A 57,671-nucleotide genomic window follows, 5' to 3' on the forward strand; every position below is an offset into this window, starting at 1 on the left:
TTTGTGGAAAAAGAGACATTCCTTCTTTAAGAAAAGAAGAACTAGAAAAGAAGTTTGGTATATATCAAGCTGATGTATTGGTACTCTTTGGTGGAAGCATCCTCTGTGGAGGTGACCTTTTAGCAGAAGGAATTAAAAATAATATTGCTAAAAAGTATGTAATTGTTGGAGGTGCTGGTCATACAACAGAAGTATTGCGTAAGAAAATGCATTCTCAACTTCTAAATGTAGACACATCAAAATTAACAGAGGCTGAAATTTTTGATGAATACTTAAAATACAAATATAATTTGAAAGCAGATTTATTAGAATGCAACTCCACAAATTGTGGTAATAATATTACATATCTTTTAGAACTATTAAAGGAAAATAACATGGAGTTTAATAGCATAATAATAATGCAAGATGCAACTATGCAACACCGTATGGAAGCTGGACTTCGTAAATATGTTTCTAGTGATGTTAAGATTATAAACTTTGCTACCTACAATGCAAAAGTAATCCTTAAAGATGATGAACTTGCTTATGAAAATGATATTTTAGGAATGTGGGACATTAATCATTATATAACTCTTCTAATGGGTGAAATTCCAAGATTATCTGATAATTCAGATGGATATGGCCCTAAAGGAAAAGCTTTTATTGCACATGTTCATATACCTGATGAGGTTAATCTAGCATTTTCAGAGCTTAATAAAGAATTTAAGGGAATGGTTCGTACTGCAAACCCATTATACGCTTCAAAAGATTCAGCAGACTCTAACAAGTATGTTACTAGTTTATAGTTTCCTTGAATAATTAAAAGATTTTAGGATTAGGGAGGCAATTTACATAATATATGTTAAATACTTGAAATTGAACCCTTATATATTATATACTCAAATAAATGAATAACTGTAAAATATTGTGCAAATAATAGATAACTATGAAATATATTTTTGGGTATAAAAGGGAGGTAGCAATAATGAAAATAGTTTTTATGGGGACTCCTGATTTTGCAGTTCCCTCATTGAAGAAAATGATAGAGAAATTTAATGTAAGTGCCATTGTAACACAACCTGATAAGCCAAGTGGAAGGGGTAAAAAGGTATCAATTTCACCAATCAAAGAGGTCGGACTATCTAATCAAATTCCAATTTTTCAGCCTGAAAAAATAAGAACAGACTCTGTAATCATTAATAAATTAAAAGAATTAAAACCTGATTTTATTATTGTTGTAGCATATGGTCAAATATTAACTAAGGAGATACTTGACATACCAAGACTAGGATGTATTTGTCTACATGCCTCTCTCCTTCCAATGTATAGGGGATCAGCACCAATAAATTGGTGTTTAATAAATGGAGGAACAAAAATTGGAAATACAACCATACTAATGGATACTGGTATAGATACAGGTGATATGCTTATGAGAAGTGAGGTTGACATATCTGAATCTATGACAGCAGGAGAATTATACAATTTATTAAAAATAAACGGTGCTGAACTATTAGAATAAACAATAAATGGAATTATCACAGGTAAAATTTGTGGAATAAAACAACAGAGTGATGGAAGTTCTTATGTAAAGATGTTAAACAAACAAATGGCAAAGATTAATTGGAATGATAGTAGTATTAAAATACATAATTTAATAAGAGGATTGAGTTCTTGGCCATATAAAAATATAAACTCATGGCCAACTGCTTACACTTACTATAAAGATATTCCAGTTAAAATATTCAAATCCAAGTCATTAGAGGCAAATATTATTGACCCGCCTGGTTATATCATAGATGCAAATGATGAAGGAATTAAAGTGGCTACTAAGAACGGTATTCTGATTATAGAAATATTACAATTTCCAGGTGGAAAACCTCTTGAGGTAAAAGAATTTTTAAAAGGAAATAAAATAGAAAAAGGCATTATATTATCCTAAGCATAATTAATAGGCTATATAAGAGTAAAATATTATTATTACTTCGTAATATTCTTAATAAGACTACAATATTATGATTGTTGATTAGTAATATTCTTAAGTGGTAGAAGGGTGAGAAAATGTACATTAAGGGAACTTGTTAAAAGTTCCCCTAAAAAATTACATACTATCAACACTATTCTTAAACATAGCCAGAAATAAAACTCTAAAGATTTATAAGTTTTATATAAAAGTTTTGATACATCACCTTTTATTAAATCTTAATTCTAAAATGTTATTTTAAAAGAGCATTTCTTAAGCCAAGTAGGACTAACCCCTATTTTCTTTGCTATTTTTTCACTAATTCCAAAGGAATTATCTATTTCCAAGATATAAGAAGCTTCTCCTTTGCTTAAAGAATTTTCTTCTAAACTTCCCTTCTCTTCCCATTTATTAGAAGCCTTAAGTTCCTGCACCTTATTAACTAAGCCGTCAAAATCATCTATCCACAGAAATTCATTTTGTGAATTTACATTTTCACTCCACTTAATCTCTAAAGTCTTATCTCCCTTTAGTTCTACTTTTCCCTCATCATTAAGATTCATTTCCTCAATAGCTATATTAGTATAGAATGAAAAGTCATTTCCATCTTCAACCTCTATCTTTAAAGAATTTATATTAAGCTCATGATGCAGGTAATTTGCTATCTCTTCGAGTTGCTCCCTAACTATATACTCATGAAACTTACTAGCCTCCAAAAGATAATTTTCTCTAGCTTTCTTAGGATGACTTATGTAATATTTCTTCTTTGCAACCCATCTATCCCCCAAAGGATTATAAAACTTCTCAAGTTCCTCTTCCTTATCTATAAAATAAAGATTTCCCTCCAAATAAAAGTCCTCTATTCCTCTCATTAAGTTACCAATTGAATAAAAAGAATTAGTTTTTCCTCCTATAGGAAAATTGCTCCTCTTATCACTACTAAAATTTCTTCCTGTTATTCCTGTATTAATTTTGTATATTCTAACATCCATTCTCTAATCCTCACCTTAATGTTTTATCTTACTAGTTAAATATCAATCTTTATTTTATCTTTATTAATATATCTATATATAATATCTAAAAAATCCTTTTTCTCTTCTTCACTTTTAAAAGCATCATTTGGAAGCACAATTGCTCTTAATTCATCTATAAAAATAAATATATACTTATCAATAATACTAACCTTCTGTACTCCATTCCATTTCAACTTTAAAAGTATATTCTCATCTTCATGCACTATTCCCTTTTCGTCTAAAGTTAATATATTATCTTTCACTCCTCCATGAGAAACAATACTACTAAGGTTTCTAAGAAATTGTCTCTTATGCACAAACTTCAAAATAAAAGGTACTAATATCACCAAAAATACTGACAAAGTTAAGAAAAATATAAACAATGTCATGTCTGCTTTGTAAATACCAGCAAAACTTAAATATGAAAACATAATATAAATAGGAAATAAAACTTGCAAAATTTTTATTTTCATTTGAATAGTCCTATCATTTTCAAAAATATAAGTACTAAGTGCAATTAAATCATCAAAAGTATTTTTATAGTTTATAGTCATAAATTCCCCCTAAAAATAATACTATCCCTTTTATTTTCATATAATTAAAACGCTTTCTTTAAATATACCATGTGAATTAATTACTTTCCACCTTCATAAATTGATTTATAATAATTATCTAAAAAAATTCTTAACTCTATTAAACTCTATAAAATCACACCATCTACTTATCAATATTGTAAAACTTGGAATAAATTTATAAATCGTGCTATTATAAAACATATAAATTAATCAAAAACTGTCCTATGACAATTTATAAGAATTAATATTTAAATAACTATTTTATAAAAATTAATATTGTCAACATAGTCATTATTGAAGAAATGGAGTGTAAAATGAAAATACATTTTAAGAAATTTGAAAGGAATTACTATAATGATATCTGCAACTTTTTAGTTGAAATATCTAAAAATAATCATAGGCATATCAATTGGAATTGGGCTAGATGGGAATGGATGTTTTTCCATCCAGAGTTTAATCGAGACTTAATAGATAAAATTGGATTATGGTTTTTAGATGAAAAGTTAATTGCTTTAGCAACATATGATCATTATTTAGGAGAAGGATTTTTTGCAACCAAAGAAGGATTTAATGAATTACAAAAAGAAGTATTAGAATATGCAGTTAATAATTTTAGTGATGAAAATGGTTTAGGAATTGCTGTAAATGATATAGATAGTAAAACTTTAAAGCTATTAAAAGATAACAATTTTTTAAGAAATGAGCAGACTGAAAATATACTTGAACTTAAACTAGATGAAGTGAATTTTAATTTAGAACCTATTACTGGTATAACTTTTAAAAGCATTGATATAGAAAAAGACTTTTATAAACACCATGAGTTGTTATGGAAAGGATTTAATCATGAAGGACAAGCACCTTTAGATGAAGATACTATTAATAAGCAAAAGTTAATGTTATCAGCCCCACATTTAAATCCTCTACTACATGTGGTAGCTAAAAATAAATGTAATGAATATGTTGCATACTGTGGTCTATGGTTTAATGATAAAACTGATTATGTCTATGTTGAACCAGTATGTACTATTCCAGAATATCGTAATAAAGGAATTGCTAGAATGGTTCTTATGGAATCCCTTAAAAGAGCTTATAGTTTAGGAGCTAAAAAAGCATATGTTATTTCAGATAGTGATTTTTATAAATCCCTAGGCTTTAAACAACATTCACATTATACTTTCTATTGGTATAATAGATAACTTTTAGTCTAATATGTTAAAGCTTTTATTATAATTTTCTACTCTAATTTAAAGTAAAATTATTAACCTTAAAAAGAAACTATAAAAAATAGATAGGCTAATTAGCCTATCTACTATTTTAAATGTGCTTTTTAATTTATACTTTAACCTACAATCTCTTAAGAGTTTGTTCTATTTTGAGCAATACTTACTTTTAATTTATTAAAAGTTATAACTTAATTAATTTTCATAGGAAATTAAAATTTTTCTATTAGTCATATAAATGACACGCAACGAAGTGCTCCTTCTCTACTTCCTTTAACTTAGGTTGCTCTTTAAAACAGATATCATTTGCATATTTGCATCTACTTGCAAATCTACATCCTAGTTTTGGATTTATAGGACTACTTACCTCACCTTCTAGAACTATCCTATCAGTTCTCTTTTCATTGCGATATTCAGGTAATGGTATAGATGACATAAGTGCTTTAGTGTATGGATGCAATGGATGTTCATACACATTAATACTTCCGGAAATCTCTACAATATTTCCAAGGTACATAACCCCAACCTTGTCTGATATATGTCTTACCATTGATAAGTCGTGAGCAATAAAAAGATATGTTAATCCCATTCTTCTTTGTAAATTAATTAATAAGTTTACAACCTGTGCTTGAATCGAAACATCAAGAGCTGAAATTGGTTCATCACATACAATAAATTTAGGTTCAACTGCAAGTGCTCTTGCTATTCCTATACGTTGTCTTTGTCCACCTGAAAACTCATGGGCAAATCTTGATGCATGCTCCTTATTAAGTCCAACAAGTTCTAATAACTCATATATCTTTTTTGTTCTCTCTTCCCCAGTATATAACTTATGTATATCTATGCCTTCTGCTATAATATCGCCAACTGTCATACGAGGATTTAATGAAGCATATGGATCCTGGAAAATCATTTGACATATTCTAGAGTTTGCTCTTTTTTCTTTATTACTTAAATTAGTAATATTCTTTCCATCTAATATAATTTCTCCACCTGTCACATCATAAAGTCCCATTATAGTTCTTCCACAAGTTGTTTTTCCACATCCTGACTCCCCAACTAATCCTAATGTTTCTCCTTTATTTATGGTAAAACTAACTCCATCCACAGCCTTTAGTGTCTTATCTTTTCCTATTTTAAAATATTTCTTTAAATCCTTAACCTCTAAAAGTACTTCTTTTCCCATTAGCTTAAACTCCTTTCTTTAAAGGTGATTCGACCTTTGGTGCATTCTTGTGCATAAGCCAACAGTTTACCCTATGAGAATTTGTAATAGTTGTTTCTTCCGGCATATTTTCCTTGCATATTTCCATTGCATATTCACATCTTGCTGCAAATGGACATCCAACTGGTGGATTTAATAAATCTGGTGGTGTTCCACTTATTGAATATAATTCTCCTTTATGTTTAGTATCCAAAGTTGGCATAGACTGTAGTAACGCCCAAGTGTATGGGTGCTTTGCATCAGTAAATATATCTTCAACTGATCCTCTTTCAACTATTATTCCTGCATACATTACTTGTATCTTATCTGAAAACTCTGCAACAATACCTAAATCATGAGTTATAAGAATTACAGATGTCTCAAGCTTTTCTTTTAAATCATCTATAAGATTCATAATTTGTGCCTGAATAGTTACATCTAAAGCAGTTGTAGGTTCATCTGCTATTAATATCTTAGGATTACAAGCAAGCGCCATAGCAATCATCATTCTTTGTCTCATTCCACCTGAAAATTCAAATGGATACTGATTAATCCTACTTTCAGCATTAGTAATATTAACTAATTTCAATAATCTAATAGCCTCTTCTATAGCCTCTTTTTTATCCATATTCCTGTGTATTTTAAGAACTTCAATTATCTGCTTTCCTAATTTCATTGTTGGATTTAGAGAGGTCATAGGATCTTGGAAAATCATACTTATCTCCCCTCCTCTTAGTTTTTGAAGTTCCTTTTTATTTAAAGCTAATACATCTTGTCCATTAAATATAATCTTTGAATTTTTATCTATTTCAGCTGATGGAGTTGGTAGCAATCTCATTAATGATTTAGCTGTTATACTTTTACCACATCCTGATTCTCCAACTATAGCTAAAGTTTCTCCAGCCTCTAAATTAAAGCTAATTCCTCTGACTGCTTTAATCTCTCCAGCATAAGTGTGAAACATTACTTTTAAGTCTTTTACTTCAAGTATCTTTGACATTTCTTTTCCTCCTATACCTAAACAATTTATTGTCTTAATTTAGGATCTAGTGCATCTCTTAATCCATCACCTAATAAGTTAAATGCTAACATTGTTATAGCAATAGCTAGTGATGGGAATATAAGCTGATTTGGATAAAATAACATAACCTGTTGCCCTGCTGATGCCATAGCACCCCAACTAGTTTCTGGAGGTTGAATTCCAAGTCCTATAAAACTTAAAAATGCCTCAGCAAATATATAGCTTGGTATATCAAAAGTTATATAAACTATTATTATTCCAAGTGAATTTGGTATCATATGTTTAAATATAATCCAAAGTGGGCTTGCGCCTAAAGTTTTTGCTGCCATTACATATTCTGATTTCTTAAGCTGCATAACTTGTCCACGAACCATTCTTGCAATCCCAGTCCATCCAGTAATACATAATGCAATCAAAAGTGGAAGTATCCCATTTCCAAGCCTTACTGCAATTAATATAACTATGATTAAATATGGAATACTATTTAATATTTCAACAATTCTCATCATTACACTATCTACAGGTCCATCAAAATATCCACTTATACTACCATAGATTATTCCAATTAAACATTCAATCACTGTACCAACAAAAGCAATAATTAAAGATACTCTACCACCAACCCATAATCTATCAAATAAATCTCTTCCAAGATTATCTGTTCCAAAAAGATGTTTTATTGAAGACCCTTCATTCATCTCACCAATATTTTGAACAGTATAATTTTGACCTGCTATCATTGGTTGAATTACACACATCAATACAAGTACTATTAAAACTATTAACGATAATAGTGCTACTTTATTTCTCTTAAGTCTTCTCCAGGCATCTTGCCAATATGTTAAATTAGGTCTTACAATACGTTCCGACTTTGTTTTATCTATACCTACAAATCTAAATTTATCTCTACTTATTTCTACCATACAAATCCCCTACTTTCCATCAATCTTAATACGCGGATCTATAACACTATATAAAATATCAACAATTAATATTGAAAGAATATAAAGGGCTGAAAAGAAAACAGTTAAGCCCATTATGATGTTATAGTCCTTAGCATATATTGCATCAATTAAAGCATTTCCTATACCTGGTATAGCAAATATTTTTTCAATTACAACTGTTCCTGTAATTATTGTTGCTATTTGAGGACCCAATATAGTTATTATTGGCAATATAGCATTCCTTAAAATATGTTTTATAGAAATAGCAAATGAAGACAATCCCTTTGCCTTAGCTGTTAAGATGTAATCTTGACTTATAACCTCTAATACTGATGCTCTCATATATCTTGCATATGTTGCTATTCCTGCAAAACTTAATGCTATTGTAGGTAAAATTGTAAATTTAAATTGTTCTATAAATTGCATTGAACTATCATACCATCCTGCAATAGGTATTCCATCTGTTCCTCCTATAGTTAATTGTATTAATGTTGCTAAAACAAAACTTGGTATTGATACACCAAGTATTGCTATAAACATAACCACATAATCTACAGGAGTTTCTTTTTTAAACCCTGCTAAAATTCCAAGTAATACACCAATAACTAATCCAAAAGCTACTGATTGTAATCCTATTCTAGCTGATGCTGGAAAATTATCCTTTAATTTATCCTCTACACCAGTTCCTGGTGTTACAAATGAATCTCCTAAATCTCCTTTTAAAAGATTTTTCATGTATATTACATATCTTTCATTGACAGGTTTATCTAATCCATATTTAATTTCCATATTTTTAGCAACTTCTTTAGGTAATTTTTTTGCCTGAGATGTTATTGGATTTCCTGGCATACTGTTCATTAAGAAAAATGTTGCAGTAATTATTACAAATAGAGTAACTATCATTAAAGCCAGTCTTTTTAAAAGATACTTAACCATTTGATTCTCCTCCTTAAGCTTTTATGTTACTTTTCAATTGATGTCCATCTTAATTGCTCTACTCCTCCAAACTTAAGAAGTTGTAACCCTTTTACATTCTTCTTTTGGAACGAATGAACATCTCCATAGCTTATAGGAACTCCAACTGGATCCTTTACTACTTCTATTTGCTCGATTTCTTTATACATCTCAATTCTCTTCTTATTATCTGTTTCTGTTTTTAATTTTTCTAATAATTCATTTACTCTCGCATCATCATATTTTCCTGAATTATTTGGATTTGATTTATAAAATATATTAAGAAATGTTATTGGATCATTAAAATCTGCGTTCCATCCTTCAGCCGTAATTTCAAAATCTCCACTTTGTTTTTTAGTTAAAAAGTCTGAGAAATCTGCTGAAGTTACTAATTCTATATTAACTCCAAGCTTTTGTTTCCATGTATTTTGCATAAATTCACCTTGACTCTTTGAGGCTGAATCACTAGATGATAACAATAGCTTAAAAGTATGTTTTGATGGATCTGGATCTACTCCAGCTTCTTTTAATCCTTCAATTAATAATTGTTTTGGATTTTCGTTTATAACTTCTTTTAAAGGTTGTTCTACCTTATCCCTATAATCAATTCCTTCAGAAGTTATTCCTTGTGGAATAAGTCCATATGCTGGAACTCCTCTCTTTAATATATCTTTAGTATATCCTTCTCTATTAAACGCAATTGATAAAGCAAGTCTTACCTTAGGATTTTTTAAAGCTTTATTTTCACCATTTAAATTATATAAAGAATATGATACATTTGGTGAACTTCCAGTAACCTCATTCCACTTTCCATCCTTTGTACCTTGTTGAAGTTTAGCTAAATATTCTCCACTTCCGCCAATTGCATCTAATTGATTATTCTCAAACATTTGATATATAGTACTTGGTTCTTTAACTTCCATAAAATCTACTTCATTTAACTTTATATCTTTAGCATCCCAGTAATTAGGATTTTTCTTTAATTCAATTTTAGAACCCTTTTGCCAAGTTGCTACTGTAAATGGTCCACTATAAACCAGTTTTGATGGATCACTACCATATTTATCTCCTTGTGCCTCTACCACATCTTCTCTTTGAGGTGCTAAAACTGAGTTTGCAACCAACTGATCAAAGTATGGTACCGGATTTTCAAGGGTAACAACTAGTGTATTATCATCTATTGCCTTTATTCCAACATCTTCACTCTTAACCTTACCATTAAAATATTCCTTAGCATTCTTTACATCAAATAAAAAAAAGGAATACTCTGCTCCAACCTTAGGATTCAACAGTCTTTTCCATGCATACTCAAAATCCTTTGCAGTAAGATTCTTGCCATCACTCCATTTTAATCCTTTTCTTAAATGAAATGTGTATGTCTTCTCATCATCACTTTTATCATAAGATTCTGCTGCCCCAGGTACCGGTTTATTATTGTTATATATTAGTAATGTTTCTTGAGTACTTTGGACTATGTTAGATGAATATAAATCAGCTGTCTTAACAGAATCCATTGTTTTTATCGATTGGCTAACTAACCTCAATGTCCCATTATCTACTGATTCTTGATTGGATTTATTTCCTCCACAGCCTACAAATAATGATGCAGTAACCCCAAGCATCAACATTGTAATAATTAATTTTTTCTTTTGCATTTTAATGCCCCCATTTCTTATTGCTGATATTTTGTTTAAAATAATACGACTCAATTATGTATTTTTTGTGAATTTTTATAAGATTAAATATTTAAAATATTTAAAAAATTTTAATATTTATCTATTTTAAAATAATATAAATATTTTTAATTACGTATTTCAGATACGCTTAACTAGCATTAAATTATAAAAGCTTGCTCTTTTAATATTTTGTTTTTAATAATAGTCAAAGTTGTAAATCTCCCTTAATTAAATTATACTTTCTTAATATACAATTTTTAATAATGCTTGTATTCTTAATTAATGGGATACTAAGCCAGCTTACTAAAGTTTTTGAAAATGATTTAAATTTATTAATATGATAAAATAATAATAATATACAAAAAACTTTGAAAGGAGAACAAAAATGACACCAGAAGAATTACTAAAAGAAGCTAATTTACTTCAAGAAACTATTGTTTCAAACAGAAGATATTTACACTCACATGCTGAAACAGGATTTGATTTAAAAAACACTCTTGCCTTTGTAAAAAAAGAGTTAATTGATATGGGATATGAGCCAATAGAATGTGGAAAAGCAGGACTTATTGCTTTAGCAGGTGGAAAAAAGGAAGGAAAGGTATTCTTAATCAGAGGTGACATGGATGCCTTACCAATTAAAGAAGAATCAGATGTTGAGTTTTCTTGCCAAAGTGGAAAAATGCATGCCTGTGGCCATGATATGCACACATCTATGATGCTTGGTGCTGCAAGATTATTAAAAAAACATGAGGATGAAATTGAAGGAACTGTTAAACTTATGTTCCAACCTGCTGAGGAAATTTTTGAAGGTTCTAAGGATATGATTAAAGCAGGAGTATTAGAAAATCCAAAGGTTGATCAGGCACTAATGATTCATGTAATGGCAGGAATGCCTTTTAATGCAGGTACTGTTATTGTTCCTGTACCTGGAATTGGAGCTCCAGCTGCTGATTATTTTGAAATAAAGGTTCAAGGAAAAGGATGTCATGGTTCTATGCCTAACACTGGAGTTGACCCACTTAATGTAGCTGCTCACATTTTAATCGCATTACAAGAAATTCATGCTAGAGAACTTGCCATAAGCGATCAAGCAATTTTAACAATTGGAACAATGAATGCTGGTATTGCTGCCAATGTAATCCCTGACACAGCTACTATGGGAGGAACTATTCGTACTTTTGATGAAGAAACACGCTCATTTATAAAAGAAAGAATTGAAGAAATTACAGAATATACTGCAAAATCCTTTAGAGCTTCAGCTGAGGTAATTTGGGGAAGCGGATGCCCAACCTTAGTTAACGATAAAGACTTAACTATATGCTCTGAAAAATACATAAAAGAACTTTTAGGGGAAGATAAAACATTCTCTGTTGCCAAACTAAATGCTATGGCTGGAAATCAAAAATCTGCTAAAACCTCTGGCTCAGAAGACTTTGCTTACATAAGCCAAAAAATCCCTGCTATCATGTTAGTTTTAGCTGCTGGAAACCCAGACAAAGGATATCCATACCCACAACACCACCCAATGGTTAAATTCGACGAAGAAGTTTTATCTAGTGGTAGTGCAGTTTACGCCTACACAGCAATGCGTTGGCTTCAAGACCATAAATAAATTTTAATATAAGAATTTTACAAGAGATTGTAGAGAACTTTGTTTTCACACAAAATTCCCTACAATCTCTTTTACTACAAAGATTCATAATTTCATGTTATTAAACTTTATCTTATTATAAAGACATCATCCTAGATAAATTTTTGTATTTAATGAATTCATCTTCAATATATTTCTCATATAACTTATCTTTACTATAAAAAAGATCTAATAAACTATCCCTATTTAAAGATTCAGCCTCATATATTCTTTCTATATTAAAATCCTCTTTATTTTTTAATAAAATTGCCTCATATAAAGTTTGTTCTTTGCATTCTTTACTCCTAATAAGAGAATAAAAACTTCTGCTATACTCAAACAAAACTTTTAATTCACCTTTATCACCTTCATAAATTTCTTTAATCTCAATATCATAATTTATATTCTTTTTTTCAGAGTTTTCTCTAAGGTTTACCCAAAACCTTTTTTCATATATATACAATAATCTCTCATCAGTCATAGTAAAGAACATTCCAACATTAGATGTGTCAATAGAATCACCTATTTCCCTATCAAAGTTTTCAAACCTAAAAAAGTTTTTAAAAAAAATCTCAATCTTTGCTTTTAAGCTTTCATCATTTATAATCAAGTATTTCCCACTTTTATTTGATAAAGTTATAGATACTACTAATATACTGACTATGATTAAAACAAATATCACACGCGAAAAATTAACTCTCCTATTCACCTATTACCCCCTAGATAAATTACTAAACCCAATAATATATTAAAATCTTACTTCCTCAAGTATATTAATAATAAAATCTAATACTATTTTCATAGAACTCTCTTCAACTATTTCAATACAATCTTTATCTCCATTATGAACTGTACTCATAAACTTTGGAGGATTAGGTATAAGCTCCTTTGTTGGAATCCTATTTTCAATTTCTAACTTAATAAGCTTTTGTATTATCTCCACATCCTCTTTAGGAACTACCCCAATAGATATGTTATGTATATTTTCAGCTTCAAAACTTATATCATCAGAACCTGGAGTTCTTTTTATAATCTCAATATATTCTTTATCTAATAATCCTTCACTTATTATTTTTTTCTCTTTCATTGCTCCTAAATTCTTTTCAGGCCCTATAAGCATCATATCTCCAAACCCACAAGTATCAATATTAATCATTGCATATATGTTTTCTCTCCCAGCACTAAGAATATACTGTTCACTTCCCCTATCCTCATATTCCTCTCTATCAAAAAATACAAGATCAATAGGCATGTTAGCTCTATTTAATTTAAGATACTTAGCTACCTCTATTAAAATACTAACTCCCGAAGCATTATCATTTGCCCCACAACTTCCTTCAATATTATCATAATGTGCACCAATAACCAGTTTAGGCAATTTTATTTCACTATTGAAAGTAACAATTATGTTGTCAACAAAATGATTCCCAAACTTCTCATGCTGTATTTTATATTTCAAATTATTTTTCTTAAGTATTTTAATTAAAGCTTCTCTACGTTCAACTTTATTAACTTTTGAAATTAATCTTACATTTTCCAACATAATATTCTCCCTTACACTTAACATGCTAAATATCAAAATCTCACTTAATTATTTTTATTTCTCTCTTTTATTAAATTAAAATTATTCAATATTGTTATAAAACAAGTTATGATTTTTATTAACTACTTCTAATTCAATTCCAATTACACCATACTTATCTATATCTTCTTTTGAGTAATATTGTTCCATATCAGTATAATGTGCAATCTCATCTTCCCTATAGCCAAGTTTTACTTTATTGAATTCTTTATATAATTCTTCAAAATTATTGTACCTATAAATATCTATTACCTTAACCTCTAACTGTTTATTATCATTCATTGTACTTATAAACTTTATGTAATCACCTTTTGAAATTTTCTTTCTCTTTTCATCATATAATCGCATTTCTATTGTTTTTATTCCAACTTCTATCATTTCAAATGAATCTGGACTTAAATTCATAACATGTGTCTTCACTTTACCATCCCCTTAAGTTCAAATTATATTTAATCTTAATAATTTTATATATCCTCTTTTTCCATTTCATCCTTAACTTTTTTAATATAATCTAATATGTTCTATATTAAATATAATCCATCCAAAATTCTCTTACAATATTTAACTTAAGATCAATGAAGTTACAAAACTAAAATACACTTAAAATAATTTAAAGCCACATTCTATATTTTAATAATATTTGAATATTATGTTAAATAATGTTAAAATATTTCATATAAAACAATTCAAAGGAGGGCTATTTGTGACTTTATCTGAAAATAAAACACTAGAACTTACGAAAAGTATTTTCTCATTAATATTTATTTATATAGGAATAGAATTTTTAGCAATTTTTATCCTTGTACCAATTTCTCTAGTATTAAATCTAGTATTTAAAACAGATATTTCGATAAATTTTCATAATGACACTACAATGCTCACAGTAAACTGTATTACTCAAATTTTAGGAATATATTTCTTTACTAAAACCTATAGAAAAAAGGAATTTAATGTGCCAAAGATTAATAATCCTATGTCCTTAAACGCCTTTGGAAAATATGCTTTAATTTCTCTTGGTGATAGCGGTATATCAATTTTATGGCTTTTTCTTGTACAATTTATATCAAAGTACTCTCCTCTTATCAAAAGTAGCTTACAAGATTTTATTGAGCATAACGAAATATTTACTGGCAATACTATTCTTGCTTTTATATCAGTGGTAATATTTGCTCCAATTGTTGAGGAAATTATTTTTAGAGGAATAATCTTTAACGAAGTTGCTAAATATAAAGGTGGTGCCTTTCCAATAATTATATCTGCATTATTATTTGGACTAGCTCATATGCAGCCAATACAAATTGTATATACTTTTATTAGTGGGCTTATTTGGGCTTTTGTATATAGTAAAACTCATTCTCTTCCTATTGTAATGTTTTTACATATGCTAAATAATTTGCTTACCTTTGCCCCTGAGCCACTTTCAACATTTATTTCTATAATACAAGTACTTTCCATAATTCCAATGATATATTTATTGAGAAAACTCTACAAAGAAAGTAAAGTCTAAGCCCCTAAAAGACAATATTACTAGTTAAATTTCAAAGGATTCAAAATAAAAACTATATTCTAAATTCTCTTTAAAACAAAATATTAATAAAGATTAAGTTTTTATAGGTTAGATTTTTGTAATAATCTCTTACCTATAAAAACCCTTAACTTCCTCTAGCCTTACATCTTCTTACTATCTACACAAAAATATTTATTCACTATTATATTTTAAAATCATTAATTAAAAGAAACCCATTCTACCTCAACTTCCATTGACTCATATTTATTTGTAGTATAAAATTTTATTTCATCGCTCTTACCACTATTAAATCCTATCAAAACGCTTGGAAATTCTTCTATCTTTCCATTTTCTAATTTTCCATTAATGCTAAAGGCTATATAATCTAAGTTAATTCCACTTGTATTTTCTACAATCTTGCTATATTTAAAAACCTCTTTATCCTCATCAAAACATGATTTTATTACTTCATCCTCTTCTAAATCAACTTTAAACTCCCCCTTAGAAATCAATTCCTCTGCAATCTTCTTATAATCCTCTTTTTTATCTAAATAAGCTACTTTCTCTTTAAAATTCTCATAAAAGTCCATATTCTCTTCATTTATAACCAACCCATATTCATCAACCATTTTACATATTGCTATAGCTATGATTTCAGCTACTTCACTACCATAATCCATAACCTCCATATAGTTTTCACTACATCCCTTGTAATATTTTGCTCTAAGCTCATTCCCCTTAATATACTCCTTAAAAGTACTTAATAAATCTTCATCATATATTTTTTCTACTAAATCCTCTAATCTTTCATTTTGCTTCTCCATAACACTTGCAAGTTCAAATTCTATATCCTCCAACTTTTCACTAGTATTATCCCTTGATATAACCTTAATTTCATTTAAACTCTCATTTATAATCTCTGACACTAAAGATAAAGTTCTTTTATCAGACTCTCTTTTTTCATCCTCACTTACCAATACTTCCTTTAAATCATCTTTTTCCTTTTCTTTTCCTGAAGTATCCTCTACCTTGTCTCCCTTATGTTTATCTAAACTTTCTTTATTTCCTTCTACACAACCTACAAGGAATAAAGTTGAGGTACAAACTCCTACTATTATTCCTTTCTTAAAATTCTCTCCTATTAATGATTTAATATTTTTTCTCATAATTTAATCCTCACCCCTTAAGCTTCTTACCATAAAATTTTACCTTATAATCAAATTAAAATGATTTATTTCCAAAGATTTTTACACTTAATTAAAGCAAAATTTATAATAAAAACTATCATGAAATTAAATTTTCTAAAGTATATCTTCAAAAATTAAAACTCAATTAAAAGAGCTTCTTATGATAAAACATTTAATAGTACTATTAAAATAAAAAAAGAAGTGACTTAACCTAAAATTAAATCACTTCTTTTCTTTATAAACTATACTATAAAATTCCTATTAAATTAATAGATTGCTTCTAAAGCTTGTCTGTCCCCTCTTATACCTACTTCTCCTACCAATTCATCAACATCTTCCTTATAAGACTTGTACAATTCTCTCTCTCTTAAAAATTTCTTTTAACTATTACCCCCACAAACTTTCCAAGTAACATTCCACAAAGAATTCCATAAGTAAGCGCAATTGATCCAAATTTTCTTATAAAAAATATACCTATTGCTACTCCAAAACACATTCCAATAGACATATAATCTACTCTTTTTCCTTCTTTCTTATTTATATCGTCTGATTCTTTAGAATATCTTTTATTCCTTTTTAAATTTTTATTATTCCTAAAATCATTTAAAACTATAAAAAAAACAATTACAAGTAATATAGCGGGTAAAATATCCCAAAAAAACTCTTTCATAAGCTCTGCTCCTAACATTTCTTTTAAACAAATTATAATATATTTAAATTTTATTTACAACTTATACATTTTTAAACAATAAAATCAACTCTATATGGAAAATTATGATAGAATAGTAAGTGATTTTACATTAACTAAAGAAAATTAAAAAGAAAGCGAGAAACAAACAAATGCAGTTATATATTTTTATTGGAATAATCATAGTTATTTTATCTGTGGTTTATTACAACATGAAATCCAAAGGTAAATTTATTAAAAGCTTAAATGAAAGTTTTGGACACAAGCCTAAGGATTATCTTGAAGATTTTGATATGACCTTTCTAAAAAATCACTATAAAATTCGTAAGAAAAATGAATCCTCTGGTGAATCAATTGATGAACTAATTTGGAATGATCTAGATATGGATACAGTTTTTAAGCGTATAAACTACACAAAGACAAGCTTAGGAGAAGCCTATTTATACTATAAACTTAGAGAAATTAGTTACAATGAAGATGAGTGGACAAGCTTAGAAAAACTTATAAATCTCTTCACCATCAATGAAGATTTAAGAAATAAAGTATCACTACTTCTAATGAAAGTTGGTAAGTTAAATGACCTTAACTTAACTAATTTCATTTACAATCCTAAGTTTAGCAAAATACCTAGTTATTATAAATACCCCTTATTATCTTTAGGTTTTATATTTTCAATATTCTTATCCTTTATTTACACAAAGGTTGGTCTTATACTTAGCTTTATCTTTCTATGCATAAATATATTATCATACCAAAGTGAAAAAATATTTTTGGAAGATAGGTTTAAAGTTATGATTTATCTATTAAATAATATTAATCTTTGTATAAGTCTCTCTAAAATTAAGGATAAGGATTTTGAGTTTTTTAAAAATGAAGTAAGCTCTGCCCTTCATAACTTCAAGGCTTTAAATATGGTTAAAATTTATGGTAATAGCTTTCAAAAGAAGGAAAATGCCTTTACTGATATTGATATTATTTTTGATTACATAAAGATGTTTTTTATGGTGGATATTATAGCTTACCAAAACTCAGTTAAAATCTTAGAGAAAAACAAGGAGAATCTTTATAAGATATATGATATAGTGGCCAAGTTAGATTTTGCCTTAAGCCTTGCTTACTATAGAAAAAGTCTAAGTGAATACACTATCCCAGAATTTATTGAAAGTGATGATATAAGTCTAGAAAATCTATACCATCCTCTTATTGATAATCCTGTTAAAAACTCCATACTTATAAAGAATAATATTCTCTTTACAGGGTCAAATGCCTCTGGTAAGTCTACTTTCATAAAAGCAGTAGCTCTAAACTGCATACTTGCTCAAAGTTTAAACACCGCTTTATGTTCAAAATATAGATGCAAGTTTTCTAGGGTTGTAACCTCTATGGCAATAAAAGATAATATTCTAGCTGGTGATAGCTACTTCATTGCAGAAATAAAAAGTCTAAAAAGGCTCCTTGACTCTTTAAATGGAGAAATTAGAGTTTTAGCCTTTGTTGATGAAATATTAAAAGGGACAAACACCATAGAGAGAATCTCTGCCTCAGCCTCCATATTAAAATATGCTGAAAGCACCAATGGAATATTGCTAGTAGCCACTCATGATATGGAACTAACTCAAATCCTTGAAACCTATGAAAACTTTCACTTCAGTGAAACTGTTACAGAGGATGGGGTAACCTTTGATTACAAACTGAAAAAAGGGCCTTCAAATACAAAAAATGCTCTAAAACTCCTTAAAGCAATGGACTTTAATAATGAAGTGGTTTCCTTATCAAACCAAGTATATAATAATTTCATAGAAACTGAAAAATGGGGAAAGCTTTAAAACTTTCCCCATCCATTCTAATTCATATAATTATCTATTAAATAATAGCATCTTTCCTTGCTTTCCTTTGCAACTTCTGAATTTACCATAAGAGGAAGAACTGAACCACCATTATATTGTTTCTTTATTTCAGCTATATTACTTTCTTTTTCTTTAATCCAAGCCATTTCACTCTTCTCAAGTTCCTTAGCCTTTTCTTTGCTTAAATTTTGTTTTAAGTAATCATAAATTTGATTTAACTCATCATCATATAATTTAGCTTGCTTTCCGCTAATAATATTCATTCCTCCTTGTGTTGATCCCTCATCAGTTTTATATTCTTTATCTAACTTCTTAGACTCACTATCTATATTTTTCATCCTTTGAAGATATTCTGATTTTGCTTTAGACAAGCTACTTTCAGCCTTTGTATTCTCCTTTTTAGAAGAAGTACTCTTACTTTCATCATTCTTAGAAGAATTACTTGCTCCTTTACTTTCCTTGCTATTAGAATTATCTACTTTAGAAGTCTCTTTCTCCTTAGTAGTACTATCATTATTACTATTCTCTTCTTTCTTTTCATTCTCATCTTTATTTGTAGCTTCTTTAGCCTTAGAATCTTCTTTAGCCTGTGCTTTATCTGCTTCTCCCTTATCCTTTGCCACATCAGCAGAATCTTTTGAACTAGCAGTCTCACTATTTTCTGAACTATTTACAGAAGCCCCTTCATTAGAAGTGTTTGTCTTATCTCCACAGCCAACTAAAACGCCTAAACTAAGTACCACAGCTAATAAACTAATTAAATAATTTCTCTTCTTCATATCATAACTCCTTTTAAAATGTATTTATTCCTTTTACTTTTTCAATTATATACCAATTACAAATATTAATTTCTTACTCTAATTTTCTATTTAACCTTAAATCCAATCTATTTTTTTCTAATTTATAACAATTATTAACATATACTTAAAAATAGTTATTTTTTATTTATATTTTTTACAATATATCAAAAATCAACTTTACAATAACTGTAATATCAAATATAAAAAGGAATCTTCATGGTTTCTTAGAATTATAATATCTATAAAGCAGAAATCTTCTAGTTTATAAGGAGTTAATCTATGGATGATTTAATACTTAAGAGATGCAAATACTGTGATAAAACATATGAAGGAACAAGTGAAAGCTGTTGCTGCTCTGAGCCTTGCAATATTAAATATTAAAAATATATGAAACAAAGAGAAAAAACTGAAACTCCATTAAAAATTCTATATATAATAATTTTTTTACTTCTATTCATTAATATCACTTTCTTTTCTACAAATACTCTTATAGAAAGACATTTTCTCATGGCACTTCTATTATTAAATGTTACTTTGAATATAATATTTCCCTTTGATGAAGATAAGGGTTTGCAAAAAAGAGGTGTAAAAAAAACTAAAATACTTTTCAGAACTATTTGGGGAACTGTTCTAATTTATATATTAATACTACTTTTTAGAACAATTATAAGTTAATATATTTATATGGAATAAAAAGGTTAGGAGAGTGGTAAAATGTCAAAAGTTAAATTTAATAAACTTCCTTTAGTTTATCCTATACCATCAGTTTTAATAGGCACAGTTATAAATGATAAGCCTAATTTTGCAACTATAGGAAACTGCGGAATAATAAGCGTTAACCCTGCTGTTCTTTATATATCAATGGAAAAGAATCATTATACAAATAAGGGCATAAGAGAAAATCAAGTGTTTAGTATTAATATACCTTCAGCAGATTTAGTTGAAAAAGTTGATTATTGCGGACTTGTTTCAGGAAATAACATTGATAAATCACATATTTTTAAGTGTTTTTATGAAAGTAATGATAAAATTCCACTAATTGAGGAATGTCCAATAAATATGGAATGTAAAGTAACAAAGGTAATTGAAATTTATGATATGGAAGTATTTATTGGGGAAATAATAGAAACTTATGTTAACCAAGACTTACTCACAAATGGTTTTCCAGATACAAAGAAGATAAATCCCCTTATTTACTCTATGGACAATAATTATTGGGAAATAGGTGACTTTATTGGAAATGCCTTTAACATAGGAAAAAATATCAAATAGTAATTTACAAAGTTCTTATATAAAAAATTATAGGTGGACAATCCACCTATAATTTGTTTAATGAATCAAGACTAATCAATAAATAAAAAACTACACATTTTTTCTATTGCCATACTTATCAAAATTCTTCCTTAAAGCTCTCTCTGTAGGAAATATTGAAGCAACTAAAACTACCATCTGTACCATACAAAGTGCTCCGCCCCAGGTTCCTATAACCTGTTCACTTTTTCCAAAGACAAATAACATAATAATAAAAGATACCACAAACATAATCCATCCTATTTTAAGCCATAGCTTTCCACAATATTTATGTGCAAACTCCCAAGTATCCTTATTTTTCATAGACATTGAAGTTCTGTACCCAAATAAATAATTAATTTCCTTTGGTGCCTTTTTGCTAAATTGCTTACCCAAAATAATCATTATAAGTGGTATTAATAATTCCATAACCATCATAAAAATCCAAAATCCCATTTTCTATCTCCCCCTTTAATCACCTTTATTCACTAAACTCATTTTACATCCTCTTAAGTTAACATTCTACACTTTCAACTTAATTATTCCTAAAGATATTTCCCCCTATTTTCCTAAACCCCTAAGTATTTTAACTTTTCTTTACTCTCTTCTTTTTCTAAAGAATAAAGAGTTTTTAACTCCTCTTCTTAAAGGACTTATCCTAATAAATCTAAAACCACTTTAAAAGACTAAACTTTTAACTTAACTTATTCTTCAAGGTACTTTCTAACTATTTTATCTAAGGATTTTAAAGTTTCTTTCTCATTTTTAAGGTTTACTGCATAAACTCTAAGCCTTTTATGCTGATCATCCTCTAAATACCAAGACTCTAAGTATTCTCCATCTTCACTTTCTATTCTTTCATTATAAGGATAAAGAAGTATAACTGTACTTGCATTCTTATATCTAGTAAGATAAGCATACATTTGATAAAGGTCTTCTCTCTTAACTCCATGCCTATTAAACTTACTCTCTACACTCTTCCACTTTGTATCTATTATTACCCTCTCTATTCCATTCTTTTCAATTACTATATCAGGAATAAGTTTAAACACTCCTCTATTGCTTTCTTCCTTTATTAAAAGCTTGTATTTTGAATGCTGCATATGAACAGTTTCTTCATAAAGAAGTTCCCTTAAAAGCTTTCCTATATAAATTTCAAAGATTTCATTCATCTTAAAAAGTATAGAATAAGCCTTATTTCCTCCTAAATTTCCAAGGGCTGACTCTCCTAAAACAATCATCTTTCCTAAGGTAAAAGCATCCTCAAAGGGTTTATTCAACCTGTTAAAACTAAAATTATTCACCTCATTTAAGGTAATACTTCTTTCATCAACTTCTCCTAAAATCATCTCTGAAATTCTTAAAAGCTTTAAGGTTTCTTTATTTTTCACATTCTTCATGACTTCTTTCACAAAGAAGCTTAATATCTTATTTAATTTATTATCCCTAGAGAATTCCTCAAATCTACAAAAAGCCTTTGAACTATAGGAAGCCAAGTTTTTAATCTGCTCCTGAACTCTTAAGCTTCCCTTTAAGGAATTTATATTCTCCTCAATATAAACATACTCCCCATAGACTCCTTTGCCAAGTTCTTTCTGGAGTTTTTTGCTAAATAAATATGCCAGTATCTCATTCAAACTTTGCTTATATAATTTCAATGAACTAATTTCTGAATAATTAACCTTCAAAACTCCACACTTAGAAAGCATATTTAAAAGGGCTTTTCTTTCAAGCTCTGCACTGTCATTTAGACTTATTTTAGGAAGTATTTCTATGGAAACTGTTGAAAGTCTTATGTATCCAACATAGTTTATGAACCTTAAGGTATCCCTTTCCCAAAGGATATTATCCATATCTAACTTTTTAGAAATAGCATAGTTATAAAGTTCATGAGCCTCTCTTATGCTTATTATCTTTTCACAGCCATAATTCCCATAAAAATCTTCTTCTTCATAATCATAAAAATCATCTACAATCCTAAGGGATTCATAGCTTTCCTTAATAATTATATGCCTCATGGTCTATTCCTCATCTTCATAGATATTAAGAAAGGCCTCTTTTTCTGGATTTTCCACTATGGAATACTTATACTCTTCTCCATAAGAATCTACTCTCATTCCCTTAAAAAGTTTCCTTGTGTCAATTCTGCTCTTTTCTATGAATCTATTAGTTCTTCCCTTTTTACAAGTACCTCCAAGGACTAGTTCTACTTTTTCCCAATCTCCATAGAAATACTCCTGCACCAAAGGAATAATCTTGTTTTTCATTATGGCAACTAACTCTTCAAAGGTAAGTTCTTCCTTTAAAAAGTAAGAATGTCCAATTGTATGTTCTCTATCAAATAAGTATTCTATCCTCTCATTAATCACCCTTAAAAACTCTCTTAAATTAATCCCACAAGCATCTTCTGGTAAAATTTCTTCTTTAGGCATGTATTCAAAAAACTCAAATCTTCTTCTTAAGGCTGTATCTAGTAAGGCTATGGATCTATCTGCTGTATTCATAGTTCCTAATATGTACAAGTTTTTTGGCACTCCAAAGCTTTCATTAGAATATGGAAGAGTAACCTTAAGCTGATTTTTCTCCCCAAGTCTCTTATCATCCTCTATTAAGGTTATAAGTTCTCCAAAGATTTTAGAAATATTTCCTCTGTTAATTTCATCTATAATAAGCACATAGTTTTTAGGACTTTTTGAAGCTTTTCTACAAAGCTTTTTAAAAATTCCATCCTTAGGAACAAATCCTGATCCACTTTCATTGCTTCTTAGGCCTTCCACAAAATCCTCATATCCATAACTTTGATGAAATGTACAAAAGGCTATTTGTCCTTCCTCTAAAAGTTCATTAAAAACTTTAATTACTTTTTCTCTTTCCCCTTCATTCCCTATTAAATCTTTATACTTTTTAAACTCAATAATCTCTAAAGCTCTATTTATGGCATTATAAGTTTTTCCTGTTCCTGGAGGACCATATAGAATTTGATTTTTCACCTTAAGAATCTTTGGTTCTTCTAAATACTCTTCTCCCTCCTCATTAATTCCTAGCTCTTCCTCACTTGATAAGGAATACTCTCCTTCAACAGCTAAGTCATAATAAGGCTTAAGCTCCATAACTGCATCTTCAAAAAACTCTCTTATTTCATCTTTGCTAATTCTCTTAACATCTTCATAATACAAGGTTCTTCCTATTTGAAGTTTTAACTCTTTTCTTTCCTTAACATCCTGTATTAAAGCCCTTATATCACTTGTTTTTCCTCTCTCTAAATAACTATAATCACTATAATTATCCCAGTACTCAAACTTATCCTCCTCAGGATCTAACTCCTCTAAAAATCTAAAATGTCTAACATAGTCCCCTTCATCGCTTTTTAAATCTTTAGTTTCTAAAACCACCCTAAATCTAAGCTTATTTCCCTCCTCAATCTTATCTGCAAATATGGATATGCTAGTTGAAAAACCAATCTTCTCTGATTCCTTAAGCTCAATCCAAAGATAGTTTCTAACCCTCGTAACCCTTGCAGCAACTAACCACTTTGAAGCTCCCTTTTTTTCATAAACTAATCCCTCTTCTTTAAATAAATCTCCAATAGCTCTAAATTTACTTAAAGTCTCCTGTGCCTCTTCTCTCAAAGCTATATATTTATTCTTTTCCTCAATATTTTCCTCATTTTCAGGATTACTATATTCTTCCCCTGCATGATTCTTTAAAAATTCCAATATGCTTAAATAATCCTCTTTTGTAAGACCCTTAACTTCCTTAGTAACTTCATTCTTTATCTTATCCATATAAAAACACCTTCTATATAATTTTCAATTTGTAAATAATCCACCTATGCAACATTCTATCTATATGTTCCATAATTTTATATCCTATATTTATCTTATAAATAATTTACCCCAAATAAAAATTCTTATCTTATAAATAAATATAAAAAAAGAGAATGAAAAATTCAATTCTCTTTTAAAATTATTTTCTGTTTTTAGTACATTCCCTTACCTTGCATTATTAAAATAATAACTAGTATTAAGCTATACATTGATTTATCTGAAAAGAAAAAGAATATTAAACTTATTATGATATATCTTAAAGCTAATTTCTTATTGTACTTAAAGTAAATTATACTAAGTATAAATATAATTACATTTAAAATCATTAAGCAATCTATTATTAAGTTCAAATTCTCATAAAGTGTTGTAAAGTTAAAAAATATAAATGCTGTACAAATAAATTCTATTATTAAGCCTATAAATATTACTCTATCAATATTTATTTCAACGCTACCTTTTCCCATTACTAATTTCTCCATAATAAATATAATTATTTTTCTTTATTTTCAATAAATACAGCTATAATTCCACAAAAAATAGCACCGACTATTGAAATCCAAAGAGCAGTATTCATTTGAAATTCCCCCCATCTATATATTTAATCATATTCTTAAGACAATTTAACCTTTCTATTAATAACCTTCATTCTGTGTGAAACCTCCCCCTCTAACTCTATGCTTCCTATTTGCTCTAGAGTATTTTCATCATATATAAATAACTTTGAATCCCTAGTTAATATAAATAAGTAACCATCCAAACTCTCTATATAACTTATATCCTTTACATCATCAACTAATTTTTCAAACTCAAGTGTCTCCTTATTAAAAATAAGAAAACCATTATTCTTATTATGAATTTTTCCATTTAATACATACTCATATTTCTCATTGCCATAAAAGCTACCATTCATATCATAAGAAACCTCTTTTCTCTCCTTGATCTCCCCCTGACTATCCATGACAATAATTTCATTTTTATCTAAATCTCCACTTTCTTTTAAAGTTATATTAGTAAATATTACATTATTCCCTTTAGAATCTTCACATAGGGCATTAACAACATTGCCTATTGGTTCTTTACTAATTACTCTTCCACCTAAAGTTTCTCTATTTATGGCATATAAACTTCTGCCCTGTGCATCTAAAAATCCTAACTTATTAGCCCCTTCTAGGCTTAGAACTATTTCTTTTTCCCCCACATAATAATCTCTAATATATCCCTTTAAATAAAGTTCCTTAATTACTTCCTTGCTATTTGTATCAATCACCTTTAGCTTTAATCCTTGAGAATCTTCAGGTTGAACAGTAACATTCTGCTCAAGTAAAATCCTATTATTTTCCCTATCACTTATTACAGTCTGTGGATTTCTTATATCATCAAACTCTATTTCATCCTCTAACTTTCCCTCATTAAAAATTAAGAGTCTATTTGCATTCTTGGGATTTTCTATGTCAGAGGAATAAGGAACATATATCTTTCCTCCTGAATCCTTCTCAATAAATAAAAAGTTAGCTGAATCATACTTTACATTGATATTATCTATCTTTGAGTAATTTATATTTCCCTTTTCAATATTATTAATTTGAATTAATCCTAATCCCTCACCATGAGCTATATAAATATCATATAATGAATCTTTAGAATAACTCTTCTCAATATTTTTACCTTTTGTATAAATCCCCACTTGCTTCTTAATACTTGGTCCTATAGCTATTAAAAACACTATTATAAGCGCAGCTATAAACACTTCTTTTTTATGTTTCATAATTCCCCCTTACTTAAGCATTTTTTAATAATCCCAAACTCTTCTCCCTACAAATATTCCATTAAGTCTATATAAAAGTTTTAAGAAAGTATTTTAAAAATAATTAAGCTTTCTTAATTTCATTTAACACACCTTCTTATCTATATTCTAACATTTTTATATAAATTTACTATCTAATTTATCAATACAAATTTTTTATACTAAATAAAAAAGCTTCTATCAAAATTTAAATTATAAAACCTCTAAAAACATATTAATAAAGTCTTATACTTACTAAATTTTGATACAAGCTCTTTGATATATTAATCAAATATTCTATTTAATTATGCTAAAAAATACTTCTTCCTTCTTTACCTGCTAGTAGTGTTCCTTGATGAAAAGACATCTTCCACTTTCCATTTTCCTCTGTCCACAAAGAACTACGAAGGGAATATCTTTTTCTCTCATCTAACTCATCATGTTTTATTACCCTGTAAGTGGCTAAAATACAATTCTCTGCAACCTTCTTCACCTTAAAATTTAATATTTCCCAATCTAATGTTCTCTCATCCTCTTCATCTTGAAAAACATCTCCACATTTATAATGATATTCACTTCCTGAACTACTAAATTCAACAAAATCATTTGATAATATTTCATTTATTTTCTCTGCTGACTTTCTCACTTCAGACTTTATTAAATCATTCTCTAGCTGAAATATTTGTTCCTTAATAGAATCCATACTACCACCTCATCTTAAGATCTAATTACTCATAATTATTTTAAAAGCCAATCCCTTTTTATTACTGTTATTAATTAAAAAAACAATTTATCCCTCTAAATATATCTCTATTAATATTTTAGATAGAAAATATTACAAAATTAAGACAACGAAAAAATATAAGCAGTTATAAGACAAACTTTTAATTCATCCTACAACTGCTTAATTCTCTTTCTGAAAATATTAACTTTTAGTTAGCCCATAAAATTATTATGTCGAGTAATAATTTTGTATGTATTAGGCAGATAATATTAAGCTACCTAAAAATTAAATCTCTCAATAAAATTTACTACTCTTACATTATATACCATAAAACTTTATTTTAAAATAGTAATTATCAATAAATATAGATTATTGCAAGTTTCTCTTCTGAAACAACCATTTTCTTATAACATATTATCAATAAATATATTATAAATAGTAATTATCTTTTATCCCTAAGCCTCCTTATAAAATTCATTATTCCTAATACCATAAAAATTACAGTTTATATAAATAATATGTAACCCCCTTGGTATTATCAGTTATTCCCTAATCAATTCTATAAATAGCTAAGCTATTTTCCCATAAACATTATGCATATAATTAATTTATATTCCATATATTATCTCATCTAGGTTCTTTCCCAAGCTAAAAATTATAGAACTTGCAGCACTACTAAAAAAATAAAAGTAAGAATTTATAATAAGACCTTATTAAACTTATTTTCTACACTTAATATATTAGCATCATTTAAAAGGAAATTTATCATAATATCTTCTTAACCCTTGCTGTGTAAGTTTCTTTAATAAGAAAATTCAAGGAAATATTTATCACAAAAGCTCATTAGACTATTTTTTATAAATTGAGGTGAATCATGAAAAAAATCATTAAACTATTTCAAGCCATACTAAACATATTTATTTTTCTAGCCCTATATTACATTTTATCCTTTATAGGCTCTCTTTTATTTTTATTATTCTGCTGCTTTATAACAAAGACTCCCTTAAGACTATTACCTCCTAATTTTATTGACTCAAATTTCTTTATGATTGATGGATTTGCTTGTTTCTTAACCATGTTAGTTTATCTTCTTATATATAAATGTAAGAAATACAACAAGAACAAAATTATTAATAAACTTCCAAGAAAAGACATTCCTAAATATGCCTTAATTTCTATTGGTATGGGAGGACTCTCTGCTCTATGGCTCATATTTGCAGATACAATATTGTCCTCTATTACCCTTGTAAAAAATAGCTTACAAAATTTTTCTCAAATATCTGAAAGCTTAAATAATGAAGCCTATATATTTATATTTTTATCTGTAATTTTATTTGGCCCAATTGTTGAAGAATTACTTTTTAGAGGATTAATCTTTAACGAAATAGATAAGATAAAAGGAGGAGCAGCACCTATAATTCTCTCTGGTCTTTTATTTGGATTGTTCCATAGAGAGCCTGTCCAAGTTGTTTATGCCTCTATATTAGGAATTATTTTAGGATTTGTATATAGTAAAACTCGTTCTCTTCCTTTAGTTATATTCATGCATATGCTAAATAACCTAGTTGCAACCCTTCCACCTCCACTAGCTAAGCATGAAATACTCCAGTTTGTTAATGGCTTTCAAATAATAAGCATAGTTCCAATGGCCTATCTATTATATAGACTATACAAAAAAGGCTCTTTAACAAGCTAAGCTTAATCTTAATTTAAGGTTATTTATAATTATAAATTTAAGGATATTTATGATTATTACTTTTAAGATGTTTTTCAAGTGTGCATAAAAACATCTTAATTTAATGCTCAATTAAAATTCCTCGATTAATAATAAAAACTTTTTAAATAACCTTAATTACTAAAAATACAACTCTTTAAAAAATTTTAAGCACTAGCAATAAAATAATAAGACTTATATATAGATTCTTAAATTAACACAATAATATATTTATAGTACTTAATTTTGGAGGATAAGAAATGAAATATTTTATTGTTGAAGGTATATTAAAAGATTCAGATAAGATTAATGAAGATATAATGAAAGAACATATGGCCTATACTCAAAAGGCAATGGATGAAGGAATGATCTTAGTCTCTGGACTTAAATCAGACATGAGTGGAGGCATATTTGTTATTAAAGCAGAATCTGTAGAAAAATTAGAAGCCTACTTATCAAAGGAACCATTTAAACTTTATGGAATACAAGATTATAAATTCGTAGAGTTTAACGCCCACTATTTTAATTCCTCACCAAATGAATGGTTTAAATAACCTTTTAAGCAAAACTAAAAATAAAAAGAGTGTTTTAAATTACATAAATATATAACTTAAAATACTCTTTTCTTTTTTATATTTTAATGCTTAAATTTTCAATATTTATAGGTAAATTTAAAAGTCATTCATTAACATAGGTAATATTTCATCCACTTCAAATATTTCTTCTGTTTCAAATATCTCTTGTAGATTTTCTATATTTTCATCTAAATGTTCAATATCTTTAGAGTAAATACGGCTAATTTCTACCATATCTTCCTCTGTAAATTCATTATTATTCTCTATAAATCTTACTACAGCAAGTTCCTTAATCATTAATGTACTGATTATAGCTAACTTTATCTTAGCAGAGACATCATAGTCAAAAATAGCTTTCATGAAATATCTAAATACAAAGTATACAAGTATATTTTTAAACTTATATAAGTTTTCTTTGTAATACTCATTAAATTCCTTATGCTTTCTTAAATAAAACTCTTTATTTCCTTCAAAATACTTTAATGCTTTTTCTAATCCTAAAGGATCATTTGAATTTATATGTTTTATACTCTTATAAATCTTTAAATATTCACATAGATTTTTATGTTTTATGCTTTCTTTTCCTTTAAAACCTTCTAGTCCCTTTACAAGTGTATTTATGAAATTTTCATCCCTATACTCTTCCATAAGCTCTGGTATTTCATCCATATCACCTAAATCTATCTTGTTTTGAACCTCTTTAACAAATTCAAGAGCTAAGGCTGCCTTTATTCCTAAATCTAAATCATTGCGTTCTATAATATTAAAAACAATATTCCTACACTCTAAAAACTCTGAAAGAACCTCTTCATCAATTCCTTCATCAAAGCAATCTTCATCATCAGTAAAGCTCTCCACTTCACTATTATTACATTCACTGTCTTCACTATTTTTCAAGTCAAAACACTCTCTATTTTCACTTTCACTTAAGTTAAAACACTTACTATTTTCACTATTCTTTAAGTTGGAAGATTTACATAAATCACAGTTTGAGGAATTTATATTTTCACATGATAAGCTTAAATCATCTTCTTGCATCTCATTTTCACAATTATCCTCTTCACTTAAATTAAAAGTAGTGTTTTCAGCCTTTCTTAAAATAATTCTTGCAGCCTCTGGACATGATAAAGATAGTCCTACTTCTTTTAAATCTAAAAATTCTTCAGTATATCTAGGAAATTGCTGACAAGTATAACAAAGATGATCCTCTCCAAGATTAATATAAATCTCACACATCTTTTTTTCATTTAAGAAGGAACAGTTACCATTATTTAAAAGGAAAATATTCTCCCCATCACTTTTAACTATCTTACTTCTTAGGATTTCTCCAAATTCACCCTCCACATTTTCATAGCGCTTATGGGTTTCATCATCAATAACAATTTCCCATCCAGCACAACAAGTATCTTCGCACTCTGATGCTATACATTTAAACTCATTAAAATAATTTGGTACTCTTACTTTCATCTTTTTCCTCACAGTTTATAATAATTCTAAGTCTCACCTTTTAATTATATCAAAAAATATAAGCCCTTTGTCTAATCCCTTATATTTTAAAACTTTTAAGCTCAATTCTGCTATATCATCTTGACTATATATAACTTTTAATCCCACTATTCACTTTGCCTTTTTACATCTTATTTTTAATATTCCTCTTAACATTTATCTCTTTAAATTTTATTTTTAAGCTTCTTATCTCCTCTCTAAAAAAGATTAAAGTAAGGATCATAATAGTACAAAGCTAATTTTCTAGTCTACTTCTCATTTTATTTTTCTCTCCTTAAATGTGAATAACTATAATAAAAGGCTAATAAAAGATTTTGATTTTTATTAGTTTAGGACTGGACAAAATGAGGATAACTATAGTACAAGAAGGCTAATTAGCTTTAATAACTTCTCTAGAAATTATTACTTTAGAAATTATTACTTTATTAAAACTTCTGTGAAATATAAAGCTTTTTTACTCCTATTTCCTTTCTTTAAAAACTATTGTTTTATTAAAATCTCCTTGAATTAAAGCTATTAAACTTAAACCTTCTTAAAGTTATAAAAACTAAAATTTTATAGAAAACTCCAAAAACAATTATATTTACATTATTCCATAGTAAAGAATTTCAAATACTGTTATAATTTATTTGAAAAACTTCTATATTTTTCAAGATAGGAGTTTTTAATAATTAGGTTTCTAAACCTATCTATATAAAAAATAACTTTTAAATGAATGGGTAAATATGAATTTTATGGAGGAGATTATATTTATGTGTAACAAAAACAATACCTTTGAAAAGAATCTAGATATAAGCCATAAACCAGAACCACTAATACTATTTAACAAGGATAATAACATATGGAATTCAAAGTATTTTAGAATTCCCAATATACAATTATTAAATGATGGTACAATTTTAACTTTTTCAGATATTCGTTATAATGGTCCTGATGACCATGCTTATATAGACATAGCTTCTGCACGCAGCACTGATTTTGGAAAGACATGGAGCTATGACATAGTAATGAAAAATAATCGTATTGACTCTACCTACTCTCGTGTAATGGACTCCACAACAGTTATTACAAATACAGGTAGAATAATATTGATTGCAGGCTCATGGAATACAAATGGAAACTGGGCAATGACTACCTCCACAAGAAGGGGTGATTGGTCTGTCCAAATGATTTATTCTGATGATAATGGATTAACTTGGTCTAACAAAATAGATTTAACTAAGGACTCATCAAAAGTAAAGAATCAACCAAGTAATACAATTGGATGGCTAGGGGGAGTTGGCTCAGGTATTGTAATGGATGATGGAACAATAGTTATGCCAGCACAAATTTCCTTAAGAGAAAATAATGAAAATAACTATTATTCATTAATTATCTATTCAAAGGATAATGGTGAAACATGGACAATGGGAAATAAAGTTCCTAATTCAAACACCTCTGAAAATATGGTAATAGAATTAGATGGAGCTTTAATTATGAGTACAAGATATGATTACTCTGGTTATAGAGCAGCATACATCTCTCACGATTTAGGAACCACTTGGGAAATATATGAACCTTTAAACGGTAAAGTTTTAACTGGTAAAGGATCTGGATGCCAAGGTTCCTTTATTAAGGCTACTACTTCAAATGGACATAGAATAGGCTTAATTTCAGCACCTAAAAATACTAAAGGTGAATATATAAGAGACAACATTGTTGTTTATATGATTGACTTTGATGATTTATCTAAAGGCGTTCAGGAAATATGTTTTCCTTATCCTAAAGATGGTAACAAATTAGGCGGTGGTTATTCTTGTCTATCCTTTAAAAATGGACATCTAGGCATTGTTTATGAAGCCAATGGAAATATAGAATATCAAGACTTAACACCTTATTACTTACTAATTAATAATTAAATACTACATTATACTAAAACAAATCAAAGGAGCATAACCATGAAAATAGGACTAGCATCTAAAGAATTTATAAATAAAGATATTGAAAAAAATACTGATACAATTATAAAATCCATGATAGAAGCAAAAGAAAATAATGCTCATATGATTTGTTTTGGTGAAGCTTTTCTTCAAGGATTTGATTCCTTATCTTGGAACTATGAGAAAGATAAAGAAATGGCACTTTCCCTCTCTTCTTTACCTATTAAAATCCTATGTAATTATGCAAAAAAGATAGGGATTTGTGTTTCATTTGGCTATATTGAAAATTACAAAGGTTTATTATATTGTAGCTATATGACAATTAATGAAAATGGTGAAATAATAAATAATTTTAGAAGGGTATCTCCTGGTTGGAAAGAATCCTATGCTGATCCTACTCACTACAAAGAAGGGTCTACATTCCCCACTTTTAAATATAAAGATTTGACTTTTTTAGTGGGCTTATGCGGAGACTTTTGGCATGAGAAAAATATTGATATGGTATCAAAAATAAAAAAAGATATTGTTTTATGGCCCCTATTTGTAGATTTTAGTATTCAAGAGTTTGAATCTCAGTTTAAAAAAGAATATGCAGAGCAAGCAAATAAATTAAAATCAAAAGTGCTATTTATTAATAGCATATCAAAAGAATCCAAGGCTTTTGGAGGATCTTTTGAATTTTTAAATGGAGATATACTAAATGAACTTCCTATGGGAACAGAAGATATTTTATATGTAGAAATATAAGTTTTACACTTAAAACTTACTTTAAATGATTGGAGAAATTACTTATGCCACAACTAGGTTGTTTAGCACGATTTTTCAATAGATATAAGGATGAATTTAAATTTGCAAAAGAAAATAATTTTGACTTTATGCAATTATGGTATGACAATAGGGGATTATGCTTACATGCGGATGATAAAGATTTTATTAACACTATAAATAAATATAACTTTCCTACTATTATTCATGCCGTTTTAAACATAAATGAATTTGAAGAGCACATACTCAAACTATTAGATATCCTAAATAAATTAAATCACAAGGAACTAATAATCCATCCAATATGTGAAAATGAAGATATAGACGAAGAAACCTTAAACAAATTAAGCCTAAATATTAAATACGCTTTAAATATACTTAAACCACATGGAATTACTCTTTTTCTAGAAAACAATAGTAAACTTGATCCAATTTTTACAACTACTGATGAAATTCAAAAGATATTTAGCCAAAATGCTGATTTAGAATTCTTATTAGATATTGCTCATATAGATAATACTAATCACTTACAAGAGCTAATTGATATTAAATATCCTAAAATTCTTCATATTGCAGATAGACATTTTGATGTTATTCATGAACATTTGCCTATAGGACATGGAGAAATAGACTTCCAATATATATTTAGTAAGTTGTTACCTAAATATAATGGAAAAATAGTATTAGAAATAGTAAATAAAGATTCAGATATAATAAGCTCTAAGAATTTAATCGAAAACTTTCTTAATACACCAAATCAATAATAAACCATATTTATCTTATTTAAAACAAGAACATAGTGTACATAATATACACCAAGTTCTTGTTTTGATTTAAACTTAATTTAATATAATATTAATTCACATTGAAAATACCAACATAAATTCCAGTAAAATCTAATCAAAAATGGAGCAAAAGTTTTTTGCTCCATTTTAATTTATATTACTATATAATTTCAATTTTTTCTTTCAAAACGATTCCCTGTATTAGCATATATTATTACAAATATTATTGAAACTATTAATATAACAGTTCCGATATTAAATAGTATCTTCATCATAAAAATATCACTTAAGGTAAATAATGTTATACAGAAAGCAATTATAAACATAAGTTTACCCATAAATTTACACAAAGACATAACATCATATTTTGCCTTTTCTTCCTTGGTCATAGTATTAAATCCAGCTATTAAAAATGACCATTTACCCAATGATAACATTATTCCTAATAAAATAAACAAAGCAATCATCAATATTTTCCCAACCATAAAATCACCTCATAATTTAGATTTCTATTTTCATTCCATCATAAGCAAACTCTATACCATCTAATTCTTTCTCAAGCTCAACATAGTCATCATAGGATTTTCCCCAATCCTCTTCTAAGTGAGTTATGATTACCCTCTTAATATTATATTTATTTTTCAACTATTCAATGTCACTTATAGTAAATAATTCATCTCTTAAAGGATTATCTTCTTTCAAAATAAAACCATCCTTTAATACTTCCCCTACAATGGTATTTCCTATAATTAAACAATCTGCATCCAGAAAAAGTTTGCTTTCTGGAAATGGCTTAACATCGCAAGGTGCATATATTAATTTTTTTCCTTCCTTTTCAAAAACAAATACTGTTGCATGATTTACTTTAATAAAACTCACTTTTATATCTTTAATAGAGATATAGTCATCTACACTTTTTCTCTTAATAAGATTTCTCACATTTTCGTAATAATCTAAATAAGAGCCAAACTTAAATCCTATTGAATTTATATCTTTCATAACATCTTCTAGTGCAAATACTTCTATTGGATTTTCACAATTCTTACCACAAGATAATTCTAGCCAATTTAGTCTAAGATGTTCAAAAACTCTCATTCCTAAAGTATGATCTGGATCAACATGACTAAATAAAACTCTATCAATCTCTTTTATATCACAATAATTTATTCCATAAGTAATATCTTCAGGAGATCAACTAAAAGATTTATATCATCTAAAAACAAGCTACAACCACATCTTGAATAAGGTCTTCCCTTACTTCTTGCCTCTCTACATACCTCACAATTACATAATGGCTTAGGTAATGAAACGCAGCCTCCACTTCCAACTATTATAAACTTCATATTTCTCACTCCACCTACTCAAAATAATTAATAAATTTATAACATTAACTTTTTCCATTTTCTTATCTTTGTTCTGAATGTACCAAAAGGAGCTACTGTATTGACATGAATAAACTTATATACTTCCCAGACTGCTGTTTTTGTGGCTTCATCTGCCCATATTCTTTGATGTGGTTTAAATAATTCATCACTTGTCATAGAATCTATCATTTTATATATATTTTCTATATTTTCAGCTAAAAGAAGCTTTAATTGTAATAATGAAAGAAATGCATATTCTTCATTAAACCAATTGTATAAATCCCCTAATTGATTCCACTTAAATTTATCCGATGGAGTTTTTACTTTTAAACCAGCTTTTTCATCCTTTTCCCACTTCAAAATTAAAGTTGTCCATCCAATTTGATATGCAAGATTTTCAGCAGGTGTTCTATCCACCTCTTCACACCTTGAATCTTTTAAATCATTTGGTATATTATCAAATTCAGCAATATACTTTTTATAATACTTGTCAATTTCTTTTTTTAATTCTTCTTTACTCTCATATGTTCTCAATGCTAACTCCACCTTTACAAATTTTATTTAATTGATTGGTTGTTTAATACACAAATAACTTTAATCTTAATAAGATTACTCTAATTTTAATTGATATTATATCCCCCTAAAATTTCATTTAGAAACGATTACTTATATTTGCATAGATTATTACAAACATTATTGAAACTATTAAGTTATTTTATATAAATCAAAATTTATCTAAAAGGCTCACTTAATATATTATAAATTTCAGTATGAAAATCACCCTTTACTCTTTTTAAAAATTCATCAGTATTTTTAGGAGTTGTTTCATAGGCTAACCTTAATAACTTATTTATTGTATCTAACCCATACTTTTCGTAAATTTTATCAAATAACAAAACTCCTCCAAAGTGTGCTGTTCTAGGTCTTGACCCATCCTCTGGTTTCATTATAGGATATTCCTCAAAGGCTTTTCTTGAATATTGAATTTGTTTGTTATATAAATCATTCTTACCAATACTTAATATATATGATAAACTACTCCATTCAGCTCCAGTTTCATTAAGCCAATCATCATATGTTGTAACAGAATATCCCATATGCCATGCATGAGCCAATTCATGTCCTAAAAATGAATATATAAACTTATCATTATCCTCTAAGCATGGTAATACAATAAATCCCTCTCTAAAATAACCACCACTATTTTCTATACCAATAGAAATTAATTGTAGCTTATTATTTTCCTTTTCTCCTAATATTCTGCTATAATATTCATTTATCTTATGTAACTCTCCAACTATTTTATTTATATATCCTAATTCGCTTTCCTTTCCAGAATATATTTTTATAAAATCACATTCTGAGGAAAATACTTTATCCTTATTAAAGGCTCTTATATTGCAATCAAAAGGTATTTTATTATTAAATATCCAGAAATCCTTTTCTTTTACTGCATCTAATACTATAAAATTCTCTAAACCTTTTATAATTACTTTAATATCATCAAATAAAAAATCATCTAAAATTGGATACCAAGCACAATAAAATGATAATAAAACTTTTTCATCACTGCATTCAGTACAAAATCCATAGGGTTTTCCCCTGTATCTTAAAGTAAAATTATCAGTTTCTTCCTTTAAAATATATTTATTGCACTTGCCAATAAAATTAGGCTCTGTAGATTCTGTTTCATATTTAGCAGAAGAATATAACATATTAAAAGAGTCTTTTAATGCAAAACTAAGCTTCATTTCTTTTTCTAATGTCACTTTTGCTTCTACTTCAATTGTGTCCCCATCTACAATTAATAACAATTCACATCTATTCATTGTATTTCCCCCTATCTTACACCATAAATTTTCTTACTTTATCCTATAAAACATAACTTATTCTCACCTTAACAAAAGTACAAATAAAACTCTTCTCATAATTTTCTTTAAAATAAACTAAGATCTAAAACAATTTATGCCTTACAAACTTTTATTCACTACTAATTACTCAAAATCAAATAATTCTTTAACCTTAATGAAAATATTTGAAATTAAGTAATTAAAAACTATTATATACAACCTACAAAATACTGTAAATAATTAATTTAAATGTTAATTATCTTTTTCACTAATATAAGCAATCATCCCAATTTATGATAAGATAATATTATAGAAATATATATTTGGAGGGTAATATGTATAATTTTCTAATAGATGGACATACAAAGTATGGTTTAAAGAAAGATACGCTTTGTAAATCTGTATTAAGATGTGACGATGAAGCAATTAAAGAAAATGTTATTATAGCTCCTTGGTGGGAGCCAACTATATTCAAAGACATTAAATCTGAATTGATTGTGGATACTTCTATTAAGATATGGAATTGTAAGTTATTTGATAAAAATATTACATATATAAAAACTGGAATTGGGGCAAGTGTCTGTACTGATGTAATATTAGCCTTAGGAAACTCTAATTGTAAAAAGATTATATTTATTGGTTCTGTTGGTGCTTTAGATGAGAAAATAAATATTGGTGATATTATTATACCTACCTTATCAGTATGTGGTGATGGGGTATGCAGATACCTAGAAAAAGACTTAACAAAAGATTGTTTTGGTGATAAATACTATCCAGATACTAAGCTTAATAAAATTCTAATTAAGAATACAGAAAAAATATGCAAAGATAATAATGTTAGCTATCATATAGTACCCAATTTTAGTGTAGATACTATATTTGCTCAATTTGCACATTTAGATTATATAATGAAATTAGGTTGTAAAAGTATTGAAATGGAGACTGCTGCTGCTTTTAAAGCTTGTTCAATTTGCAATATACCAATAGCAGCTATTTTTAATGTCTCTGATAATTCAATAAAAAATAAATCAATATATAATGGGAAAACTGAAAGTGAACTAAAATATAGAAAAAAAGTCAGAAATGAAATCATTCCTCAAATCATATACAACATACTTTAAAATTAATTATTCCTTAGTTAAAATCAAAACTCACTTAAAATGAATTCTTATAAACTAAACAAATATTTAAGCAAAAAAAGATTTAAAGCTTACTCTGCTCTAAATCTTTTTCATTCTAACATATACATAATAATTCTCTTTTCTAATCCTATTTATATTGTCCATCTGTCTTTATTATTTTAAGTCCTCTTTTTCATCATATCCTAAAAATGTTACTTTAACTAATACTCTCACTAAATCCATGGCCTTTTTCATAATGTTATCTCTCCTTTTAATTCTTTAATTTTAAGTTTTTATTTCTTTTCTTAAGTTTCAACTATTTTATTAGCTTGTACACTTTTTATATTATCTTAAATCTTCCTTTTCGTTATATCCTAAAAATGTTACCTTAACTAATATTCTTACTAAATCCATTGCTTTTTTCATAATCTATTCTCTCCTTTTGTATATCTTAATTTGTTTTCTCTCAACCCTTGACTTAATTATATATTCTTAAGTAAAAATCTCATATTTAATTAGATTACACTTATATTACATATTTGTAAGTTTTCTATATTAGAATAAAATAGATATTGATGTTAGAAATCCCATAAATACTAACTTTGAACACTATTATAAACTTAAATAACTATAAATATATCGAAAGAAAAAGAAATTAATTTTTGACGTTTTTTTGACGAAATAAAAGACTAGGAGAAATCCTAGTCCTTTATTTTTCTCAATTATGCTTTTTGTATTATAATATACTATTTATATTAAAAAATAAAAACTTTTCATTATAAATAAAATAACTACTATGATCTCTACTAATCATTTATTATTGCACTTAATATTTTTAATGATATTGTAAAAAATATTAATGCTAGAATAAATGTTTCAATAGTTATAAATAAATATATCTTGATAAAAAAAGTATTTGAAACAAAAGTACTAAATATAGTTTTGAATAAATATAACAATATTGTTAATATAAAGCAAAATATAGTTCCACCATAATAATTTTTTATTACACATAAATTACCGGTCTCTTTTAATTCAGTTATCATTTTAGAATTTGAGGTAATAATCATTCCTAACCCTGTAAAAATGAATCCTGCCAATACACCAGAAATATTAAACATATCACTTGACACTAATTTATTTAATACTTCTATATTTACTTTATTATTAAATATAATAAATAATATTAATAGAATAAAGAAAATACTATATCCCCATATTTTATAACCCTTCTTAGAATAAAGTGATAATTTTAAATTTCTAAACAATTCTTTCATAATATCACTCCTATCAATTAATAGTATTTAATCTACTATTCCAATTTAATCTTACCATAATCACTAAACTCAAATTTATTTTCATTATATAATTCTAAAAGTTTCTTAAACATATCATCTGAATCAATATACTTACTTTTTTTAGATAGTCTTACTGCTGTTACCTCTTCAACAAAATAATCGGAAAATAAGTCTATAGGAAGTTCTTTAATTTCTAATTTTCCTTTTGTTCTACGCTCATTAATTTTAGCACTATGTATATCTAAGTTTTTTTTATTTTTAGAATTAAAAAGTAAATTACAAAATCTTTTGAATTTGCTCTCATCTTCTAATTCAATACTTTTTTTATTTGCTCCTCTGCCCTTACCGCTTATAGTAAACTTAAATTCTAAATCTTCTGTATTCCTAAACCCTTTTTCCATTACATCTAAAAAATTGACATTAAAATAATGATTGACTGTTTTAAGTCCTTGATGTCCACACTTTATAGAAATAGTTTCTACATCTTTTAAATTTCTTAATCTATAAGCTGTTTCAGTGTTTAACATGTGCTTAACCTCTAATTTATTTACATATGCTTCTCCTAAAACTTTTTGAATAACTGCTGGTATTTTGGTTGGTTGTGCTCCAAAGTGATTGTATTCACTTATAATAACCTTTAATTCTGGAATCATAATAAAATGTGTTTGTTCCATAATTGTATCTGAATTATTAGAATTAATCTCTGTTTTTTGACCAGTTAGTATATCAAATAAATATGGGAAATCATCACTTCTCAACTTATATAAAATACATTTGCATATATGTATCTTATTATTATCATTAATTTTTTCATATTCCTCTATATTTTTTACATCTAAAAAATATTTTAAACCATTCTTTCCATCTGTAAAAATTAAATTTCTTTCATCTAAATTGGTATAGTTATTATTAATTTTTTCTTTTACAAGTGTAAAAATTTCTAATAAGTCTCTCTCTGCATTAATATTATATGCATAAGTCTTTTTCTTTACATTTGTTTTTTCTTTATCCATCTTTAAAACTTCACCATACTTCCTATTTATTTCTAAAGAAATATGTTATAATAAATCATAACATCTTTAGACTTTATTTTAAAAAAGAACCTCAGTTGCGAACAGGTTCTTTTTTATTTTATTATATTTTAAAAAAATGGACAAGTTCCCATAAAATATATTTTTTAGAAATTACTTATTATCAATTCTTTATTCTTTTTTCTTGCCTGAGCTTCTCTTGAAACTGAATACAATACTTCTGTTTCTTTAATATTAAAGTCTTTGTACCATTCTCTTACTCTTGGATGATCATTTATTGTTAATATAAATTTACCTTTTAATTCTTTTAATTTCTCTAATAATAATAAGTGTTCTTCTTCTCCAAATTTAGCTTGATATCCTGTAGTTTCAAAATAAGGTGGATCTATAAAGAAAAGACTATACTCCCTATCATATTTATCTATTACTTTTTCAAATGACAAATTCTCAACATATGTATTAGATAATCTTTTTCTAATATCTTTTAATGTTTCTAATGTAAATATTTGTTGTGCTGGCTTTCTAGTTGTTCCATAACCATAATTACCACTTTTACCTGCAAAACTTAAAGTTATCATATATAGAAATCTAACAGCTCTTTGAATCTCAGTTAATCTTTCAACAGTACAATTTTTATATTCTTCAAAAACATCTCTACCAGAAAACTCATATTCTAACATTCTTTCAACTTCTGGACCATGATATTTAATCATTTTAAATAGGTTTATAAGCTCTTTATCAACATCATTTACAACTTCTACTTTAGAAGGTTCCTTACCAAAGTAAACCCAACCTGCTCCAAAGAAAAGCTCCACGTAACAAGTATGTTCTGGTAGCATGTCTATTATTGTTTTTCTTAATCGTGACTTTCCCCCCATTCTTACTATTGGTGGTTTAAGCATAGTATTTTTAACCATAATAAAACCTCTTTTCATCTAGCTTTACTACAATTATACAGAACATATGTTCGCATGTAAATATAAAAAATAGTATGTAATTAAACATACCATTTTAAAGTAACTCTTCTTCTAAATCATTTAAAACTAACAAACATATTGAATAGTATTTTTTTTCATTAGAAATTTCCTTGATATCACATTTTGAATTCTTCATAATTATTAAATATACAAATAAAAATAGTAATATAAATCCAAAGATTAGCTTTTTTATATCATTGCTAGTTATAAATACTGTAATTATTGCAACACACACACCAGATAATATACTCGCAAAAAAATTCATATAATAATTAAGAAGTTCATTGTTATACTTATTTAATTTTGACTCAACAAACACCATTTCTTCTCTTATATCTAACTCATAATTTTCTATTAAACTTATATACTTTAAATACACTTTTTTATATAAATCATTTATTGTATCTCTTCCATTCTTATCATTCATATGCTCTTCATGAATTTCATCAATAGTTTTTTCTTTCATTTAAATCTCCATATATATTTATATTATCTTAAAATGGATTTCCACTCATAAATCCATCTTTAAAACCTCTAATAGCATCATCTAGTCAGAATATTAAAAATAAAACTACACAAACAATTAATATAAATTTAACTTTTTTTCATCTTAATACTTCCCACAATATAATATTTTATAACTTCCACTTATGACCACAATTTAAGCACTTGACATAACCTTTTTTACTACTTAATCCGCCTACTACAGCTCCTACGCCTCCTAATAATACTCCACCAGTAACAGCTCTACCAATACTTAACTTCTTATTTTGATATGTTAATGATGTACTATGACATTTAGGACAATAAGGAATTTTATCTCTTTTTAACTGTTCTAATCTTTCTTTTTCATATTGCTTTTCAGCTTGTCTTTTAGATAACTCTTTAGGTCTAGAATTTATCTGTGTATTTAATAGTTCTAAAAATTTATCCAAATATAAATTTTCTACATTACTAAATTCTATATTAGCATTATTCATTTTTAATACTAATTTACTAAGTAATGATCCTTTTTGAACATCAATTTCATTTATTTCATCAATAAAAAAACTCTTTATTTCCAATTCTTTATTTAGTTTTTTTCTAACTAAAATTAATCTCATATTTGTTACAGAAACAATCCATATTCTATTAAAAACAGAAGATGAAATAAACCACAAACATTCTTCTTGCTCTTTTAATACTTCTTTAATTTTTATTATTTCAACTTTATCTGATTCTAGTGAATATTTTCCAAGTTTATTTTTATTGTTTAAACTATCAAGAAATCCCATATTAAACACCTCTTCGAATTATTCATTAACATTATATAACATTTTTGTTAATGGATAAAGTTATTATTTTTCATGAATATAATTTATAAATTTGAGTATATTAATAATTGGGTTATAGTTAAATGATTAAAGCGTTGATAAAGGTGTTTAAAATCACTTACGCTTTTATACTTATTTAAACTAAAAAGAGAAGAGATAGGCGTATATATTTATATGCCTATCTCTCCTCTTAATTATCTAATAGTTAAAGTAGAGTATGCCTTAATTATATAGACTTTATATTTATTTTATCAATAAAATTTTTATTTATTAACATAAAATAAAAATAACATTCAATTTTTATTAAAGTTTCTTAACAAATTCAGCATTAACAAAGCCTACTTTACCATTTTTAGTTGTTACTCTATACCAACCTATAAAATCGGAATCCACCCAATCTATTCTAAAAATATCACCTGCATTTATCTTATCTACTATTCTAGAATTTAATGATCCTTCTTCTCTTACATTTAAAAAAGTACTTACATTATGAGTAGTAGCCATTTGTAGCTTTTCTACATAATCTGCATTTACATAGCCAACTATTCCATTATACTCAACGTAATACCAACCAAGATAATCTTCATCAACCCATTTTATTTTAAATGTTTCGCCAGCTGATATTGAGCCAATTACTTTAGAATTAGTAGTTCCTTTAGCTCTTATATTTAATTTAATACTTACATTTTTAGTAGTAGCATTGTCTAAAGTAAAATTATTTGAATCAATGAATATTCCATTAGTGAACTCATTCATATCACATCCACCACTTACACCAGCTACACTTCCATTCTCTGAATATTGGAATCCAACCCAGCTTGACCAAATATTATTAGCTCCAGGAGTAGATACTCCATAATGTGCAATCCAAACTGGATAATTACCTAGTCTACTATCTAAATTGTTATTTGCAAAGCTTGTATATGTATATACAACAACTTCTTTTCCAGTAAGTCTTTTTACCTCTTCTAAGAATTCTATACACATAGAAGTTAAATCTCTTGCTCCTACACCTTCAGTAGTTTCTATATCTAAAGCTAATTTACAATCATAATTAATTGCTCCTATTTCATTTAAATAATTCACGAAAAAAATTGCTTGATCCTTGGCTCCTTTATTAGCTCTAAAGAAATGATAAAATCCTACACTTAATCCTTGCTCTTTCGCTCCCTCATAATTTTGTTTAGCATATTTATCCTTAAAGTAATTACCTTCTGTAGCTTTAATATAAACTACTTCTACACCATCATTTTTTACACTTTTAAAATTTATATTTCCTTTCCAGTTTGATACATCAATTCCTTTTAAATTATTATTGTTTCTACTTTGCATTATTAATTCCTTCTTTCTTTTAAATTTCTATAATTAAATCCAATAAAAAAAGACTATCTCTAGTCCTATCTATTACCTTAATAAACTATTTGTTTTCCACTGGCACATAGTTTGATATTGCAGCTAGTTTACTTTCTAAATCAATATTCTTAGACTTAAGCTCTTCGTTTTCTTCTTGTAACTTCTTTAATATCTCTAAATTTTCTAAAACAGCCTCTTTCCCTTTATTAACTTCTCCAGCAATACTTTGTCTTAATTCTTTTACATCTGTTGGTGATAACTCTGGAAACTTATCCATCATCATTTTGTCAAATTCATAAGCTTTAGAACTTAATTTCTTTTCTACTGATTCTGTGATACGAAAGTTTTCTTCAACTACATTCCACACTTGCTTTGCTACATCTATATACTGTTTATTTTTTATTATCTTTTCTTCTAACCCACTTTTTTGTAATTTACCTTCTAATACTTTAATTACTAATTTTAAAATTGTTTTTAACATTTTAATTCCTTCTTTCTTAATTTTATTTATAAAAAAAGAATCATAATTTCTTATGATCCTCTTTATCTTCTTTAAGTTGTATTAATGCATTTTTTAATTTACTTGGTACTGGTACACCTAATTCACTTGCATTTTCTATAATGCTTATGCCTTCATTGGCTATGTAAAAATAGCATACCAAAGTTCTAAATATCCAATTTCCTGTATTTAAAAGTCTGTCTAACATTACAGCTACTATAAGAATAGTGAAAATAACTCCCTTTCTTGCTATTCCTTTAAGTCCTATATTGCTGCTTAAATCTTTATTAACATAGCCTTTAGTAATGCCAGTAATATAATCTAAAGCCATTAAGACTATAAGTATAACTAAAGGGGTGTCCCATGCTCCTAATAGCCATGTAAATAAAGTTCCTATTGTTACAATACCTATCTTTAAATAATTAAATATATTTTCCATTCTTTTGTCCTTTCTGTTCTCTATAACCCTGCTAATTTCGCATCTATTCTATCTAGTCTATTAAGTATAGTTACTGTATCAAAAGCACTTCGATACAATTCTATATACTCTACACGACCTGTTTTTGTATTTGTTATTTGTAGATAATTTCTTCCATCAGTTCCTCTATAAAATGCAATTTCATCTATCATATCAGAAGAAGATTCATTGTCTTTAATCCCATACTTTGAGTGTAATAAAGGAACTCTCCACCCGTTAGCATATGGCGACATCATCCACGCTTCTCTACACCTAAAATATTCTAGGTATGATTCTCCATTGTTTACTGTAAGAACACCATTTTGCTTACCAGTTCCATTAAGAGCTATCATAGTTCTACCTTCTATTGTTCCTGAAGTTATGTGTGCATTATTTATAGTAGTAACATTAGTACTTCCTAAATCTCCAACTGTAACATAACCTTGTAAATTTATTCTACTAGCATTGATTTTCACAGATTCGGCACTTTGATTAATAGTTGATATTATATCTCTTCCATTAACCTTTTTAGAAACTTCTGTATTTATTCCTTCTACTGTTTGAGTTATTGCTGAGCTAAATTTAGAAAAATCTAAAGGATTAGATTTATAAGGTGTTGCAAATTCCCCTTCTTCTAATTGTAGATTACAAACCCAAACTCTTCCTACTGAACCACCATAATTATAAAAACTTACATCTGTTTCTGTAGCTCCTGAAGGTAGTTTAAATTGAAATACTCTTTTTTGCCAGCTATGTTTATTTACTGAAGAATCAAATAAAGTTATATATTTAGTTGCTCCATTTAGTTTATAGTAAATTCCTACCCACCAACGACTTATATCATCTGTATATTCTTCAAAACTTAATGTATATGTTACTTCTGTTTTCAATGTAGCTCTTTGCCAAAAGGTTCCTTCTGTACCAATTCTATTATTTTGGATCATAACTCCTACATAATCTTTCTCCTGGTACTTATCAAGTCCAACATATTGATTCTTATTCCAGTTGTAAAAGTTATTTAAGAATTCTGTATTAATTAATAAATTTGTACTACCATACTTAATATGACTATCTATTTTTTCTAATTTAGTACTTATACTATTTTTTAAAATGTTAAGTTCTGAATTTGTACTGTTAATACTAAATTCTAAAGAACTTGTCTTACTTTCAGTAGAAGAAACTCGATTAGTTATACCACTTAAACTTGTTTCTATACTTGCTACTTTACTGTTAATACTGACTATTTCTTCCTTACTAGCCTTACCATTAATGTTAATTTCTAAAGTTTGTGTTTTACTTTCTGTAGCACTTACTCTCTGTGTAATTCCATCTAAACTGGCTTTTATAGTTGCAACTCTATTATTAACTTCTGCAACTTCTTGTTTAGATGCTTTTCCACCTAATGTAGTTTCTATAGAATGTGTTTTACTTTCAGTAGAACTTATTCTTTGAGTTATACTGTCTAAATTAGTTTCTATTATTGCCACCTTATTCTTAGCTGTTGACATTTCAGTTTTTAATACATTAACTGATTCATCATTTTCAGTTATATCAAAAACAGTTGCATAAGCTATATGCCAAATTATTGGATTGCTAGATGTTGGAGTTCCCCCTCCATCTAATGCAAAGAAACTGGTACTAGAAAAACTTCCTGTATCACCACATTTTAATAAATGTATATACTCTTCCCACTTACCTGTTCCATTTACTGATGTTAACCATTTAGAACTCCCATTATTCCCTGTTGAATTTGAATACCACCCTATTCTTAATCCAACTGGAATTTTAGCAATAATTTTCGTTACAAATATTGCATTTGCTCTAGTCATATTTCCAAAATAAAATCCACCATGGTTAGGACTTGCACTTCCAACAGTTTTTACTTCTATACAATATTGTGAATCAGTTGGACATCCATTTATTTTAGAAATTCTTGAAGTTGTTACTGTTCCATTTCCATTGTTATTGTAAGTTTTAATATTGTTAGAACTATTTTTAAATGTCGGATCACTAAATAACATTTTACCTAAGCTCATGGCACTAGCTAAATCTTTAGCGTTATTAGCTAAATTATCTACAACATTTATCTTATTAATTAACTCTGTTTTTGTTTTATCTATGTCTGATTGTTCAACTTTAAAAGCAATTTTATTTTTTAATATATCAATATTACTTTCTACGTTATGCACTTTATTATTAACTGTTGTTATTTCTGCATTAACAAAAGCTTTAGCACTATTTAAAGCATTATTAGCTTTATTAGTTGCATCTGTACTTGCTGCATTAATTGCATCTTGTTTAGCTTTATCTGCTCTTGCTATAGCCGTATCAAGATTTTCCTGTGCTTGTTGTATTCTCTTTCTTTCTTCTTCTGTAATCTTGCCATCAGCTGAAGCTATAGCTTGTTCTCTTGCAAGATTAGCTTTTACTATAGCTATATCTGTAGCAAAACTTTTAGCTACAGCTAAATTAGAATTTATTTTACTTATTAAATCTCTATTTATATTACTTACATTAGTTGTAATACTTTGAGTTGTAGAATTTAAATCTTGAACACTAGCTTTTATACTATTATTTTCTTGTGTAAGTTTACTTTCTACTGTAGATATTTTATCTGTTACTGTTTTTATATTGTCTATAATTAGCTTGTCAGCGTCTTCTGGAGCCTCTGTATAATCACTAGCCAATTCTCCTAATTCTATTTTTACATTTCTAACTTCAGTAAATAGTCCACTTCCATAAGTACCATAAAAACTTAAATCACACCACTTTTGTTTTTCATCATTAAGTGTAAACTTTCCAGTAGCTTTTATTCTTGTCCATTCTGTAGTTACATCTCTCTCAACCCAAAATCCTACAGAATATCCACCAAGAGAATAAAATCTAATTTTCCCAACTTTATTAGCTTTTACATCTGCTGATATTGTAATTTTTTTATTTAAATATTTTTCTACAACAGAAGTTATTGAAATTCCTACATATTCATTAGAGCTTTTAAATGGACCTTTACTTTTTAAAAATAGATTTCTTCCACCAAACTCAATATTTTGAATAGATTTATCTATATCTGATTGAGATACTTTACTTTCTATCTGATCTTTTAGAATATTTATCTCGCTAGTGTTTTTATTCAAATGAGTATTAACATTAGTAATTTCTGAATTAACAAAAGCTTTAGCATTATTAAGAGCTTCATTAGCTTTACTATCAGCATGAGAATTAGAACTATTTATAGCTTCTTCCTTAGCTCTATTAATATTATTATTTATAGTAGTTGTACTCTGAGTAAAAGTTTGTGAATCTACTTTAAACTTTAATGCATTATCTAAAGCGGTTAAGGAAGCTTTTTGACTAGATAGTTCTTTGCTATGCTCTGTAATAGTATTATTTTGTGTAGATAATTCTACATCTAAAGTTCTATCACCTACAGTAACCTTAGTACCCTTAATAGTTTCAGTACCATTATTGTTTACTTCTCTAATAACACTATTTATATCTAGCTTATTACCACTTATATTAGCGTTGTCAGCTACTTTATTATTATCTATAGCTCCATTAGTTATCCCTGCATTATGAACTCCGTCTGAATCAAGCATTATGGTTTTACCATCTTTACCTCTGATAAGTAGTCCATAATCTGTAGTACTATCTATTTTCCTATACTCTCCTAATATAACTCTATTAACATTATTTCTATTAATAAGAATTTGATTTCCTACAATTTCTATGGTTCCATCTGCACTAACAATTCTATGTTTGCTAGTTGTTATATCTCCAACTTTTAACTTATTTACAGATAAAGAACTTATTTCTGCATCTCCTATAGCTCCCTCTGCTATTATTCCCGAACCAGCTGTTATTGCTCCTGTCGCTATATTTTCTGCTGTAAGATTTTTATTAAGTGCATTTTCTATACTAGCTGTTTTAGATTCTAATACATTTATTTTTCCAACTGCTGAGTTTAAATCTGTTATATTAGCTTTACCAATTATAGCTTGTTGTAAATCTGCTCTTACAGAATTTAATTCGATAATATTAGCTTTTTGAGAATTTAAAGTAACTATATCTGCTCTTATAGCTGTTAAATCCTCTGTATATAACCTCTGTATTTTAGCATCAACAGCTGTTAAATCATTTATACTAGCCTTATCTATTAAAGCCTTTTTTATATTTGCTTGTTCAATAGAATATCTCTCCATTGATTGAGCAACTGATCCTTTATTATCAAAGCTAGAATCTTGTCTAGTTTTTCCTTTAGCCTTTACTTCTGATGAAATACCATTCTTATAGGTAAACTTTTGCTCCATTATTAAAGCATTATATTTATTCCCATTTAAATCAGTTAAATTTAATATATCTCCAGCCATTATAGCTGGGTTACCTTTCCACTTAGCTGTATATGGTATATATTTAAACCCATTATATTTAGTATATATATCACTTAAAATTTCTTTAGTTATTATTGGATTATTGAATACAATTTTATTTCCATCATCTGTACCAGTACTTAATTCTTCTTCACCTTTTTTTGCTATTACTTTTTTTATAATACACTCATTAGCTTCAATATCTAATTTAAATAAATTATGAGGTGTCATTTCCTGCTTTACTACCTCATAATCTCTAACTTCTAAGTCACCTATCCTATTAAATCTAGCAAATGAACCACAAAGGGAAGCTATAAATCCTATAGCTTCCCTTAATGAATATCCCTCTATTTTATTAACTCTATAATTAGGTAATTTACTGGCTAAATTAACGCCTGCCTTTTTACATATTTCTTTAGTAATATCGTTTATATCTGCTGGATAAGATAAATCTGAAAAATATACTTTTTCTAATCCTAGCATATTATCTACACACTCAAGATTTATAAACTTTCCTTTTACACTAGTCTTAATTACAGTAAATACACCTAAAGGGATATATTCTATATCATCTCCTATATACAATCCTACATATGGTTTTACAATAGCATTATCAAATATATCTCCTGTATTAATTAGTTTTATATCGAAACTGTTAGAACAAATTGATCCTATAGAAAAACTATCACTAGGATTAACTGATTCCTCTAAATTCATTTCATATATTTGATTTCCACTATATTCTTTATCTCTTATAATAACCTTAGCATTAAATTTTCTTCCTTGTAACTTATTTATTTCTTTATTAAATGCTTCTGATACTTTAAACAAATACTAACCCCCTTTCTTAAAGATTAATATTTATATTATTCCTCTATCATAAAGTCAATACACATTAACTCTCCTGGACTCATTTCATAACCATTTAATAATTCAATATTAAATTTATGTATATCCATTTCAACTTCAATTTCTTTTAATTCATTAATTTCTTTATTAAAATACTCTAATCTTTCTGGATCAATATCATAATTTCCCTCTGTTATTTTTAGAGTTCCATCATCTTCTTTTAAACAATATTCTTCTATTAATTTTTGCCTTTCTTTATTATAGTGTTTTAATTCTCTTTCAACTTTAGATATATTCTTGCCTATAGCATAAGAAACTTTAACTGGTAACTTTCTTGAACTTATTTCTCCTAATACATTAACTTTTTCTAATATTTCTTTATTTGTCATTTTAACCATTTTGAACACCTCTTTTTTTAAAAATTTTATTAAAAAAGAGCCTACATTTTGTAAGCTCTTATAAACTAAAGTATAAAACAATTTAAGCTTTTGCCAACTTCCGTAGCCTTTGTTCTAAATTTTTGAACCTCAGCTTGAACTAATTGAGAATTTGCTAAGAACAACTCCATATTAGTAGGATATGTTTGAATATTTGCGATAGTATTTTGAGTTAAACTACAACTCATTGTTAATACTGTTTGCTTCATTCCATCCTTTTCTATATTTACTGTTCCATTTAAGTTAGTAGATTCTGTTATTGTGCTTGTTACTTTTATATTTTCTTCTGACATTTCAATTCCTTCTTTCTTTTATTTATATTTCTATTAAATTCATAGACAGACCTTGCCATACATTCTTATTAAAATCAACAGCTGGTGTACTTCTATCTCCTACATAAAAATTTTTAGTTGTAACTCCTTCCATTGGATCAGGATAAGTAACTGGAAACTCTGTTCCACTTACTGATTGTAATATTGTTTTAATCTCATTAGATGTTAAAGGCCCCCATTCACACTCAAGTTTTCTAGTAACTCTTATCCTATCTCTAAGCATTATACCTAATAAATTTCTTCCTGTATTTTCTCCATCTAAATCCATTATGTTAACCTTAAAACTCTTTGGAGAAGCAACTGCTACTCCATTTATATTAATTCCTATAGTTGCCACCTCCTAAAGATTTAATAATTGCTCTCCAGCTTGTCTATTCACTTTATTTATAGCTTCTATTGCAATTCTACCTAAATCAGTATCTTTTATTCTTAATATTAAATCACCACTCTCTTGAGGTCCTGAATTATTATAGCTATTATCTTTTTTATTCTTCATCGCTTCTAAAATAGCTTCTATTATAACTTCTTTTATTTTTTCTATGAACTCTGGATCATTAATACTCTTCTTTTCATTACTATTAATATTTTGACCTAACATTGTTAAATCAGGTTGTTTTAATGCATTATTAGAAAGTAATAACATATTATTAATTCTTTCTGAAAGTTTAATAGCAAGTAAATTTAATCCACCAGTATTATTTTCTAGTGGTACTACTGCCTCTGTTCCAGCCTCTCCTATTACGGCTTGTGTTGGTTTATCTACTATACCTCCTTTAGCCAAATAAGGCATTTTAGCTATGTTAACTCCAAAGTGCTTACCACCAATACCAGGGATCCAATCTGGAGTAGTAAAACTAATTTTGTTTAAACCATCTATAGCCATATTAATTAGCCCAATAACGGAGTTTAGAGGCGCTTTAATTACAGAACCTAATCCACTCATTATACCTTTGAAAACATCTACAACACCATGCCAAGCTCTGCTCCAGTTTCCAGTAAATACTCCGGTTACAAAGTCTATTATTCCACCAAATATTTTTTTGATAGATTGAAAAACATTATCTACATTTTTTAAGAAAAGATTTAATAGATTCCCTAATACTCCAAAACAATTTGACCAATCTGTTTTGAAAACATTCCTTAACCATTCTTTAAAGCTATTAAATATGTCTTTTATTTTTCCCCATATTTCTATAGCTTTAGCTTTTACAAAGTCCCAATTTTTATATAAAGCTACTCCAATAGCTATTATTGCTGTTATAGCAACTATTGCAATTCCTATTGGACTTGTTAAAAATGCTATTGCTCCACCTAGTAATGTTGTTGCTGTAGTACTTATTTTTGCTACAGTTGTCCAAATTGTTTGAGCTATTGTCCATAAAGTTAATGCTCCTTTAACTATTAGTATAGAAGCACCAAGACTTCCTAAAACAATAATAATTGTATCTAATACTGGCTTTCCACTACCCATTAACCAATTTATTAATTTGCTAAACGCATCTAAAACAATTCCTAATATATCTGCTAATTTAGCTAGAACTGGAGCTATCATGTTTACAAACCAATTAACCATAGGAGCAACAAAATTAGTATAAATATACCCAGCTAATTCAAATATTTTTGCACCTAGCCTTATAAATCCCTGGAATAAATGACTACCTCCATTATCCCAAACATAAATTAATTTTTGAGTTAAATTTTCTAATACTCCTGATGTTGCATTTAATATTTGCATGAATGTAGTTGCTAATCCAGGACCAATTTCTCCCCAAACTTGCCTTAAAGAATCTCCCATATGCTTAATTAATGTAAGTGCATTTAAAAGAGCATTTGCTAAAGATTGAACTATAGCTGTTCCTATTCCTCCAGCATTCCAAGCATCTGCAAATGTAATTGCTATATCTCCAACTATATTAAATATGTTTTGTAAAATTTGTAGAATAACTACAAGTATTTTTTCTCCCGTTCCATTAGTCCATACTTCTAAAAAACTAATACCTATAGCTTTTATAAGCTCCCAAACTCCATGTAATGCATATTTAATACTTGCAATTGTTGCAGCTCCTTCTCTTGCCCATGCATTTTTAAAAGGTTGAAATATTTTAGATATAATGTCTTTTAGCTTTTCTACCATAGCATTTATTTTTTGCATTGCTACACTTGTTGGACTTAAATCTATATCTGGAGCAACCATTGGTATCGGATCTATTCCTCCACCACCGCCTCCTCCTTTTGGAGCCTTTGGAGCTTTATCAGAATCATCTGGAATACTTAATTTATTTATTTCATCAAATCCAGCTAAGGACCTTTGTATTTTCTTTTTTGTCTTTTCTGCCGAATCTCCTATTTTATCTACTGCTCCAGATGTTTTTTTACCTTGCTTTTCCATATTCTTCATTGAAGCTATAGAAGCATTCATACTTTTAGCAGAACCAAAACTAGCTTGATATGTTTTACCAAATATAGCACTTATAAAAGCTGCAATATATGCGGTTACTGTTGCTAATGCACTCATAAGAGCATTAAGTGCTGGTAGAACTGCTTGATAGATTGGCATAAATGCAACCATAAGATTAGTTCTAATTTGTGCTAAACTGTTTGCAAACTGAGCATTAGTCATTAAAGCACTTCCTATATAACTAGCAACAGTATTTATCCCCTTCATTACTAAAGGGAATACTATTCCCCACCTAAACATACTATCAATAAACATCCCTGTTGCACTTCTAGCACCATTCATATTTTCTCTATATCGTCTAGTAGAGTTATTAGCATTTCTTAAATTTCTATTTGTTCTACTTGTAGTATTTTCAAGCCTCTTCATACTATTACTTGCTTCATTTAATCCTAAAGTAGAATTCTTAGCTGAATTACCTAATTTCTCAAACTGCCTATCTAAATCAGCTAATTTAAACCCTGTTGCATCAGATTTAGCTATAAGTTTATTTATAACAGCTTCTGTTTTTAATATTTGCTCCTGTAATTTGTTTTTTCTAGCTTGATTAAACGTAGAATTATAAGCAGCCTTCAATCCTGATAATTTTTCTTGTTGCTGCTCTATTGATCTATTAGTTATCTCTAAACTATTAGAAAGATTTTCAATCTTAGATTTTATAGATTCTAAATCTCCAACATTACTTTTTGGTGATCCTCTTCTACTTATTGGTTGCGTTGCTACCTTGCTACTAGGCATTGCAATATTACTAACTGGAGAAAACTGAATAGGAATTTTTATTTCTTTAGATTTAGCTATTATACTTCTTATAGCATCTAAAGCTTTTGATTTTATTTCTTCTATTGTCTTAAGAATATTAGCTTTACTTTTCTCAACACTAGATTTTATAGTTTCATCAATATTATTCATTCCTTTATTTAAAGATTCAGAAATTCCTTTTGTTATTGAATTAAAATCAAATTTTCCTGTTATTCCTTCTAGCGACTTACTTATTTGACTACCTATAGCACTAGCCATCTTTTCTATTTGTTTTCCTATATCACCATCTTGTATCTCTAAATCAAGACCAATTTTCCCTACTGAATCTGCATCTGCCATTACCTCACCACCTTTCTTAAAATAAAAAAGACATTTAGTTTTAACTAAACGCCTTTTTAAGAATTTCTTGTATTTCTTTTATTTGTTCCTCTTTTTCTTCATCTGTCATTTGCTCTACTTGTCTACTTCTCCATTCATTACGAATCCTATGTTGTTCTTCTGTAAAGTTCTTAAGCATATTTTCATCTTCTTCACTTCTTATTGAAACAATTTGACCTAGTGGTGTTTTAGGCATTATTCCACTAAGCAATGTACAGAATTCATCCCAAGTCATATCCGATTCATTTCTTAATCTAATTCCGTATTGAGCTGTAAAAGAAGCTTCTATAAGCTCCCAATCTTCAAATAAATCATACCATTGATTATTCTTTACTTTCTTGAAATCGCTTTGCCTCTTTCTCACTCATTTCTTCAATTTCTTCTAATTCAACATTAGATATAGCAGCCATTATTACATTTATTATTGCATTATATGCTGACATGCTCCATTCATCACCTTTACTATCTATATATTCAAAAGCTTCTTTACCTAGGGAAGCTTTTATTATTTTATTAATAAGCTCCATCTCATCCTGTTTTTTATCATCTTTTTTCTTATTTTCTTTAACTAATGATTGAATATATATAGCATTATTCTTCGTATTATTAATTTTGTATTCGTGATCTTCATCTATCTTTACTGTTGGTTTTACATTAACTAACTTATTCATTATGTCATATACTTTTGCCATTGTTTATACCCCCTAATGTCCTAAGCTTGATGGTGCTGCTGTATATTCTGGTTTTCCGTCACCTTTTAAGTCAAATTCTAACGGAGCAACCTTTGTACTATCATCTCCACCTACATTTTTAACATCAATTACACAATTAAATGTAAGCTTAGCCCCATCTGGGAACTCTATTTCTCCTTTTGTACTACAATCTAATCCATCCTTCCATGCAGTTGCTGCAACATAATCATTTCCTGGATCACCTACATTTCTTTTGCCTTTTAAAGATATTGAGAAACTTTTTCCTGTCATTAAACTTCTTGCCCAACCTGCTGTATCCATTGGTGTCCAATCTTCTACCTTACCATCAATCTTTATACCAAAGTTCTCCATATCAGCTATAGTCTGCATATCTTGAGATTGACTTGCTTTTCCTTTTGTTCCTATCTTAAATTTAAGATTATATACTGGAAAAACTCCTGTAAATGCCATAATTATTCACTACCTTTCATGTATTATATTTACTTCTATTACATATTCATATATGTTATTTTTATCTGTTCCAACTCCTATAGGTTCAGTAGTTATCATTTTAAAATCTATAACTCTTTTCCCACCTATAACAGCATCTTGTCCAAATAAACCATTAAATACTTCTTGAGCTTTTTGTTCTGCTATATTAGCATTTTTACCCCAATGTATTAGTATAGAAATAGCCTTAGTAGAATAGCTTGTATTTTCTAATCCACCTAAGGCTATATTATTTCTTGGTCCTCTTATACTATAGATACCTATACATTGCTCTTTAGTTGCATCTATCTTTCCTATATACCATTGAGGACATTTTATTTTAGTTTTTAAATATTCTCTTACTTCACTTAGCAACATTATTTAATCAATCCTTTGCTAAACATTTTTAAGAATTTAAAATAAGTATCTGTCACAAATTCTTTATTATCTCCATCAATATAAGATTGCATCCATTTACCTTGTGCATTTATATTCTTATCATGCCTAAAGTTATATTCCGGATGCCAGTACAACCTTCTCGCATATGGTGTATCAAAAATTATGGATGTTACTCCAGAATCTATTCTTGATAGATCAACAAAACCACTTCTTTCAAGTTCTCCAGTATCCTTAGGAACTACAGCACTTGTTTTAATATCACTTAATATAGCCTCTGTAGTTTCTTCTAAAGCTTTATTCCTAGCATTTATTAAAGTGTTTATCTTAGTTCTATCTAATTTTATTGTTACTTTAGCTTTCATTATATAAGCTCCAATTCAGTACTAAAAACAGAACCGTCTGGATTTCTTGGTCTTGATGACTTAAATATATCTTTTTTTATTTCTCCAATCTCTATATATCCTTCAATTAACTTATTAGGATAAATATCACCCTCAATAATAACTTTTCCACTTAATGTTACAAGCTTACGTTCTGAATCAAGGGTTTGTCTGCTCTTTTCATTATAATTACATA

The 57,671-nt window shown here is 27.9% G+C and carries 58 protein-coding genes and 1 pseudogene (2 of these 59 running past the window's edge); 13 read left to right on the forward strand and 46 right to left on the reverse strand.

Annotated features, from left to right (window positions below; genetic code table 11):
- Both QP548_RS07880 and fmt read left to right on the forward strand, forming a co-directional pair.
- Positions 1–785, forward strand: the 3' portion of a protein-coding gene (locus QP548_RS07880) for a hypothetical protein (RefSeq protein WP_061427102.1). 43 nt of this gene lie to the left of the window's left edge; the window shows 785 of its 828 coding nt (coding positions 44–828); the start codon falls outside the window, past its left edge; it ends in the stop codon at positions 783–785.
- 179 nt (positions 786–964) lie between these two features.
- Positions 965–1,918: pseudogene (gene fmt / locus QP548_RS07885) on the forward strand (methionyl-tRNA formyltransferase).
- Positions 1,919–2,184: 266 nt separating this feature from the next.
- Here fmt and QP548_RS07890 read toward each other — a convergent pair.
- Together QP548_RS07890 and QP548_RS07895 are read right to left on the reverse strand one after the other, a co-directional pair.
- The gene (locus QP548_RS07890) at positions 2,185–2,931 is read right to left on the reverse strand and encodes a hypothetical protein (RefSeq protein ID WP_061427100.1); all 747 of its coding nucleotides are present in this window, start codon (positions 2,929–2,931) and stop codon (positions 2,185–2,187) included.
- 35 nt (positions 2,932–2,966) lie between these two features.
- Positions 2,967–3,506, reverse strand: a complete 540-nt coding sequence (locus tag QP548_RS07895) for a YcxB family protein (RefSeq protein WP_003453822.1) — start codon at positions 3,504–3,506, stop codon at positions 2,967–2,969.
- A 335-nt stretch (positions 3,507–3,841) separates the two neighbouring features.
- Here QP548_RS07895 and QP548_RS07900 point away from each other — a divergent pair, with 335 nt between their 5' ends.
- Entirely contained in the window at positions 3,842–4,723 is an 882-nt protein-coding gene (locus QP548_RS07900) for a GNAT family N-acetyltransferase (RefSeq protein WP_061427098.1), read from the forward strand.
- Positions 4,724–4,973: 250 nt separating this feature from the next.
- Here QP548_RS07900 and QP548_RS07905 read toward each other — a convergent pair whose 3' ends face one another.
- Genes QP548_RS07905 through QP548_RS07925 form a run of 5 tightly spaced genes read right to left on the reverse strand, consistent with a single transcriptional unit; the run spans position 4,974 to position 10,525 of the window.
- A complete protein-coding gene (locus QP548_RS07905; protein ID WP_061427096.1) occupies positions 4,974–5,933 on the reverse strand; it encodes an ABC transporter ATP-binding protein in 960 nt (319 codons plus the stop codon).
- 4 nt (positions 5,934–5,937) lie between these two features.
- Positions 5,938–6,951, reverse strand: a complete 1,014-nt coding sequence (locus QP548_RS07910) for an ABC transporter ATP-binding protein (RefSeq protein WP_061427094.1) — start codon at positions 6,949–6,951, stop codon at positions 5,938–5,940.
- 26 nt (positions 6,952–6,977) lie between these two features.
- Positions 6,978–7,895, reverse strand: coding sequence for an ABC transporter permease (locus QP548_RS07915; RefSeq protein ID WP_061427092.1), 918 nt, complete (start codon positions 7,893–7,895; stop codon positions 6,978–6,980).
- A gap of 9 nt (positions 7,896–7,904) precedes the next feature.
- Positions 7,905–8,852, reverse strand: coding sequence for an ABC transporter permease (locus QP548_RS07920; RefSeq protein WP_061427090.1), 948 nt, complete (start codon positions 8,850–8,852; stop codon positions 7,905–7,907).
- 26 nt (positions 8,853–8,878) lie between these two features.
- A complete protein-coding gene (locus tag QP548_RS07925; RefSeq protein ID WP_061427088.1) occupies positions 8,879–10,525 on the reverse strand; it encodes a peptide ABC transporter substrate-binding protein in 1,647 nt (548 codons plus the stop codon).
- 406 nt (positions 10,526–10,931) lie between these two features.
- Here QP548_RS07925 and QP548_RS07930 point away from each other — a divergent pair, with 406 nt between their 5' ends.
- Positions 10,932–12,158 carry a M20 metallopeptidase family protein gene (locus QP548_RS07930; protein WP_061427086.1) on the forward strand — a complete coding sequence of 409 codons (1,227 nt, stop codon included), beginning with the start codon at positions 10,932–10,934 and terminating at the stop codon, positions 12,156–12,158.
- A 115-nt stretch (positions 12,159–12,273) separates the two neighbouring features.
- Here the strand turns inward: QP548_RS07930 and QP548_RS07935 are convergent, their stop codons facing one another.
- The 3 genes from QP548_RS07935 to QP548_RS07945 form a co-directional block, all read right to left on the reverse strand.
- The gene (locus QP548_RS07935; RefSeq protein WP_061427084.1) at positions 12,274–12,885 is read right to left on the reverse strand and encodes a hypothetical protein; all 612 of its coding nucleotides are present in this window, start codon (positions 12,883–12,885) and stop codon (positions 12,274–12,276) included.
- A 39-nt stretch (positions 12,886–12,924) separates the two neighbouring features.
- Entirely contained in the window at positions 12,925–13,719 is a 795-nt protein-coding gene (locus QP548_RS07940; RefSeq protein ID WP_158024736.1) for a M28 family metallopeptidase, read from the reverse strand.
- Between the two features lie 81 nt (positions 13,720–13,800).
- Positions 13,801–14,178, reverse strand: coding sequence for an ASCH domain-containing protein (locus QP548_RS07945; RefSeq protein WP_061427082.1), 378 nt, complete (start codon positions 14,176–14,178; stop codon positions 13,801–13,803).
- A gap of 283 nt (positions 14,179–14,461) precedes the next feature.
- On the opposite strand from QP548_RS07945, the gene QP548_RS07950 reads away from it, so the two are divergent.
- Positions 14,462–15,265, forward strand: coding sequence for a CPBP family intramembrane glutamic endopeptidase (locus tag QP548_RS07950; protein ID WP_061427080.1), 804 nt, complete (start codon positions 14,462–14,464; stop codon positions 15,263–15,265).
- 218 nt (positions 15,266–15,483) lie between these two features.
- Here the strand turns inward: QP548_RS07950 and QP548_RS07955 are convergent, their stop codons facing one another.
- Positions 15,484–16,431 (reverse strand): hypothetical protein, encoded by a 948-nt coding sequence (locus QP548_RS07955; RefSeq protein WP_061427078.1) that lies wholly within the window; start codon positions 16,429–16,431, stop codon positions 15,484–15,486.
- A gap of 388 nt (positions 16,432–16,819) precedes the next feature.
- Positions 16,820–17,122: a hypothetical protein gene (locus tag QP548_RS07960; RefSeq protein ID WP_061427076.1), complete on the reverse strand. Its 303-nt coding sequence runs from the start codon at positions 17,120–17,122 to the stop codon at positions 16,820–16,822.
- A gap of 170 nt (positions 17,123–17,292) precedes the next feature.
- Between QP548_RS07960 and QP548_RS07965 the strand changes: the two genes are divergently transcribed.
- Positions 17,293–18,966 (forward strand): MutS-related protein, encoded by a 1,674-nt coding sequence (locus QP548_RS07965; protein ID WP_061427074.1) that lies wholly within the window; start codon positions 17,293–17,295, stop codon positions 18,964–18,966.
- Positions 18,967–18,983: 17 nt separating this feature from the next.
- On the opposite strand, the gene QP548_RS07970 is transcribed toward QP548_RS07965, so the two are convergent.
- Positions 18,984–19,766 (reverse strand): lysozyme inhibitor LprI family protein, encoded by a 783-nt coding sequence (locus tag QP548_RS07970; protein WP_061427072.1) that lies wholly within the window; start codon positions 19,764–19,766, stop codon positions 18,984–18,986.
- Between the two features lie 735 nt (positions 19,767–20,501).
- On the opposite strand from QP548_RS07970, the gene QP548_RS07975 reads away from it, so the two are divergent.
- Positions 20,502–21,059 (forward strand): flavin reductase family protein, encoded by a 558-nt coding sequence (locus QP548_RS07975; protein ID WP_061427070.1) that lies wholly within the window; start codon positions 20,502–20,504, stop codon positions 21,057–21,059.
- A gap of 90 nt (positions 21,060–21,149) precedes the next feature.
- On the opposite strand, the gene QP548_RS07980 is transcribed toward QP548_RS07975, so the two are convergent.
- The 7 genes from QP548_RS07980 to QP548_RS08010 all read right to left on the reverse strand — a co-directional run bounded on the left by QP548_RS07980 (position 21,150) and on the right by QP548_RS08010 (position 28,488).
- Entirely contained in the window at positions 21,150–21,533 is a 384-nt protein-coding gene (locus tag QP548_RS07980) for an SdpI family protein (protein ID WP_004457141.1), read from the reverse strand.
- Positions 21,534–21,781: 248 nt separating this feature from the next.
- Positions 21,782–23,095: an McrC family protein gene (locus QP548_RS07985; protein WP_061427068.1), complete on the reverse strand. Its 1,314-nt coding sequence runs from the start codon at positions 23,093–23,095 to the stop codon at positions 21,782–21,784.
- A gap of 3 nt (positions 23,096–23,098) precedes the next feature.
- A complete protein-coding gene (locus QP548_RS07990; RefSeq protein ID WP_061427066.1) occupies positions 23,099–24,862 on the reverse strand; it encodes an McrB family protein in 1,764 nt (587 codons plus the stop codon).
- A 194-nt stretch (positions 24,863–25,056) separates the two neighbouring features.
- Positions 25,057–25,368, reverse strand: coding sequence for a hypothetical protein (locus QP548_RS07995; protein ID WP_003474413.1), 312 nt, complete (start codon positions 25,366–25,368; stop codon positions 25,057–25,059).
- Between the two features lie 146 nt (positions 25,369–25,514).
- Positions 25,515–26,669 carry a hypothetical protein gene (locus tag QP548_RS08000; protein ID WP_061427064.1) on the reverse strand — a complete coding sequence of 385 codons (1,155 nt, stop codon included), beginning with the start codon at positions 26,667–26,669 and terminating at the stop codon, positions 25,515–25,517.
- 328 nt (positions 26,670–26,997) lie between these two features.
- Entirely contained in the window at positions 26,998–27,390 is a 393-nt protein-coding gene (locus QP548_RS08005; RefSeq protein WP_003454100.1) for a DUF4440 domain-containing protein, read from the reverse strand.
- A gap of 957 nt (positions 27,391–28,347) precedes the next feature.
- On the reverse strand, positions 28,348–28,488 hold the full coding sequence (locus QP548_RS08010; RefSeq protein WP_003462211.1) for a hypothetical protein: 141 nt from the start codon (positions 28,486–28,488) through the stop codon (positions 28,348–28,350).
- Here QP548_RS08010 and QP548_RS08015 point away from each other — a divergent pair.
- Positions 28,487–29,107 carry a CPBP family intramembrane glutamic endopeptidase gene (locus QP548_RS08015; protein ID WP_061427062.1) on the forward strand — a complete coding sequence of 207 codons (621 nt, stop codon included), beginning with the start codon at positions 28,487–28,489 and terminating at the stop codon, positions 29,105–29,107. The genes QP548_RS08010 and QP548_RS08015 overlap by 2 nt on opposite strands.
- Positions 29,108–29,385: 278 nt before the next feature.
- Complete coding sequence (locus QP548_RS08020; protein WP_061427060.1) at positions 29,386–29,679, forward strand: YciI family protein; 294 nt, start codon at positions 29,386–29,388, stop codon at positions 29,677–29,679.
- A gap of 117 nt (positions 29,680–29,796) precedes the next feature.
- Here QP548_RS08020 and fliB read toward each other — a convergent pair whose 3' ends face one another.
- Positions 29,797–31,167: a flagellin lysine-N-methylase gene (gene fliB / locus QP548_RS08025; protein WP_061427058.1), complete on the reverse strand. Its 1,371-nt coding sequence runs from the start codon at positions 31,165–31,167 to the stop codon at positions 29,797–29,799.
- Between the two features lie 791 nt (positions 31,168–31,958).
- On the opposite strand from fliB, the gene nanH reads away from it, so the two are divergent.
- From nanH to QP548_RS08040, 3 genes are read left to right on the forward strand one after another with little or no spacing between them, the layout of a single operon-like run.
- A complete protein-coding gene (nanH, locus tag QP548_RS08030; RefSeq protein WP_061427056.1) occupies positions 31,959–33,104 on the forward strand; it encodes an exo-alpha-sialidase NanH in 1,146 nt (381 codons plus the stop codon).
- Positions 33,105–33,143: 39 nt separating this feature from the next.
- Positions 33,144–33,872, forward strand: a complete 729-nt coding sequence (locus QP548_RS08035; protein ID WP_061427054.1) for a carbon-nitrogen hydrolase family protein — start codon at positions 33,144–33,146, stop codon at positions 33,870–33,872.
- A 44-nt stretch (positions 33,873–33,916) separates the two neighbouring features.
- Complete coding sequence (locus QP548_RS08040) at positions 33,917–34,654, forward strand: TIM barrel protein (protein ID WP_061427052.1); 738 nt, start codon at positions 33,917–33,919, stop codon at positions 34,652–34,654.
- 191 nt (positions 34,655–34,845) lie between these two features.
- Here QP548_RS08040 and QP548_RS08045 read toward each other — a convergent pair whose 3' ends face one another.
- The 6 genes from QP548_RS08045 to QP548_RS08070 form a co-directional block, all read right to left on the reverse strand.
- Positions 34,846–35,160, reverse strand: coding sequence for a DUF3784 domain-containing protein (locus QP548_RS08045; RefSeq protein ID WP_061427050.1), 315 nt, complete (start codon positions 35,158–35,160; stop codon positions 34,846–34,848).
- 16 nt (positions 35,161–35,176) lie between these two features.
- Positions 35,177–35,320, reverse strand: a complete 144-nt coding sequence (locus tag QP548_RS08050; protein WP_224375648.1) for a hypothetical protein — start codon at positions 35,318–35,320, stop codon at positions 35,177–35,179.
- A complete protein-coding gene (locus QP548_RS08055) occupies positions 35,321–35,770 on the reverse strand; it encodes a hypothetical protein (RefSeq protein ID WP_236907342.1) in 450 nt (149 codons plus the stop codon). It abuts the gene before it with no gap.
- Between the two features lie 68 nt (positions 35,771–35,838).
- Positions 35,839–36,018: a hypothetical protein gene (locus QP548_RS08060; protein ID WP_236907341.1), complete on the reverse strand. Its 180-nt coding sequence runs from the start codon at positions 36,016–36,018 to the stop codon at positions 35,839–35,841.
- A gap of 36 nt (positions 36,019–36,054) precedes the next feature.
- Positions 36,055–36,573: a ClbS/DfsB family four-helix bundle protein gene (locus QP548_RS08065; RefSeq protein ID WP_061427048.1), complete on the reverse strand. Its 519-nt coding sequence runs from the start codon at positions 36,571–36,573 to the stop codon at positions 36,055–36,057.
- Between the two features lie 197 nt (positions 36,574–36,770).
- Positions 36,771–37,868: a hypothetical protein gene (locus QP548_RS08070; protein WP_061427046.1), complete on the reverse strand. Its 1,098-nt coding sequence runs from the start codon at positions 37,866–37,868 to the stop codon at positions 36,771–36,773.
- 356 nt (positions 37,869–38,224) lie between these two features.
- Between QP548_RS08070 and QP548_RS08075 the strand changes: the two genes are divergently transcribed.
- Entirely contained in the window at positions 38,225–39,010 is a 786-nt protein-coding gene (locus tag QP548_RS08075; protein WP_061427044.1) for a phosphorylase, read from the forward strand.
- 806 nt (positions 39,011–39,816) lie between these two features.
- Here QP548_RS08075 and QP548_RS08080 read toward each other — a convergent pair.
- The 19 genes from QP548_RS08080 to QP548_RS08170 all read right to left on the reverse strand — a co-directional run.
- Positions 39,817–40,287, reverse strand: coding sequence for a hypothetical protein (locus QP548_RS08080; RefSeq protein WP_061427042.1), 471 nt, complete (start codon positions 40,285–40,287; stop codon positions 39,817–39,819).
- A gap of 35 nt (positions 40,288–40,322) precedes the next feature.
- Positions 40,323–41,321: a hypothetical protein gene (locus QP548_RS08085; RefSeq protein ID WP_061427040.1), complete on the reverse strand. Its 999-nt coding sequence runs from the start codon at positions 41,319–41,321 to the stop codon at positions 40,323–40,325.
- 164 nt (positions 41,322–41,485) lie between these two features.
- Positions 41,486–42,241 carry a DNA adenine methylase gene (locus tag QP548_RS08090; RefSeq protein WP_061429423.1) on the reverse strand — a complete coding sequence of 252 codons (756 nt, stop codon included), beginning with the start codon at positions 42,239–42,241 and terminating at the stop codon, positions 41,486–41,488.
- Between the two features lie 109 nt (positions 42,242–42,350).
- The gene (locus tag QP548_RS08095; protein ID WP_061427038.1) at positions 42,351–42,782 is read right to left on the reverse strand and encodes a hypothetical protein; all 432 of its coding nucleotides are present in this window, start codon (positions 42,780–42,782) and stop codon (positions 42,351–42,353) included.
- A 169-nt stretch (positions 42,783–42,951) separates the two neighbouring features.
- Entirely contained in the window at positions 42,952–43,590 is a 639-nt protein-coding gene (locus QP548_RS08100) for a PH domain-containing protein (protein ID WP_061427036.1), read from the reverse strand.
- 342 nt (positions 43,591–43,932) lie between these two features.
- Entirely contained in the window at positions 43,933–44,961 is a 1,029-nt protein-coding gene (locus QP548_RS08105; protein WP_061427034.1) for a GH25 family lysozyme, read from the reverse strand.
- Positions 44,962–45,046: 85 nt separating this feature from the next.
- Positions 45,047–45,463, reverse strand: a complete 417-nt coding sequence (locus QP548_RS08110; RefSeq protein WP_061427032.1) for a hypothetical protein — start codon at positions 45,461–45,463, stop codon at positions 45,047–45,049.
- Between the two features lie 40 nt (positions 45,464–45,503).
- The gene (locus QP548_RS08115) at positions 45,504–45,920 is read right to left on the reverse strand and encodes a phage holin family protein (protein WP_061427030.1); all 417 of its coding nucleotides are present in this window, start codon (positions 45,918–45,920) and stop codon (positions 45,504–45,506) included.
- Positions 45,921–45,940: 20 nt separating this feature from the next.
- Positions 45,941–51,136 (reverse strand): hypothetical protein, encoded by a 5,196-nt coding sequence (locus QP548_RS08120; protein WP_061427028.1) that lies wholly within the window; start codon positions 51,134–51,136, stop codon positions 45,941–45,943.
- A gap of 35 nt (positions 51,137–51,171) precedes the next feature.
- Positions 51,172–51,552 carry a DUF1617 family protein gene (locus QP548_RS08125; RefSeq protein WP_061427026.1) on the reverse strand — a complete coding sequence of 127 codons (381 nt, stop codon included), beginning with the start codon at positions 51,550–51,552 and terminating at the stop codon, positions 51,172–51,174.
- A 65-nt stretch (positions 51,553–51,617) separates the two neighbouring features.
- Positions 51,618–51,884 (reverse strand): hypothetical protein, encoded by a 267-nt coding sequence (locus QP548_RS08130; protein ID WP_003460286.1) that lies wholly within the window; start codon positions 51,882–51,884, stop codon positions 51,618–51,620.
- A gap of 22 nt (positions 51,885–51,906) precedes the next feature.
- Complete coding sequence (locus tag QP548_RS08135; RefSeq protein WP_061427024.1) at positions 51,907–52,260, reverse strand: DUF6711 family protein; 354 nt, start codon at positions 52,258–52,260, stop codon at positions 51,907–51,909.
- Between the two features lie 3 nt (positions 52,261–52,263).
- Positions 52,264–55,476, reverse strand: a complete 3,213-nt coding sequence (locus tag QP548_RS08140) for a hypothetical protein (protein ID WP_061427022.1) — start codon at positions 55,474–55,476, stop codon at positions 52,264–52,266.
- A gap of 40 nt (positions 55,477–55,516) precedes the next feature.
- Positions 55,517–55,879, reverse strand: coding sequence for a Gp15 family bacteriophage protein (locus QP548_RS08145; RefSeq protein ID WP_057231075.1), 363 nt, complete (start codon positions 55,877–55,879; stop codon positions 55,517–55,519).
- The gene (locus QP548_RS08150; protein ID WP_003460275.1) at positions 55,839–56,207 is read right to left on the reverse strand and encodes a hypothetical protein; all 369 of its coding nucleotides are present in this window, start codon (positions 56,205–56,207) and stop codon (positions 55,839–55,841) included. Before QP548_RS08150 ends, QP548_RS08145 begins: the two co-directional genes overlap by 41 nt.
- Positions 56,208–56,219: 12 nt before the next feature.
- The gene (locus tag QP548_RS08155; protein ID WP_061427020.1) at positions 56,220–56,678 is read right to left on the reverse strand and encodes a phage tail tube protein; all 459 of its coding nucleotides are present in this window, start codon (positions 56,676–56,678) and stop codon (positions 56,220–56,222) included.
- A gap of 9 nt (positions 56,679–56,687) precedes the next feature.
- Entirely contained in the window at positions 56,688–57,074 is a 387-nt protein-coding gene (locus tag QP548_RS08160; protein WP_061427018.1) for a phage tail terminator protein, read from the reverse strand.
- The gene (locus QP548_RS08165; protein ID WP_061427016.1) at positions 57,074–57,457 is read right to left on the reverse strand and encodes a hypothetical protein; all 384 of its coding nucleotides are present in this window, start codon (positions 57,455–57,457) and stop codon (positions 57,074–57,076) included. Before QP548_RS08165 ends, QP548_RS08160 begins: the two co-directional genes overlap by 1 nt.
- Positions 57,457–57,671: the 3' portion of a hypothetical protein gene (locus QP548_RS08170; RefSeq protein WP_061427014.1), read on the reverse strand. It continues 112 nt past the right edge of the window; only the last 215 of its 327 coding nucleotides appear in the window; the start codon falls outside the window, past its right edge; its stop codon occupies positions 57,457–57,459. Before QP548_RS08170 ends, QP548_RS08165 begins: the two co-directional genes overlap by 1 nt.

Source organism: Clostridium sp. UMB9555A (assembly GCF_030222355.1).
Lineage (GTDB): Bacteria > Bacillota > Clostridia > Clostridiales > Clostridiaceae > Sarcina > Sarcina perfringens.

Coding starts and splice junctions, on each gene's coding strand:
- QP548_RS08040 (WP_061427052.1), top strand. CDS start 33,917: ATGCCACAACTAGGTTGTTTAGCACGATTTTTCAATAGATATAAGGAT.
- QP548_RS07905 (WP_061427096.1), bottom strand. CDS start 5,933: ATGGGAAAAGAAGTACTTTTAGAGGTTAAGGATTTAAAGAAATATTTT.
- QP548_RS08160 (WP_061427018.1), bottom strand. CDS start 57,074: ATGTTGCTAAGTGAAGTAAGAGAATATTTAAAAACTAAAATAAAATGT.
- QP548_RS07895 (WP_003453822.1), bottom strand. CDS start 3,506: ATGACTATAAACTATAAAAATACTTTTGATGATTTAATTGCACTTAGT.
- QP548_RS08005 (WP_003454100.1), bottom strand. CDS start 27,390: ATGGATTCTATTAAGGAACAAATATTTCAGCTAGAGAATGATTTAATA.
- QP548_RS07925 (WP_061427088.1), bottom strand. CDS start 10,525: ATGCAAAAGAAAAAATTAATTATTACAATGTTGATGCTTGGGGTTACT.
- QP548_RS08020 (WP_061427060.1), top strand. CDS start 29,386: ATGAAATATTTTATTGTTGAAGGTATATTAAAAGATTCAGATAAGATT.
- QP548_RS08150 (WP_003460275.1), bottom strand. CDS start 56,207: ATGGCAAAAGTATATGACATAATGAATAAGTTAGTTAATGTAAAACCA.
- QP548_RS07965 (WP_061427074.1), top strand. CDS start 17,293: ATGCAGTTATATATTTTTATTGGAATAATCATAGTTATTTTATCTGTG.
- QP548_RS08105 (WP_061427034.1), bottom strand. CDS start 44,961: ATGCAAAGTAGAAACAATAATAATTTAAAAGGAATTGATGTATCAAAC.
- QP548_RS08080 (WP_061427042.1), bottom strand. CDS start 40,287: ATGAAAGAATTGTTTAGAAATTTAAAATTATCACTTTATTCTAAGAAG.
- fliB (WP_061427058.1), bottom strand. CDS start 31,167: ATGAAAGTAAGAGTACCAAATTATTTTAATGAGTTTAAATGTATAGCA.
- QP548_RS07975 (WP_061427070.1), top strand. CDS start 20,502: ATGTCAAAAGTTAAATTTAATAAACTTCCTTTAGTTTATCCTATACCA.
- QP548_RS07995 (WP_003474413.1), bottom strand. CDS start 25,368: ATGGGAAAAGGTAGCGTTGAAATAAATATTGATAGAGTAATATTTATA.
- QP548_RS08165 (WP_061427016.1), bottom strand. CDS start 57,457: ATGAAAGCTAAAGTAACAATAAAATTAGATAGAACTAAGATAAACACT.
- QP548_RS07930 (WP_061427086.1), top strand. CDS start 10,932: ATGACACCAGAAGAATTACTAAAAGAAGCTAATTTACTTCAAGAAACT.
- QP548_RS07990 (WP_061427066.1), bottom strand. CDS start 24,862: ATGGATAAGATAAAGAATGAAGTTACTAAGGAAGTTAAGGGTCTTACA.
- QP548_RS08085 (WP_061427040.1), bottom strand. CDS start 41,321: ATGGATAAAGAAAAAACAAATGTAAAGAAAAAGACTTATGCATATAAT.
- QP548_RS07985 (WP_061427068.1), bottom strand. CDS start 23,095: ATGAGGCATATAATTATTAAGGAAAGCTATGAATCCCTTAGGATTGTA.
- QP548_RS07900 (WP_061427098.1), top strand. CDS start 3,842: ATGAAAATACATTTTAAGAAATTTGAAAGGAATTACTATAATGATATC.
- QP548_RS08055 (WP_236907342.1), bottom strand. CDS start 35,770: ATGAGAGTTTTTGAACATCTTAGACTAAATTGGCTAGAATTATCTTGT.
- QP548_RS08035 (WP_061427054.1), top strand. CDS start 33,144: ATGAAAATAGGACTAGCATCTAAAGAATTTATAAATAAAGATATTGAA.
- QP548_RS08090 (WP_061429423.1), bottom strand. CDS start 42,241: ATGCTTAAACCACCAATAGTAAGAATGGGGGGAAAGTCACGATTAAGA.
- QP548_RS08110 (WP_061427032.1), bottom strand. CDS start 45,463: ATGTTAAAAACAATTTTAAAATTAGTAATTAAAGTATTAGAAGGTAAA.
- QP548_RS08155 (WP_061427020.1), bottom strand. CDS start 56,678: ATGGCATTTACAGGAGTTTTTCCAGTATATAATCTTAAATTTAAGATA.
- QP548_RS08095 (WP_061427038.1), bottom strand. CDS start 42,782: ATGAAAGAAAAAACTATTGATGAAATTCATGAAGAGCATATGAATGAT.
- QP548_RS08075 (WP_061427044.1), top strand. CDS start 38,225: ATGTATAATTTTCTAATAGATGGACATACAAAGTATGGTTTAAAGAAA.
- QP548_RS07910 (WP_061427094.1), bottom strand. CDS start 6,951: ATGTCAAAGATACTTGAAGTAAAAGACTTAAAAGTAATGTTTCACACT.
- QP548_RS07940 (WP_158024736.1), bottom strand. CDS start 13,719: ATGTTGGAAAATGTAAGATTAATTTCAAAAGTTAATAAAGTTGAACGT.
- QP548_RS07955 (WP_061427078.1), bottom strand. CDS start 16,431: ATGAGAAAAAATATTAAATCATTAATAGGAGAGAATTTTAAGAAAGGA.
- QP548_RS08070 (WP_061427046.1), bottom strand. CDS start 37,868: ATGAATAGATGTGAATTGTTATTAATTGTAGATGGGGACACAATTGAA.
- QP548_RS08100 (WP_061427036.1), bottom strand. CDS start 43,590: ATGGGATTTCTTGATAGTTTAAACAATAAAAATAAACTTGGAAAATAT.
- QP548_RS07960 (WP_061427076.1), bottom strand. CDS start 17,122: ATGAAAGAGTTTTTTTGGGATATTTTACCCGCTATATTACTTGTAATT.
- QP548_RS07970 (WP_061427072.1), bottom strand. CDS start 19,766: ATGAAGAAGAGAAATTATTTAATTAGTTTATTAGCTGTGGTACTTAGT.
- nanH (WP_061427056.1), top strand. CDS start 31,959: ATGTGTAACAAAAACAATACCTTTGAAAAGAATCTAGATATAAGCCAT.
- QP548_RS08000 (WP_061427064.1), bottom strand. CDS start 26,669: ATGAAACATAAAAAAGAAGTGTTTATAGCTGCGCTTATAATAGTGTTT.
- QP548_RS08045 (WP_061427050.1), bottom strand. CDS start 35,160: ATGGTTGGGAAAATATTGATGATTGCTTTGTTTATTTTATTAGGAATA.
- QP548_RS08130 (WP_003460286.1), bottom strand. CDS start 51,884: ATGTCAGAAGAAAATATAAAAGTAACAAGCACAATAACAGAATCTACT.
- QP548_RS08060 (WP_236907341.1), bottom strand. CDS start 36,018: ATGAAGTTTATAATAGTTGGAAGTGGAGGCTGCGTTTCATTACCTAAG.
- QP548_RS07980 (WP_004457141.1), bottom strand. CDS start 21,533: ATGGGATTTTGGATTTTTATGATGGTTATGGAATTATTAATACCACTT.
- QP548_RS08140 (WP_061427022.1), bottom strand. CDS start 55,476: ATGGCAGATGCAGATTCAGTAGGGAAAATTGGTCTTGATTTAGAGATA.
- QP548_RS07890 (WP_061427100.1), bottom strand. CDS start 2,931: ATGGATGTTAGAATATACAAAATTAATACAGGAATAACAGGAAGAAAT.
- QP548_RS07915 (WP_061427092.1), bottom strand. CDS start 7,895: ATGGTAGAAATAAGTAGAGATAAATTTAGATTTGTAGGTATAGATAAA.
- QP548_RS08010 (WP_003462211.1), bottom strand. CDS start 28,488: ATGGTTAAGAAACAAGCAAATCCATCAATCATAAAGAAATTTGAGTCA.
- QP548_RS07920 (WP_061427090.1), bottom strand. CDS start 8,852: ATGGTTAAGTATCTTTTAAAAAGACTGGCTTTAATGATAGTTACTCTA.
- QP548_RS08015 (WP_061427062.1), top strand. CDS start 28,487: ATGTTAGTTTATCTTCTTATATATAAATGTAAGAAATACAACAAGAAC.
- QP548_RS08115 (WP_061427030.1), bottom strand. CDS start 45,920: ATGGAAAATATATTTAATTATTTAAAGATAGGTATTGTAACAATAGGA.
- QP548_RS08125 (WP_061427026.1), bottom strand. CDS start 51,552: ATGGTTAAAATGACAAATAAAGAAATATTAGAAAAAGTTAATGTATTA.